Genomic DNA, 56,392 nt, shown 5'->3' with positions numbered 1-56,392 from the left:
CCCAAGCCCAACGTCTACTACTACTTCAAGTCCAAGGACAACCTCTACCGCGAGGTGCTCGAGAGCATTATCGAGCCGATCCTGGCCGCCTCCACGCCGTTCAACCCGGACGGCCAGCCCAAGGAGGTGCTGAGCAATTACATCCGCTCGAAAATCCGCATTTCCCGTGACCTGCCATTCGCCTCCAAGGTATTCGCCAGCGAAATCATGCACGGCGCCCCGCACCTGAGCACCGAGCAGGTTGACCAGCTCAACGCCCAGGCCAAGCACAACATCGATTGCATCCAGAACTGGGTGGACCGTGGCCTGATTGCCACCATTGACCCTAACCACCTGATGTTCAGCATCTGGGCAGCAACCCAGACCTATGCGGATTTTGACTGGCAGATCTCGGCGGTCACCGGCAAGGCCAAGTTGGATGAAGCCGACTATGAGGCGGCGGCGCAGACGATTATTCGGTTGGTGCTCAAGGGCTGTGAGCTGGACTGAGGGGCCGTGGTGCCTGTGCTATTCGCGAGCAAGCCCGCTCCCACATTGGATTGGGTTCACAGATATCTATTTGTGAATACAGACAAAATGTGGGAGCGGGCTTGCTCGCGAAGAGGCCCTGCCAGTCACTGAAGTATCAGGCAGACACCCCCGCATCCGCCATCAACCCCACCCCCTCGATCGCCGTGATCGCACACTGCTCATCAATATCCGACGTATCCCCACTGATCCCGATCGCCCCCAACACCAACCCCGCCTGATCGCGAATCAACACCCCACCCGGTGCCGGCACCACGCTGCCCTGCCCCAGGCTATTCAACGCAGCAATAAACGCCGGCCGTTGCTGCGCGTCCAGTGCCAGCAAGCGTGAGCCTTTGCCCAGGGCAATTGCGCCCCAGGCCTTGCCGATGGCGATTTGCGGGCGCAGCAGGCTGGCGCCGTCTTCACGCTGCAGAGTGATCAGGTGGCCACCACTGTCGAGTACCGCAATGGTCAACGGCGCAGCAGAAATCGTGCGGCCTGCGGTAAGGGCCTGGCTGGCCAGTTGGGTGGCGAGTTTCAAGGTTAAAGCGCTCATAGGTGCCGTCCTCATCTTGTTATGGGTAAAGCGGTGGAGTTCTGTTTGATCAGATGCTCGATCAAACAAATAGAACACAATCAGCTTTATTTTTGTATACAATATTTTCCAACATAAGCTCCATACGTCTAAAAAAGCCGTTCCGACCAACGCAAAGGTCAGTTTACAAAATGCATTGACCTGCGCAGCCCGCCGTGAATACACTTTGGACAAACACCACTTGTATACAATTACAAAACGCAAGAGGCACCAAAACCATGAGCAAAATGAGAGCAATCGAAGCCGCCGTCCTGGTGATGCGCCGTGAAGGTGTGGATACCGCCTTCGGTATCCCAGGCGCCGCGATCAACCCGTTGTATTCGGCCTTGCAGAAGGTGGGTGGCATCGATCACGTCCTTGCTCGCCACGTTGAAGGCGCCTCGCACATGGCCGAGGGCTACACCCGCACCAAGGCCGGCAATATCGGCGTGTGCATCGGCACTTCCGGCCCGGCGGGCACCGACATGGTCACCGGCCTGTACAGCGCCTCGGCCGACTCGATCCCGATCCTGTGCATCACCGGGCAAGCACCCCGCGCCCGGATGCACAAGGAAGACTTCCAGGCCGTGGACATCACCAGCATCGTCAAGCCGGTGACCAAGTGGGCGACCACCGTTCTCGAACCGGGCCAAGTGCCCTACGCCTTCCAGAAGGCCTTCTATGAAATGCGCTCCGGCCGCCCCGGCCCAGTATTGATCGACCTGCCATTCGACGTGCAGATGGCCGAGATCGAATTCGACATCGACGCCTACCAGCCCCTGCCCCTGGCCAAGCCCTTGGCCACGCGCATCCAGGTCGAAAAAGCCCTGGCGCTGCTGGATCAGGCTGAACGCCCATTGCTGGTAAGCGGTGGCGGCGTGATCAACGCCGACGCCAGCGAGCTGCTGGTGGAGTTCGCCGAGTTGACCGGCATTCCGGTGATCCCGACCCTCATGGGCTGGGGCACCATCCCCGACGATCACCCGCTGATGGTGGGCATGGTCGGCCTGCAAACGTCCCATCGTTATGGCAACGCAACGATGCTCAAGTCGGACGTGGTGCTGGGCATCGGTAACCGCTGGGCCAACCGCCACACCGGTTCGGTAGAGGTGTACACCGAAGGGCGAAAATTCATTCACGTCGACATCGAGCCGACGCAGATTGGACGCGTGTTCACCCCGGACCTGGGCATTGTGTCCGACGCCGGTTCCGCGCTGACGATGTTCATTGAAGTGGCCCGCGAATGGAAAGCCGCCGGCAAGCTCAAGGACCGCAGCGCCTGGCTGCATGACTGCCAGCAGCGCAAAGCCACCCTGCACCGCAAGACGCACTTCGACAACGTACCGGTCAAGCCGCAACGCGTGTACGAAGAGATGAACCAGGTGTTCGGCAAAGACACCTGCTACGTCAGCACCATCGGCCTGTCGCAGATTGCCGGCGCGCAGTTCCTGCATGTGTACAAGCCACGCCACTGGATCAACTGCGGCCAGGCCGGCCCCTTGGGCTGGACCATTCCCGCGGCGCTGGGCGTGGTCAAGGCTGATCCGAGCCGCAAGGTGGTGGCGCTGTCGGGCGACTACGACTTCCAGTTCATGATCGAAGAGCTGGCCGTGGGGGCACAGTTCAAGCTGCCGTACATCCACGTGGTGGTGAACAACTCCTACCTGGGCTTGATCCGCCAGGCCCAGCGCGGCTTTGAAATGGACTACTGCGTGCAGCTGTCCTTCGACAACCTCAATGCGCCGGAACTCAACGGTTATGGCGTCGACCATGTGGCGGTCGCCGAAGGCCTGGGTTGCAAGGCCCTGCGTGTGTTCGAGCCAGGCCAGATCCAACCAGCCTTGCGCCGCGCCCAGGAAATGATCGAAGAATTCAAGGTGCCGGTGATCGTTGAGATTATTCTGGAGCGGGTGACCAATATTTCCATGGGCACCGAGATCAACGCCGTCAATGAATTCGAAGACCTGGCCTTGGTCGGCAACGATGCGCCGACTGCCATTTCCCTGCTCGATTAAGGAGAACCCTATGCCGCGCTTTGCCGCCAACCTGTCCATGCTGTTCACCGAACAGGACTTCCTTGCTCGCTTCAAGGCAGCCGCCGATGCCGGCTTCGAAGGTGTGGAATACCTGTTCCCGTATGAATTGAGCTCCGCCGAGATCAAGGCGCAGCTCGATGCCAATGGCCTGACCCAAGTGCTGTTCAACTTGCCGGCCGGTGACTGGGCCAAGGGTGAGCGCGGCCTGGCCTGCCACCCGGACCGGGTCGAGGAGTTTCGCGCCGGGGTCAAGCTGGCCATCGCTTACGCCCAGGTACTGGGCAACACCCAGGTCAACTGCCTGGCGGGTATCCGGCCACAAGGTGTGGACGATGAAACCCTGGAAAAGACCTTTGTCGCCAACCTCAAGTACGCCGCCGACAAGCTGCAGGCAGTGGGCATCAAGCTGGTGATGGAGATGATCAACACCCGTGACATCCCGGGCTTCTACCTGAATAACACCGCCCAGGCCCTGTCGATTCGTGAACAGGTGGGCAGTGACAACCTGTTCCTGCAATACGACATCTATCACATGCAAATCATGGAAGGTGACTTGGCGCGGACTATGGCGGCGCACCTGGGTGAGATCAACCATATCCAACTGGCGGATAACCCGGGGCGCAATGAGCCGGGGACTGGGGAGATCAACTATCGCTTCCTGTTCGAGCATCTGGACCGCATTGGTTATACGGGTTGGGTTGGCTGTGAGTACAAGCCGTTGACCACGACCGAAGCGGGTTTGGGTTGGCTCAAAACCCATAACGCGATCTGACACAAACAACACAAAACCAATGTGGGAGGGGGCTTGCTCCCGATAGCAATCTGTCATTCAACAGGTGTGTCGACTGATGCACCGCTATCGGGAGCAAGCCCCCTCCCACAGGGGATCTGCTGCGCTTAGCAGACCGTGCCAGGCCTGTAGACCTAACAACAAGAGGATTTTCATCATGGCTAAAATCGGATTTATCGGCACCGGCATCATGGGCCAACCCATGGCGGCTAACCTGCAGAAAGCCGGTCACCAACTGTTTCTCTCGGAACACCACGGCAAGGCTCCCGCCGAGCTGATCGCTGCCGGCGCCATCGCCCTGGCCAACCCGCAACAAGTCGCCCAGGAAGCCGAGTTCATCATTGTGATGGTCCCGGATACCCCGCAGGTCGATGACGTGCTGTTCCGCGCCGACGGTGTAGCCGCCGGCCTGTCGCCGAACAAAGTGGTGATCGACATGAGTTCGATCTCCCCCACCGCGACCAAAGCGTTCGCCGCCAAGATCAACCAGAGCGGCGCACAGTACCTCGATGCGCCAGTGTCCGGCGGTGAAGTCGGCGCCAAGGCCGGTACCTTGAGCATCATGGTCGGTGGCGAGCCACAGACCTTCGAACGCGCCCTGGGGCTGTTCCAGAGCATGGGCAAGAACATCACCCTGGTGGGTGGCAACGGCGATGGCCAGACCGCCAAGGTTGCCAACCAGATCATCGTCGCGCTGAACATCCAGGCGGTGGCTGAAGCGCTGCTGTTCGCCGCAAAAAACGGTGCCGACCCGGCCAAGGTGCGTGAAGCGCTGATGGGCGGCTTTGCGTCGTCGAAGATCCTGGAAGTGCATGGCGAGCGAATGATCAAGGGCACCTTCGACCCGGGCTTCCGTATCAACCTGCACCAGAAGGACCTGAACCTGGCATTGGCCGGCGCCAAGGAACTGGGGATCAACCTGCCCAACACCGCCGGCACCCAGCAAGTGTTCAGCACCTGCACGGCGATTGGCGGCGGTAACTGGGACCACTCGGCGCTGATCAAGGGCCTGGAGCATATGGCCAATTTCTCGATTCGCGAGAAGTAAGACACCTTGGAATGCAATCCAGTGTGGGAGGGGGCTTGCTCCCGATAGCAATCTGTCATTCAACCACTATGTCGACTGATACACCGCTATCGGGAGCAAGCCCCCTCCCACATTTTGACCGCATTTCAAATCTGAAATAGCTGCACTCCTAACAACAAGAATCCCCGGGAGCCCGCTTATGTCGGTCGATCCGCAACACCTGCTTCGCGAGCTGTTCGCCGCAGCCATCGACGCTGCCCACCCCCGGCTAGTCCTTGAACCTTACCTGCCCGCCGACCGCAGTGGTCGGGTGATCGTGGTCGGCGCCGGTAAGGCCGCGGCCGCCATGGCGCTTGTCGTCGAGGACTGCTGGCAGGGCGAAGTGTCGGGCCTGGTGGTCATCCGCTACGGCCACGGCGCGCCGTGCAAAAAAATCGAGGTGGTCGAAGCAGCCCACCCGGTCCCCGACGCTGCCGGCCTGGCCGTGGCCCAGCGCGTACTGGAACTGATCAGCAACCTCGGCGAAGCCGACCGCGTGATCTTCCTGCTCTCCGGCGGCGGCTCCGCATTGCTGGCCTTGCCCGCCGAAGGCATCAGCCTGGCCGACAAGCAAAGCATCAACAAAGCCCTGCTCAAATCCGGCGCCACCATTGGCGAGATGAACTGCGTGCGCAAGCACCTCTCGGCGATCAAGGGCGGGCGACTGGCCAAGGCGGCTTGGCCGGCCACCGTCTACACCTATGCAATTTCCGATGTGCCGGGCGACCAGGCCACGGTGATTGCCTCCGGCCCGACCGTCGGTGACCCCAGCACCTCGCAGCAGGCCCTGGCGATCCTCAAGCGTTACGGTATCGACGCCCCCACCTCAGTGCGCAACTGGTTGCAAAACCCCGCGTCAGAAACGGTCAAGCCCGGCGACCCGGTACTCGCCCGCAGCCACTTCCAATTGATCGCCCGCCCGCAGCAATCCCTGGAGGCGGTGGCGGTGAAAGTGCGCCAGGCCGGGTTCAGCCCGCTGATCCTTGGCGACCTGGAAGGTGAAGCGCGGGAGGTGGCCAAGGTGCACGCCGGTATCGCCCGGCAGATTGTCCAGCATGGCCAGCCACTCGCGGCGCCGTGCGTGATCCTCTCCGGTGGCGAAACCACCGTCACCGTGCGCGGCAATGGCCGTGGCGGGCGCAATGCGGAGTTCCTGCTCAGCCTCACCGACAGCCTAAAGGGCCTGCCCGGCGTATACGCCCTGGCCGGCGACACCGATGGCATCGACGGCTCGGAAGACAACGCCGGCGCCATCATGACCCCCAGCAGTTACGCCCGCGCCGAGGCACTGGGGCTGTCGGCCAGCGACGAGTTGGATAACAACAACGGCTACGGCTATTTCGCCGCCCTCGACGGGCTGATCATCACCGAGCCGACCCGCACCAACGTCAACGACTTCCGCGCCATCCTGATCCTTGAGACTGCCAACCATGACGCCTGACAAGAAGGTCAAAATCCTCGCCACCCTGGGCCCGGCCACCGACGGTATCGATGACATCCGCGAGCTGGTTGAAGCCGGGGTGAATATCTTCCGCCTCAACTTCAGCCACGGCGAGCACGCCGACCATGCCCAGCGTTACCAGTGGATTCGCCAAGTGGAGCGCCAGTTGAATTACCCGCTGGGCATTCTTATGGACCTGCAAGGCCCGAAGCTGCGAGTTGGGCGTTTTGCCGAGGGCAAGGTGCAGTTGATTCGCGGCCAGGCCCTGCGCCTGGACCTGGACCCGACGCCCGGCGACCAAAGCCGCATCAACCTGCCCCACCCGGAAATCATCGCGGCCCTTGAACCGGGCATGGACCTGCTGCTGGACGACGGCAAGCTGCGCCTGCGCGTGATTACCAAACATGCCGACGCCATCGACACCACCGTGCTCAATGGCGGCGAGTTGTCCGACCGCAAAGGCGTGAACGTGCCGCAAGCGCTGTTGGAACTCAGCCCCTTGACCGCCAAGGATCGCCGCGACCTGAGTTTCGGCCTGGAACTGGGCGTGGACTGGGTGGCGCTGTCGTTCGTGCAGCGCCCGGAAGACATCCGCGAGGCCCGCGAACTGATTGGCGACAAGGCGTTCCTGATGGCCAAGATCGAGAAACCTTCGGCCGTGCAACGCTTGCAGGAAATCGCCGAACTGAGCGACGCGATAATGGTGGCCAGAGGCGACCTGGGCGTGGAAGTGCCGGCCGAGAGCGTGCCGCAAATCCAGAAAGACATCATCAGCACCTGCCGCCAACTCGGCAAACCAGTGGTGGTGGCCACGCAGATGCTCGAGTCCATGCGCTTCTCCCCGGCGCCGACCCGTGCCGAAGTCACCGATGTCGCCAACGCGGTGGCCGAAGGCGCGGACGCGGTGATGCTGTCGGCCGAAACCGCCTCGGGCGAGTACCCGCTGGAAACCGTGCAGATGATGAGCAAGATCATCCGCCAGGTGGAAAACGGCCCGGACTACCAGACGCAGTTGGACGTCAGCCGGCCCAAGGCGGATGCCACAGTGTCGGACGCCATCAGCTGTGCGATCCGGCGCATCAGCAGCATCCTGCCGGTGGCGGTGCTGGTGAACTATAGCGAGTCAGGCAGTTCCAGCTTGCGTGCTGCACGGGAACGACCCGTGGCGCCCATCCTCAACCTCACGCCGAACCTGTCCACGGCGCGACGCTTGAGCGTGGCGTGGGGCGTGCATTCGGTGGTCAATGATCGACTGCGCCAAGTGGATGAGGTGTGTTCCACCGCGCTGGAGATCGCCCAGGCCCAGGGCATGGCGCAACGCGGGGATACCTTGGTGATTACCGCGGGGGTGCCCTTTGGCCAGCCAGGGTCGACCAATTCGCTGCGTATCGAGACATTGATCTAGCGCCTGTAAGAGCCCCTTCGCGAGCAAGCCCGCTCCCACATTCGACCGCGTTTGCATGTCCGACATCAGTCAAATGTGGGAGCGGGCTTGCTCGCGAAGGGAACAACTCGGTCTTACTGACTCACTGAAAATGCACAACCCAACCTGCCCCGACTGGGCCGAAGCCCTGCTCAATGGTTTCAGCCAGATCTTCCTGCAACGCCATCCGCTGTGCGGCCTGCTGTGCCTGGTGGCGATCCTGATCGGCGCCCCGGCCTTGCTCGGCGGTGCGTTGCTGGGCGGCGTCGCGGGGTTGCTCACGGCCCAGCGCCGGTGCTATCCCAAGGCCGAGCGCCAGGCCGGGCTGTATAGCTACAACGGCGTATTGCTGGGCTTGTTGATCAGCCAGCACTTCGCCTGGTCGGCGCTGGTGCCGCCGTTGATCCTGGCGTGCGGCGGCTTGAGTGCGATCCTCACTCGGCAATGGCTGAAGCACGCGACCCAGCCCCAAGACTTGCCCGCTTACACCGCGCCCTTTGTGGGTCTCGGCTGGCTGCTGCTCGGCCACGCTCCTGAGAACACTCTGGCGCTGATCGAGCCCGCCCCCTTCGCTGTCCTCACCGCGCCCTTTACCGGCCTTGGGCAAATCATGTTGCTGGAGCAGCCCATGGCGGGCGGATTGATCGCCCTGGGCCTGCTGCTGGCCGACCGTCGCGCCGCGGTGTGGGCCTTGAGCGGTGCCAGTCTCGGCATGCTGGCCGGTGTGTGGTTGAACGACCCTGCGGGCGCCCTGCTCGGCCTGCACAGCTATAACCCGGCGTTGGCCGCCCTGGCCCTGAGCCCGACACGTCGCCAGCCGTGGTTGCCGCTGCTGGGCATCGGCCTTGCCATCCTCCTCACACCGGGCTTCGCCGCCCTGCACCTGCCCGCGCTGACCGCGCCGTTTATCCTCGCCTGCTGGCTGGTACGCGCCGGCCAGCGAATGCTGCGTAAACCCCACATGGACAGCCCGTTCGAATCCCCCTAGGCTTGCTCGATATTCGCTTCAGGCAGGACTTATGGACAGCAACAACGACTGGCGCCAACGGCTCTACATCATGGTTTTCCAAAGCGACACCGTCGCCGGGCGGCGCTTTGACGGCATCCTGTTGCTGATCATCCTCGCCAGCATAGTGATCGTGATGCTCGACAGCATCGATCAGGTGCACCAGAACTACGCGGATGTGCTGGCCTATATCGAGTGGGGCTTCACGCTGATTTTCGCGATCGAGTACGGCCTGCGCCTGTATTGCTCACCCAAGCCGTTGCGCTATGCCTTCAGCTTTTATGGCTTGGTGGACTTGCTGGCCATCGTCCCCGGCATTATCGCGCTGTACTACAGCGATGCGCAGTATCTGCTGATCATCCGCATCATTCGCATGCTGCGTATCTTCCGCGTACTCAAGCTCAGCCCGTACCTCAAACAAGCCAACTATTTGATGGCGGCGCTGCGCGGCAGCAAGCAGAAGATCGTGGTGTTCCTGGTCAGCGTGTGCACCCTGGTGACGGTGTTCGGCACCCTGATGTATGTGATCGAAGGCCCGGAACATGGGTTCACCAGTATTCCCAAGGGTATCTACTGGGCCATCGTTACCCTGACCACCGTGGGCTTCGGCGATATCGTGCCCAAGACGCCGCTTGGCCAGGTGATTTCGTCGCTGGTGATGATCACCGGTTATTCGATCATCGCCGTACCCACCGGTATTTTTACCGCCGAGCTGGCCAGTGCCATGCGCGGTGAACAACTGCGCACCGACTGCCCGGCGTGCAAGAAAGACAGCCACGAACCCAATGCGGCGTTTTGCTCGCGGTGTGGCAGTAACCTTTTCCATAAACTGGAATAAGCAAAGTTCGTTTTAATCTTTAAAGGTCTATGCGGGCCCGGCTATAGTCGCTGGCAAATTGCCTCCCCTCTTCTCGAACAACAAGGAATGAGCAGTGAAAAAAATTCTCAGCGCCTCTCTACTGGCCGCCGGCCTGGCCTTGGCAGGCTCCGCACAGGCCGCGACCACCCTGCTCAACGTCTCCTACGACGTAATGCGCGATTTCTACAAGGACTACAACGCCGCGTTCCAGAAGCATTGGGAAGCCGGGCACCCGGACGACAAGCTGACGTTGCAGATGTCCTTCGGCGGCTCCAGCAAACAAGCACGCTCAGTGATCGACGGCCTGCCGGCTGACGTGATCACCATGAACATGGCCACCGACATCAATGCGTTGGTCGACAACGGCAAACTGGTGCCGGACAACTGGGTGACGCGCCTGCCGAACAACAGTGCACCGTTTACCTCCGCTACCGTATTCATTGTGCGCAAAGGCAACCCCAAGGCCCTGAAAGACTGGCCAGACCTGCTCAAGGACGGCGTGCAGGTAATCGTACCCAACCCGAAAACCTCGGGTAACGGCCGCTACACCTACCTGTCGGCCTGGGGTTATGTATTGAAAAACGGCGGCGACGAAGAAAAGGCCAAGGCCTTCGTCGGCAAGCTGTTCAAGCAAGCGCCGGTACTGGACACCGGTGGCCGCGCCGCGACTACCACGTTCATGACCAACCAGATCGGCGACGTGCTGGTGACCTTTGAAAACGAAGCAGAAATGATCGCCCGTGAATTCGGCCGTGATCAGTTTGAAGTGATCTACCCAAGCGTGTCCGCCGAAGCCGAGCCGCCGGTATCGGTGGTCGATAAGGTGGTCGAGAAGAAAGGCACCCGTGCTGCGGCCGAAGACTACCTGAAGTACCTGTGGTCGCCGGAAGGCCAGGAAATCGCCGCCAACAACTACCTGCGCCCACGGGACCCGAAAGTGCTGGCCAAGTACACCGACCGCTTCCCCAAGGTGGACTTCCTGTCGGTTGAGAAGACCTTTGGCGACTGGCGCACCGTGCAGAAAACCCACTTCAATGATGGTGGGGTGTTTGACCAGATCTATTCCGGTCAATAACTGAAGAAACGCGGTAAAAAATGTGGGAGGGGGCTTGCTCCCGATAGCAGTGTGTCAGCCACTACATCCAGTGACTGAGACTCCGCTATCGGGAGCAAGCCCCCTCCCACATTTGGCTCTTGGTATGGCTGTTGTATTGGCAGTGTTCTGTCGTTCCAATTGTTTCTGGATGTATCATCAACCAGCATAATTGATATCACTTCAAGCGCCCTACTCGCGCTTACGCCTTGCCTTTACTCTCGCTCGCCATCTTCCTTCGCTTTTATGAGAACACCATGAATGCAACTTCTCCTGCCACCAGCACCATGACCCGCGGGATGGTGCTGCTGTTCGCATTTTGCTGCGGCGCCATCGTCGCCAACATCTACTACGCGCAGCCGATCATCGAGTTGATCGCCCCGGACATTGGCCTGACGCCGGCGATGGCGAGCCTGATCGTGTCCCTGACGCAAATCGGTTATGCCCTCGGCCTGTTCTTCCTGGTGCCATTGGGCGACCTGTTGGAAAACCGCAAGCTGATGATCGCCACCACTGTACTGGCGATTGCCAGCCTGCTGGGCGCGGCGTTTACCGAACAGCCAAACCTGTTCTTGCTGGTGTCGTTGCTGATCGGTTTCAGTTCCGTCTCGGTGCAGATTTTGATCCCGCTGGCCGCACACCTGGCACCGGCTGAGTCCCGTGGTCGGGTGGTCGGCAGCATCATGGGCGGCCTGCTGCTGGGCATCCTGTTGGCCCGGCCAGTGTCCAGCGTAGTTGCCGACCACTTCGGCTGGCGTGCAATGTTCATGGCTGCCGCAGCACTGATGGCGTTTATCAGCGTGGTCCTGCTGCTGACCATCCCTAAGCGCCAGCCCGATCACAGCGCCAGCTACGGCCAGTTGCTGCGATCCCTGGGCACCCTGCTGCGTGAGCAACCGGTGCTGCGCCAACGGGCGTTCTATCAGGGCTGCATGTTCGCCGCCTTCAGCCTGTTCTGGACCGCTGCCCCGCTGGAGTTGGCGCGCAATCATGGCCTGAGCCAAAGCGAAATCGCACTGTTCGCCCTGGTGGGTGCCTTGGGCGCCATCGCCGCGCCCATCGCCGGTCGCCTGGCCGATGCCGGCCACACCCATCGCGCCTCGTTGCTGGCGATGCTGTTGGGCGCACTGAGCTTCCTGCCCGCGTTCGTGCACCCGCTGTACAGCGTGATCGGCTTGGCCGTGACCGGCGTGGTCCTGGACTTCTGCGTGCAGATGAATATGGTCCTTGGCCAGCGTGCCGTCTATGCCCTCGACGCCACTAGCCGTAGCCGTCTCAACGCCCTGTACATGACCAGCATCTTCATCGGCGGCGCGTTCGGCTCGGCAATCGCCAGCAGTGTGTATGAACACGGCGGTTGGCTGGGGGTGATGCTGGTGGGCAGCGCATTCCCATTGGTGGCGCTGTTACGGTTCCTGAGTGCGTCGCGCCAGGTGGTTGTCGCAACCGCCTAAGAGCGCACCCACTTCTCCAACGCCGCGTCCGCCAGAAATGACGAGCGACTTTGATCTTGTGCTCATGCACATACCGATTGGAAACTACCGCCCAGGGATCTTTGGGCGGTGCTCCCACAGGCAGGATGGCGAGTGCCACGGCGCGCGTTTGTGGACTATGAGGGAGGCTTGTTGGACTCACCCCTGCCGGCTGCCCGAACCACGCTGACCATGGGTCCAGAGCATAGCCACCGGGCTCACGAGAAAATCGAGAACGCCCTGTTGATTAACCCCATGAACGACGAAAATACCTTCTTGATAAACCCTCCTCCAGGCTTGGGAGCCGGCAAAGGTGTCGGGAGCGGGTCAGAGTCAGGTTGAGGGTCTGGAATGGGAGCCGGGCCGGGTTCTGGTACAGGGACAACGGTAGCAGGTTCAGGAGCCGGGGCAGGAATCACCGTCGGCGTCTGATCGTTCCAGATCACATCCGTCTGTTTGATTTGGCCTTGGCTGGTCACCATCAGGTCCGCCGTGCCATTCCCCGTCGTATCCACAGCCAATGTAAAACGGCCGGTTTTCGAGTCATGGCCCAGCACGGCGTCACCCGCCCTGCCGCTGAATCGATCAGAGAAACTCAAGGCTTTGAGCCCTGCCTCCTGAAGGACGCTGGTGAGATCGATCCGGTCTATCCCGCTTTGGAAGTCCTGGATGATATCCGGGTTCTGTGGCGTCGAATCACTGGCGCGCAGATACATGAACGTGTCCGCGCCGGCCCCACCGTGCAACGTGTCGGCGCCCCCGCCCCCGGTGAGGCGATTGTTCCCTTCGTTACCCGTCAAGGTATCGTTGCCAGAACCGCCAATGGCGTTTTCCACGCTCACGCCTTTGGCAATCGACACATTCCCCCGTAAGCCACCCACGTCCGAGAACGCCTCAGCCTTGAGGTTGATGATTTGGTTCTGGGCAAACCCAGAGAAGTCAAGTGTGTCGTTACCACCGCCGTCCCAGACGGTGAAAATCGGCTTGTCATTCCCTTGCTTGAGGCTATAGAACTCTCGACCTGAGTTGGAATTGAAGCCATAGGTGGTGTCGGTATTGCGCGTTTTTGTATTGGCCCCGTAGAGCCGCTGGGCGGCGGCGATATCGTCCATCATCGGTGCCGCCGGACTGTTCCTGGCGAAATTGTGGCCCGGCTGGTGGGTCTCCGCCCAATAACTCATGATGCTGCGCGCCTTGGTGTCCTGCGCATATTCTGCGGATCGGTCGTAATTGTAGCCCCCGCCATCGTATTCACCCGGGTGACTGAGCCCCAAGGTATGCCCTAATTCATGGATCAACAAACCCAAGAATTGGCTGCCCATTGTCGGATTTTGGGCACCACTAGTGCCTATACTGGCCTGGACTTTCGAATAATGCTTATTAGGCAACCCTGCCCTCCCTGACGAACCCGATGTGCCCTTAATGCTGATCGTGCCATCGGTGTTCGAACCGTTTTCAATAAACTCGATATTGGCAACATCCGCCCAATATTGCAGGGCTTGCCTGGCTCGCTCTTTCTGAGCCGCATTAAAACCTCCAGCAAAATTGAAACCAACAACAACTTTGCCATCGCCATTGAGGTCATGAAACCTGGAGCCGCTGCGAGTGATATGTTTCGCCGCCTGGTCTGTGGTGAACGATTTTTTATTATTAGCCCAACGAAAAACTTCGTTTTCAGCTGCTGAGAAACTGGGGTACAACGCCTCCGAGGAGTGCGCATGGGAAGAATGCCTAACCGGGATGTGCATGTGCATTGATACTCTGAACAGTGAAGAATAACCCGTCCATGTATATGAATTACCGAGACTGACTGATCCGTTGTCAGCCCGATAAAATCCCATATTCAACATGCCTCTACCACCGCTATTTCTTTTCGATAAAATCCGATAAACGCGACAGTAAAAAATTAGCACACATGTTATTCAGCACGACACACTTCCACAGATCAACGATCACTATGCCTTGGCACCACAAAGAAAAAAAACACGCAAAGCCTTAACTTAATCAAGTCAAGAATTTAGTTGCACATATCAAGAAACCCAACCAAACATACAAGAAAAAACAGGCTTAACGCTATCGTTGTTATCTGATCGCAAACATAGCCAAGCCCTACACGACTCGACTGTCCCAACCTACCGTGACATGCCCCAGCAACTCATGACGGTGCTCCAGCAACCAGGCAGCCAATGTACGCCACCTTCACGATGGCGTTGCCCACTACGAACGGATTTTTTTGCTGCCACTTGGCAGGCGCAAAAAAGCAGGACTTAATCACTGATGATTAAGTCCTGCCCAGCCTTGCCTAGTACCAAAGCGATGTGTAATAACTCGCCATTACATCATCAGAGATACCCTCCATCCTTTATGTTCAACCCGATAACATCTTCCGGACTGATCATTCGCGTGCTCTTGATCAAAAAGTCCGTCTTGCCGTCCCCATCCACGTCTATCGCCAGCAAGTAACGTCCTGTTTGCGGGTTAAACTTGATAATGGTGTCCCCGGGCTTCCCGGTGTATTCGTCAACAAAGTTAAATGCGACCTTGCCATCGATGGCCATTTGCGACAAATCAATCTTGTCCTGACCCGTATTGAAGTCCAACAGTAAATCGGCCTGCGTACGGGTCGAATCGCTAAAGGCATTGAACTTAAACGTATTCCAACCGCCTCCCCCCACCAGGGTATCGGCGCCTGCGCCGCCGATCAGTACATTATCCGCACTGTTACCCATGATTCGGTCGTTGCCACTGCCCCCTACCGCGTTTTCGATCGCAGTGGTGGTACCGATCCTGACGTTTTCCCTGAACCCGCCCACACTGGAGAGCGAACCGCTGTGCAAATCGATTTTCTGGTCTTGCTTGAAGCCGGAAAAATCAAACGTATCTATCCCCCGCTGATCCCATACGTTGAAATCCGGCTTATCGGAAGCGGATGTCAGGGTCGTTTCCAGCTTTCCAGTCGTAGAGTTGAACCCATAGGTGGTGTCATACGAGCTGAGTACATCGTTTGGCGTCGGTCCGACAGGGACCTTGGGCACGGCTGGCTTGGGCTGACCCTCTTGAGGTGTGGTGGCCGTACTGACCCTGGGCTTATCCACGGCTGGCTTGGGCTGACCCTCTTGAGGCGTGGTGTCCGTGCTGACCCTGGGCTTATCGACGGCTGGCTTGGGCTGACCCTCTTGAGGCTTGGTGTCCGTGCTGACCCTGGGCTTATCGACGGCTGGCTTGGGCTGGCCCTCTTGAGGCTTGGTGTCCGTGCTGACCTTGGGCTTATCGACGGCTGGTTTGGGCTGGCCCTCTTGAGGCTTGGTGTCCGTGCTGACCTTGGGCTTATCCACGGCTGGCTTGGGCTGATCGCCTTGTGGTTTGGTCTCCGTACTGACCTTGGGCTTATCGACGGCTGGTTTGGGCTGACCCTCTTGAGGTTTGGCATCCGTGCCGGCCTTGGGCTTATCCACGGTTGGCTTGGGCTGGTCGCCTCGTGGTTTGGTCTCCTCAGGCTTCGGCATAGGAAAACAATTAGCAGTGAGAACGTTGCCGTCCACCCCCCCCATATTCAAGAACAGCCTATTGCCGACTGTTGTTTCACCCGCCTGCAGCAGGCCATGTGAGCTCGTTTGAGCGTTTGATCCGTGGAGCCTTTGCAGGCTGGAAAACCCACCCGCCGACTGTGCCGAAAGACTCAGCAGTTTGGATCCTTTTGAGGGCTGCTTATCTTTTCCATAACGCAAGTCGTCAGAGCTCCCCATAGGTTCATTTGCGTCATGGGCCCTCGACGGTGCCGCGGGTGACGGCTGAGGGGCCGTATTCAACGTAGGTACGTAGGAGTTCAAACCAGGTAAATTGACATTAACCATACATCACACCTTCTTAGTGAGTTATATATAACAACGGCCCAACATTTCGCACGCGTGGTACTTACGAACGATCAAATCGCCCACTAACGAGCGACAACACACTTTAAATGCCTGAAACCAGTAAAAGACAACCACCCACAAACAAACCCAACGACTGGCCCTCTTACTAATAATAGTAATGGGTGAAAAACAATAATTAACTATCTGCTTGCAACTGTGATCCGCTCTTCCGAACGCCATTTTTAATACATTGACCCGCTAGACGTGTCAGCGGCGACGCCTCATTTCAATGTATTGCGTGCGTAGTTAACTGTGAAAGGATCCACTCCAGGCGCGCGCTGTAAAAGCCCACTTATCAGAGGCGGACACCAGCGTTGCACGCCGCTGATCAGCGCCGGCCTCAAGGCCAGGCGTACTAACTTGGGGCCTGCGACCATTAGTAGCGTTTATCGAACATGGGACGGGTATCGGCACGCATGGCTCCGGTTCCGGTTCCGGCTCACAAGTGTCCGGTTCAGGATCACACGTGGCTGGGTTTGGTTTCGGCTCATGCGGGTCAGGACGTAGGTCCGGCTTCGGCTTTTCAGGTTCAGGGCTCGCATCGGGCTTTGGCTCTACCGAATCAGGCTCTACCGAAGGGCTATCACCGTAAAACACGTCAACGGCATTCATCCGGCCCATACTTTTTACTAATAGATCAGCCTTGCCATTTCCGCTCACGTCCAAGGCTAGACTCCCTTCGCGACTACTCTCGTCGTAGCTCAGTACGGCTTGACCAGGTTGACCGGTTAAACGCTCGACGAACGTCAGAGTCTTGATATTCGTCCCTTTCAGAAGCGCAGATACATCCAGGCGGTCCAAGCCGCTCTCAAAGTCCAGGATGACGTCAGGGTTATCCGGGGTGGAATCACTGGTACGGTCATAGACAAAAGTGTCTGCACCACCGCCGCCTTGCAACCTGTCTGCTCCGCCTCCGCCTGTCAGTCGGTTGGCGACATGGTTACCCACCAAAGTATCGTTCCCTGCGCCACCGATGGCGTTCTCCAGGGTTACACCCTTGGCAATGGAGACATTACCTTTTAACGCCCCCACATCTGAAAACGACTCGGCATTAAGGTTGATCTTCTGATTCTGGGAAAAACCAGAGAAGTCCAATGTATCGTCCCCACCACCGTCCCACACACAGAAAATAGGATTGTCATCGGCCGTTTTCAGACTCAGGGCGTCACGGTTCGTAGTGGAGTTGAACCCGTACGTCGTATCGGTTTTACGCGTGTTAGTGTTCGCCCCATATAGCCGCTGTACGGCAGCAATGTCATCCATCATCGGTGCAGAGGGATGCAACGAATTAAAGTTATGCCCCGGCTGATTCGTTTCTGAAAAATAGCTCATTACACTGCGAGCTCGGGTATCCCCGGCATACTCAGCGTGCGTACCATAGTCGCCAGAGCCATCATATTTACCCGGATGTTCCAACCCGATTGCATGACCTAATTCGTGAATCAGTACTTCGCGAAAAAAGCCGCCCTGCTTAGGGTTCGTGCCCGCATTCGCTGTGCCAATATTAGCGAATGAATTTCTCAGGTATTTATTCGGCAGTGACGCCACACCATGGCTGGTTCCTGGCATATCACCAATATCAATGTGCCCGTCGAGATTTCCTGCGTTTTCAGTGAACGTCACGTTGGCGACATCCTGCCAGGATTTCAACGCCTGCCTGGCCTGTTCTGCCTGCTGCGGTGTGAAACCCTTGGAGATCCGGAATGACAAGTCAATCTTTTGGTCGACATTACGGTCATGAAATCGGAAGTCACGGCGAGTGATTTGTTTTCCAGCCTGCTCAGTAGTGAGTACTGGTTTATTACTATTCAGGGTGTAGGGCGCACTCGGTCGTGCAGAACTTACAGCCCCCAGAGCAGCAAACTCCTTACCTTCGAATACATTAGTAGCGGGTGGCCCTGATAATCTCATACAACCTAAGTCCTCTTGCAAATAAACCCGAGACACCGAACTCCCGCTCCACACGAGCAATAGCATTTGTCGGCACCCCCTTAAGTTCGCACAGAGAAACTTGGTACGCCAGACACTAATCAATGCACTCCGACACACTCTAAAATCTCAAAATACTTTGGCACCACACTCGCAACCCGCCGAAACAACACTAAAAACCCACCCACTGACACAACAACCTCAACCAATTGATTCACATAGAAAAAATAAGAACTCACAGACCAAAAATCAATTTCGGTTGCAACGCATTACTCACAACCAGACAAAAATCCGAAACGCAACATCAACTCCACCCTCACGTACCCAACTCTCCACCCTACATCGCCATGTAGTTAAACAAGAGATCTCGGAGTATGCAGCGAACGAAAACACCCATTCCCCTCCCAGCTTATTAAAGCCACTCCGTCGTAACACGGTAACTTAATACACTGCCGTAACCGATCATTCTGACACAGGGAATACAGAGCTCTATGAAACAGGCACGCAACCGCCTGCCGTTCGCAGCAACAGAGTGAACAAGGTAATCCTGGGTTTGGTTGGAGCCAGCACGCGGGAGATATGATCAAGCCCTAGGGGCTTGATCGAAGTAAACGACAGAAACGAATGCGCGATGCCGCCGAGGCAGCAGCGCACACTAGGTTGACAAGCTTGTACGTGGGATCAAGCACGTAACAAGTCGGTCATTGCGTGACGAGGTAGCGATTTTATCGGCGTATCGCGATATGCGCCGCGCCACTCCCTGAACCGAGCCTTTGCAGGCGCGAAGTTGACGCAAAGCGTCAACTCACGGTCATCATCCAGGCGAGCGCTCTATTCAAGCCAAGCCCAGGACGTCATCAGGGCTGATCGGTCGAGTACTTTTTATAAGGAAATCACTTCTGCAGTTGCCCGACAGGTCGATCGCCAAAAAATAACGTCCGCTGTACATATTGTATTTAATGACCGTATCACCGGGCTTGCCCGTAAAGTCGGGAACGAAGTTCAGACTGGCCCCCGTAGCGTTAGCCAGGTTGCGTAAGTCAATCGTGTCCCAGCCGGTTTTGAAGTCAGTGAGTAGATCCGCCGCCGCAAAAGTAGAGTCCGCTACCGAGTTGTACTTGAAGACGTTGCGTCCCCCTGCACCTCTCAATGTGTCTGCACCTGCGCCCCCAACCAATACGTTATCGGCCTCGTTGCCAATGATTCGATCATTGCCGGAGCCGCCGATGGCGTTTTCGAAAACCGACGCTGGGCTGATGTAACTATTATTGTATTTTCCGCCGACACTTGAGTAAGTACCCGCCCCCAGGTTTATGACTTGGTTCTGCCTGAACCTGGAAAAATCAAATGTGTCGTTACCCTGCCCGCCCTCAACTTCCAATTGTGATTCGTCATGGGAGGGTGAACACGGCTCAAGCCTCGGCTGCGGTTCCGAGGATGGGGCAGGCTCTGGACATGGCTCTGGACATGGCTCCGGACATGGCTCCGGACATGGCTCTGGACATGGCTCCGGACGCGGCTCCGGACATGGCTCTGGACATGGCTCCGGACGCGGCTGCGGCTCAGGCTTCGGCTGTGGATAAGGCTCTGGTTGCGGTTGCGGTTGCGGATACGGCTCTGGCCTCGGCTGTGGCTGCGGATACGGCTCTGGCCTCGGCTGCGGGTGCGGATACGGCTCTGGCCTCGGCTGTGGCTGCGGATACGGCTCTGGCCTCGGTTGCGGCTGCGGATACGGCTCTGGCCTCGGCTGCGGTTGCGGATACGGCTCTGGCCTCGGTTGCGGCTGCGGATACGGCTCTGGCCTCGGCTGCGGTTGCGGATACGGCTCTGGCCTCGGTTGCGGATAAGGCCTCGGCCTCGGCTCCGGACGCGGCTCAGGTCTTGGCCGCGGTTGCGGATACGGCTCAGGTCTCGGCTGCGGTGCTGGACGCGGTTCAGGTCTCGGCCTCGGCCTCGGTGGTGGGCAGGGATTGGGTCTCGGCTGCGGTCGCGGAAATGGCTCAGGCATCGGCCTCGGAGGTGGGCAGGGATTGGGTCTCGGCTGTGGTCGCGGACATGGTTCAGGCATCGGCATTGGAGGTGGACACGGGTTGGGCGTGACCCACCCCCCGCAACGGCTGATTACCCGTTTGAATCCGTTGAAACTTTCCGCCAATAGGTAGACGGCCCCCCCGCCTTGAAACCCCTTGAACACTTTATCAACACTGTTGGAGGGCAGCCTACTTACGCTGCAGCTATAAGTTCCACTTTGTATCGGTTTATGGGGAGAATTTAATTCAAAGGCATTACGAGGGCGTTCGAAATACGTACTGTGACGGCCAGTCTGCATATTCAAGTTTTTCGTTTCACCCGGCCTGCTCAGGACAGTGAATCGCCCCGGGACACCGGAAAGACTATCAGTTGGAAAGCCCATATTGGAAACATTTACCTGCATCTTAAAATCCACCTATCCAAGTTGAAATAATTACAATAAATGTAGTCTGCCGAGGCCAAAGTCCGCCGTAAAACATATGAGCGCACGATCAAAGCGGCATTAAATTCCCACAGCCAAAAACGCCAGACAACATCTCATTTATTTCAACCTAAAACGTGACCCTATGTATATTCAGCGCGCATATACAAAGCCACCAACCACCTTTAATATGCTCCAGCTCCACTTATAAAATCGCCTGTAAAAACTGCCTACAGCATATATCCAGTCAATATTTAAATTTGCAGACCACGAAGAAATACCCAGACAACAGCGTGGCGCATGCCACCCCTATAAGATCAACTCATATAAAAATTCAAAACAAGCAGAAAACCAGTCAGCCTTGACTCTTTCTACGCACCGTGCCAACACCCACTTGAACACTAGGTAACACGGGTCAGGGAGTTGGGACATGAGCGTGACGACAAGTACCGCAAGCAACTTATAGTTTGATCAGAACCAAAACCGCGAGTCGTTGAAGACCAAAGGAGAGAGCTGGCTTACCACTGCGGGTCCGCCGGGCCAGGCACCGGGACTTGCCGCGCATCACCGGTGCCGAGCAGGGTCAGGCGCATACCGGGTGCCCGTGGTCCAGGCAGCACAGCAAGCGCTCTACGGTATGTTCCAGCGGGCCAGAGTTATCCAATAAAGAGATATCCATTACGAACAAGCCCGCGCCGTTACCCGTGATCAGTTCGGCAGTTAACCGCGCATTGCGCGCCAGGCGTTCCTCGATGTCCGCCAATGACTCACGCCCCCGTGCTATCAAGCGCTGGCGCAACACCGCTTGGTCCACCGTCAGCAGCAGCACCAGCAACGTCGGGTAACGCTCGCGGGTTCGCGCCAGGTGGGCACGGGAACCGTTGACCAGCACATCGTCCCCCGCCGCCAGCCAATCGTCGATCTCGCGAGGAATTCCATAGGACAAGCCATTGGCCTGCCAGCTCAAGGCAAACGCACCCTCGGCATCCATGGCCGCAAACTGCTGCGGGCTCACTCCTTGCGCGGCTTCACCCACCGCCTCCGCCGAACGCGTGATTACCCGGCGCACCATGCGGCAGCCACGCTCGATCAAGCGCGGGCGCGCGGCATCCAGCAGGCTGTCCTTGCCCGAACCCGATGGCCCGATGAGATAGATCAACCTGCCTGCCATCAAAACACCCTCTGCGCTTGTCCCCACACTTGTTCGGCAACCCTTCGCGGCGCCTGGCTTGCACCAGGCTGGCCGGGTAGTAGTCACTGGCAAGTATATCCAGCAATCCCGCGCCAGCCAGGCCGGAGGCGGCCACATTACCCGAGTGCGACCCACCGCGCACCACGTTCGGCGCGCCCATCAGGACTTTCATGTTCAGTTGCTGGCAACCGCCAAGCATGGCTGCGGTTGAGTTCAAACGACAGTAGGCGCGGGCGGTGTCAGCGCTATTACCTGCACATGACGGGCGGCGGGTGGTCGGGTGAAGGTTTAGTGAAAGGTGGGAAGTGGCTGTAGGACAGACCCTTGGTAGGTGATCGTTCCCACCTTCATATGGGAAGAAGCGTGATACCAGACTTTCCCTACGGCCAGTCATCCGCAATGCCCGCACTATGCCGAGCGAGCTGTACGCAGGAGGCCGTGCCCCAACCAGGTTTCCATCCCTGGTCGACCACCTGTGTACAGCTCGCCCTGTTTGATGCTGCGTGGTCATTGATGCGCGGTGATCTCCTGTGGGAGCTGGCTCCCACATTTGAACGCATTCCACGTCAAAAACAAAAAAGGCGACCTGTCCAGGTCGCCTTTTGTCATTGCGCGTACTGCTTGCTCAACCCCGGCGGCACGCCCTGCACGTCAGTTTCTTCCCATGGCCCGTTGGGGCTGATGGCGCGGCTCCAGCCGTTGCTCCAGCGGTAATAAGTGCGCTGACGGTAGAAGGTATCGGGCTGGTCGTCGAGCACGTAGACCTGCATCTTGCCGTCCCAGTGGCTGGCGGCGCCTGGCGGTGGGGCGAAGGTCGGCGATTTGGTCGGCAGTGGCTTGGGCGGCGGGGCCACCGGGCCGGACGGTTTGGTGCTCGGCTGGGTCGACGGGCCTGACGGTGGGATCGTCGGGCCGGTGGGTGCCGGAGGTGGGCGGTGGACCGCACAAGCGCTCAAGCCGAGTACCAGGCTGAGCAGGGTGATGCGTGCAAATGCGGTCATGGGCGTTTCCTCGATTTACTTATCCGGACTGTCGATGGTCAGCTGTTGCAACGCAGTGGTGCTGCTGGCCAGCGGTTGGCTGCGGCCGATCCATTCGCCAGCTGTCGGAACACCTGCCCGGGATATGCGCGCAACCAGTTGGACTTCGGGGAAGTTGGACAGTTTCAACTGCGGCATCATCGCGTCGGCATCGCCCAGTTCGACAGTGATGGGCAGTTCGGCGACGGTGACGCGCTTGGCCGCCAACGGTGCCGGTGGGCCAGAGACGGCACGGGCGAAGATGAACACGCTGTCGGTCGGCAAGGCTTTGGCTTTCGCCTCGGCGGACAAGTCCACACGCACGTTCATGACTGCCTTTTGCGCGACAGTACCGCCGCTCTCTTTAAGCTTCTCGGCAGCGCGGTCGATCCCGCCTTGCAGGGCAATACGAGAATTATCGGCTGGCGGCAGTTGCGCCAACAGACGGTTCCAGTAGTCGATCGCTTCCTGATAACGCTGGCCTTCAAAAGCAGCGATACCGAGCAGGCCGAGGCTGGTGACTTCCTTGGGATCGAGCTTCAAGGCTTCGTCGGTCAGCGCCTGCACCTTGGGCGACCACTGTTTGTTGTCGGCAAAGTACTGCGCCTGGGCCCACTGGCCGAGCAGTTCCGGCTGGCGCCCGGCCAACGCCACGGTGCGTTCAAAGACTTTGGCGGCATCGGCGGAACGGTCCTGGGCCATGTAGGCGCGACCCAGGAAGTACAGGCCTTCGGCCGAGTCCGGCTGCGCTGCTGCGGCACGTTCCAGGCGCTGAGTCATGTCGGCCATGGACACCGGCGGCTGGGAGAACTCACGGGTCAGTTCGACCTTGTCGCTCGCGCCGTAATGCAGGTACAGCGCAACGCCGAGGACCGGCACCAGAAACGCCGCCAAAAATGGCAGCGGTTTGCCCAGGCGCGATTCACGGGGCTTTTCCACGCCTTCGGTATCAGCGAGCAACTCACGGGCCGCTTCGGCGCGGCCGGTGTCCAGTTGTGCGGCGTTCAATACACCTTCGTCTTGCTGCACTTGCAGCTCGGCGACGCGTTCTTGATACAGCGCCACGTTCAGCGCGGTGCGATCCTCTTCACGCTGGGCGCGGCGGCCGCGCAGTACAGGGATCAACAGAAAACTCAGGGCAATCAGAAGCAGCAAGCCGGCTGCGAGCCAGAAATCAATCATCAGTCTTGGTGTCCAGCAATTGGTCGAGGCGTTTGCGCTCTTCAGGGGACAGCGCATCGGAACCATCAGTCGGCGCGGCGCGGCGACGGCGCACGATCACCGCCATCACCACGACGCCGGCCAGCAGCAGCCCGGCGGGGCCGAACCACAGCAGCGCGGTCTTGCCGGTGAGGGCCGGTTTGTAGCGCACGAAATCACCGTAGCGGTCGACCATGAAGTCGATGATCTGCTGGTCGTCCTTGCCCTCCCCCAGCATGCGGAAGATCTCTCTGCGCAGGTCGGTGGCGATGGGGGCGTTGGAATCGGCGATGTCCTGGTTCTGGCACTTGGGGCAGCGCAGTTCCTTGGTCAGGTCGCGGAAACGCTCGCGCTCGGCGTCGTTGGCGAATTCGTAGGTGTCGATGGCGGCGTGGGCCACACCGGCCAGGCCCAGGGCTAAAACGGCAGCGGTCAACCAACGCTTCATGGCTTGGCCTCATCGACCAGGGCCTGGTACTTGGCGGCCAGTTGCTCGCGCCACACCACTTCATCGATCACGCCGACGTATTTGTCGCGGATCACGCCCTTGGCGTCTATAAAGAAGGTTTCCGGTGCGCCGTACACGCCGAGGTTCAGGCCGAGGTTGCCGTCTTCATCGCGGATATCCAGCTGGTACGGGTTATGAAATTCCGCCAGCCACTTCAAGGCCGCCGCGTTGTCGTCCTTGTAGTTGATGCCGTAGATCACCACGCCCTTCTCGGCCAGCTTGTTCAACACCGGGTGTTCGACGCGGCAGGAGATGCACCAGGTGGCCCACACGTTGACCAGCGCCGGTTTGCCCTGCAAGTCGGCTTGGGTCAGGGTCTTGTCACCCTGCACCGTTGGCAGGTTGAACGCGGGGAACGGCTTGCCGATCATCGCCGAAGGCAACTCGGCCGGGTCCAGGTACAAGCCGCGATACAGGAACACCGCCACCAGCAAAAACAACGCCAGTGGCACCACCATCAACCAACGCTTCATACCGCCGCTCCTGAAAGGCCCAGTGCTTCACGCACCCGGCTCTTGACCTTGACCCGATAACGCCGGTCCAGCGCCGCGAGCAAACCACCAAAACCGGTGAGCAGGCCGCCGAACCAGATCCAGCGCACGAAGGGTTTGACATGCACGCGCACGGCCCAGGCGCCGTCGCCCAGGGGTTCACCGAGGGCCACATACAGGTCACGGGTGAAACCGGCGTCGATGCCGGCTTCGGTCATCATCGAACTCTGCACGGTGTAGAGGCGTTTTTCCGGGTGCAGCACGGCGATTTCCTTGCCGTTGCGCACGACGCGCACCGTGCCTTTGTCTGAGGTGAAGTTCGGTCCTTCGAAGTGCTTGGCGCCTTCGAAGATGAAGTGGTAACCGGCCAGGTCCATCGATTCACCCGGCGCCAGGCGCAGGTCGCGCTCGGCGCTGTTCTGGCTGGATAACACCACACCGAGGGCACACACCGCGATACCGATGTGGGCGATCTGCATGCCCCAGTAGCTGCGGGTCAGGGTTGGCAGGCCCTTGATCAAGCCTTTGTGGCGGGTCTTGTCGAAGATGTCGCGCACACCGGCCAGCAACACCCACGCGGCGAGCAGGAAGGTGGCGAGCACCGCCCAGTTGAAGTCGCCGTAGGCAATACCGGCGACCACGGCCAGCGCCACGCTGCCCAGTAGCACCGGAGCGAGCATGCCTACCAGCCACTTCACCGGGGTGTCTTTCCAGCGCACCAGCACACCGACCGCCATCACCACCATCAACAGGCCCATCAATGGGATGAACAACGCGTTGAAGTACGGCGGGCCCACGGACAGCTTGGCGCCGCTCAAGGCATCCAGCACCAGCGGGTAGAGAGTGCCAAGCAGGATCATCGACGCAGCCACCACCAGCACCAGGTTATTGCCCAGCAACAGGGTTTCCCGCGACCACAGGTTGAAACCGACCTGGCTCTTGACCACCGGGGCGCGCAGGGCGAACAGGGTCAGTGAGCCGCCGACCACAAACAGCAGGAAGATCAGGATGAATACGCCACGTTCCGGGTCGGACGCGAACGCATGCACCGACGTCAGTACGCCCGAACGCACCAGGAAGGTGCCGAGCAGGCTGAGGGAAAACGCCGCGATAGCGAGCAATACGGTCCAGCTCTTGAACACGCCGCGCTTTTCGGTGACCGCCAGGGAATGAATCAGTGCGGTGCCCACCAGCCAGGGCATGAAGGACGCATTTTCCACCGGGTCCCAGAACCACCAGCCGCCCCAGCCGAGTTCGTAATAGGCCCACCACGAACCCAAGGTGATACCGATACCCAGGAAGGCCCAGGCGACGATGGTCCACGGCCGCGACCAGCGCGCCCAGGCGGCATCGAGACGCCCGCCGAGCAAGGCGGCGATGGCAAACGCAAAGGCCACGGAGAAACCGACGTAGCCCATGTAGAGCATCGGCGGGTGCACGATCAGGCCGATGTCCTGCAACAGCGGGTTGAGGTCATGCCCGTCTGCCGGGATCTGCGGCAGCATGCGGCTGAACGGGTTCGAGGTCATGATCAGGAACAGCAGGAAGCCAATGCTGATCATGCCCATCACCGCCAGCACCCGCGCCAGCATCACTTGCGGCAGTTGCCGTGAGAACACCGATACGGCGAAGGTCCAGCCGCCGAGGATCAGCGCCCACAGCAGCAACGAACCTTCGTGGGCGCCCCACACGGCGCTGAACTTGTAATACCAGGGCAAGGCGCTGTTGGAGTTGTTCGCGACGTAGGCGACCGAAAAGTCGTCGGTCATGAAGGCGTAGGTCAGGCAACCAAAGGCGAACAACAGGAAGGCGAACTGCCCCCAGGCGGCCGGCTGCGCCAGGCTCATCCACAGGCGGTCGCCGCGCCAGGCGCCGAGCAAGGGCACCACGGCCTGGACCACGGCAAAGCACAGCGCGAGGATCATCGCCAGTTGGCCCAGCTCCGGAATAAACAGTGCGGACGTCATCACTTAGCCCTCCTTGGCAGGCTGTGGATTTGCGCCAGGCGCGGATTGGCCGCTGTCTTTCAAGGCTTTGGTGACCTCAGGCGGCATGTACTTCTCATCGTGCTTGGCCAGCACTTCGTCAGCCACCACCACGCCGTCGGCGTTGAGCTTGCCCAGGGCGACGATGCCCTGCCCTTCGCGGAACAGGTCCGGGAGGATGCCGCGATAAGTAATGGTCACGGATTTGCTGAAATCGGTGACCACGAAGGTCACGTCCAGGGAGTCGCCGGAACGCTTCAACGAGCCCTGCTCCACCATGCCGCCGGCGCGGATGCGCGTGTCCAGCGGGGCTTCGCCATTGGCGATCTGGGTCGGGGTGTAGAACAGGTTGATGTTCTCCCGCAGGGCGCTCATCGCCAGGCCCACGGCAATACTGACGCCGGCCAGGATGGCAAGGATGATCAACAGACGCTTTCTACGCAGCGGATTCACTTTTCGGACTCCCGGCGCAGACGTCGCGCCTCTTGTTGCAGGTAACGCTTGCGGGCCAGGATCGGCGCGGCAACGTTGAGGGCCAGCACCGCCAGGCAGATGCCATAGGCCGTCCAGACATACAGGCCGTGGTGGCCCATGGCGAGAAAATCACTGAAAGAAGCAAAGCTCATCCACGCGCTCCCAGGCTGGTTTGCACTTCGGCTTTTACCCAACTGGTGCGCGCTTCACGCTTGAGCACCTCAAGGCGCATGCGCAGCAGCAGCACCGCACCGAAGAAGCAGTAGAACCCCAGCACCATCAGCAGCAGCGGCGCCCACATTTCCACGGGCATTGCCGGTTTTTCGGTGAGGGTGAAGGTGGCGCCCTGGTGCAGGGTGTTCCACCACTCCACCGAGTATTTGATGATCGGGATATTGATCACGCCGACAATCGCCAGCACTGCGCAGGCCTTGGCGGCGCTATCGCGGTTGCTGATGGCGTTGCCCAGGGCAATCAGGCCGAAGTACAGGAACAGCAGGATCAGCATCGACGTCAGGCGTGCGTCCCACACCCACCACGAGCCCCAGGTCGGCTTGCCCCAGATCGCACCGGTGACCAGCGCCACCGCGGTCATCCACGCGCCGATGGGCGCGGCGCATTGCAGGGCCACGTCGGCCAGCTTCATCTTCCACACCAGGCCGACGATGCCGCACACCGCCAGCATCACGTAGCAGGATTGGGCCAGCATCGCGGCGGGAACATGGATGTAGATAATGCGAAAGCTGTTGCCTTGCTGGTAGTCCGGCGGCGCGAAGGCCAGGCCCCAGACCAGGCCGATGCCGATCAGCACTGCGGCGAAGAGGCTCAACCACGGCAGCAGCTTGCTACTGATGCCATAAAACCATTTGGGCGAGCCGAGCTTGTGAAACCAGGTCCAGTTCATTGCAGTTTCCATCACGGGTGCTTTTCGTCGTGGCGAAAAGCTCAGGGTCTTTACTGACTCAACGTCATTAACGCCGGGCCAGACCTCATTATTCACCGACGCTGATTTTCAGGCCGGCGGCTATAGCAAAGGGTGTCAGGGTTACCGCCAGGGCGGTCAGGCTACCAAGCCACAAGAGGTAACCGGTCGCCGGCATGCCCATGAGCGCGGCTTGCAAAGCGCCGCTGCCCAGGATCAACACCGGGATGTACAAAGGCAGAATCAGCAGGGCCAGCAACAGGCCACCGCGCTTCAACCCAACGGTCAGCGCCGCGCCCACCGCGCCCAGCAGGCTGAGGACCGGCGTGCCGAGCAACAGGCTCAGCAACAGGATCGGCAGGCATTCGCTGGGCAATCCCAACATCATTGCCAGCAGCGGCGAGAGCAAGACTAACGCCAAACCGGAAAAAGCCCAGTGTGCCAGCACCTTGGCCAGTACCAGAAGTGGCAGCGGGTGCGACGAAAGGACCCACTGCTCCAGGGAACCGTCTTCGAAATCACTGCGAAACAGCCCGTCCAGCGAGAGCAGGACCGATAAAAGCGCTGCGACCCACACCAGTCCTGGGGACAAGGTTTGCAACAGTTTAGTCTCCGGGCCGACCGCCAGCGGGAACAGCGCGATCACAATCGCGAAAAACACCAGCGGGTTGGCCAGTTCGGCCGGGCGGCGGCACAACAGCCGTGCCTCACGGGCCACCAACAGCGCGAACACACTCACAGCGACCACCGCCCCAGATCCAGCTCGCGATAACCCGCGGGCATGCGCGCCAGCGTGTGGTGGGTGGTAAGTACCACCAGGCCGCCTTTCTCGCAGTGCTGGGCCAGGTGTTCTTCGAGTTGGGCCACACCTTGTTTGTCGAGGGCGGTGAAGGGTTCGTCGAGAATCCACAGCGGCGCGCCGGGCAGGTACAAACGCGCCAGGGCCACGCGGCGCTGCTGGCCGGCGGACAGGGTATGGCAGGGAACGTCTTCAAAACCCTTGAGGCCCACCATGGCCAGGGCCTGCCAGATGGCGTCGCGGGAAGCGGGATGATGCAGGGCGCTGAGCCAACTGAGGTTCTCTTCCGCAGTGAGCACGTCCTTGATACCGGCGGCGTGGCCGATCCAGATCAGGTTGCGCGCCAGCTCGCTACGTTGTTCGTGCAAAGGCTTGCCGTTGAGCCGCACAGCACCGGCCGTCGGCTGCATCAAACCGGCCAGCAGGCGCAGCAAACTGGTCTTGCCGCTGCCGTTGGGCCCGCTGATCTGCACCATGTCGCCGCCCGCCAGCCGCAGTTCGAGTTGCTCGAACAACAGGCGCAGGTCGCGTTCACAGGCAAGCGCTACGGCTTCAAGAAGAGGGCTGGTCAAGAGATCGCGGGCCTTTACGGTTCAAGTCGGCGGTGCAGCGGCCGTTATAGAGAGATGCACAATAACGACTTTGGCGACCGATTTTAGAGAGCTGGATCAAATAGTTGTGAGGTTTTTACCGCTCTCTTTGCAGACGGGCGGCATTATACATGCGATGCCCTACTCTAAAGAGGGCAATTTCCCCAGAGACGACGCGCACGATGACCGGTGACATCAACCTTCCTCCGCTGCCTCCAACACCAGCGCCCAAGCCTGCCCAGTTGCCTGCGGCTGGCGAGCTACTAAAGCTCCTGGAGCCACAGGCCGGGTTGATTGGCGCCGGCAAAACCGTAAACGCCGAGGTCATCGCGCTGAAACAAGGCAGCGAGGCCTTTCAGTTGTTGCTCAAGTTGACCCTCGAGGGCGGCCGCCAGACCTTGGTGCAAGCCAGCAGCGCCCAGCCTTTGCCGTTGGGCAGCAATGTGGCGGTGAGCCAGACGCCTGCGGGCAACCTGGCCATTACCTTGCAGCAAGCCATGAGCGCCAACGTAGCCGCCCTCACCCGCCTCGATACCACACAAATGCCGGTGGGCACGCTGCTGCAAGCCAAGGTGCTGACCACGCAGATGCTGCCCCAGGGTACGGCGCAGCCGGCGATCTATCGCTCGCTGGTGAGCGTGCTCAATAACGCCCTGGCCGGTGCCACCCTGACGCTGGAAAGCCCTCAACCGTTACGGGTCGGCAGCTTGCTCAGCGCCGTGGTGCAGAACGCACAGACCCTGAGTTTTGTGCCATTGAGCGGGATGAAGGACCAACTGGCCGTCGCCCAGCAGCTTGCCACTCAGCAAAGTCGCCAAGGCTCACTGGATGCAGTGTTCACCGCCTTGCAAAACCTGCCCCGTGGCGACAGTACCTCCGCCGACCTGCGGGCGGCTGCCGAGCGTTTATTGGCGGCGTTGCCCGATTTGGCACAAGTGAGCAATCCCAAGGTGCTGGCGCAGGTCATCCAGAACAGCGGCGCCTTTTTGGAAGCCAAATTGCTCGCCGGGCAAAATCCACAGATCCCACCGCTGGATATGAAAGGCGCCCTGCTGCGCCTGGTCGCGGACCTGCTGCCCAGCCTGCCCACGAGTACCAACCTGAACGCCATCCTCGCCGCGAATACACTGGCCCAGGTGCTGCCGAACTTTGTCCGCAGCCCGTTGAACACCCTCGGCCAGGTCGGCGCCCGGCAGATACCCGCCGGCTTCCCGCTGCCAGAGCGACTGATGGCCAAACTCGAAGGTGAAGGCGACCTGGAAAACCTGCTGCGCCTGGCGGCCGGGGCGATCTCTCGTTTGCAGAGCCATCAACTGTCGAGCCTGGAACAGACCGGCACCACCGCCGACGGCCGCCTGCAAACCACCTGGCAGCTGGAAATCCCCCTGCGCACCTTGCAGGACATCGTGCCGTTGCAGGTAAAGTTCCAGCGCGAGGAACCGGCACCCGACAAGGAGCAACCCGAGCGCAGGGATAAAAAAGACCCGAAACAGATGCTCTGGCGCGTTGAACTGGCTTTCGATATGGAGCCGCTGGGGCCGTTGCAAGTCCAGGCGCAACTGACCCAGGGCAAACTGTCCAGCCAGTTGTGGGCGAGCCGCCCGTTCACGGCCAGCCTGATCGAAAGCCACTTGGGCAGCCTGCGCGAGCGCCTGGTGTCCTCCGGGCTTAACGTCGGCGACCTGGATTGCCACCTGGGCACCCCGCCACGCGGGCCAAAAACCGGACTGGAACAACGCTGGGTGGATGAGACCGCATGAAGAACGCCGCACCTCCCCGCCAGGCCATTGCCCTCAAGTACGACGGCCAACAGGCGCCCACCCTGGCCGCCAAGGGCGATGACGCCTTGGCCGAAGCCATCCTCAAGCTGGCGCGGGAAAACGAAGTACCGATCTATGAAAACGCCGAACTGGTGAAGCTGCTGGCGCGCATGGAGCTGGGGGACAGCATTCCGGAGGAGTTGTACCGCACGATTGCCGAGATCATTGCGTTTGCATGGACGTTGAAAGGCAAGTTCCCGGCGGGGTACGACCCGGATGCGGGGCCGGTGGAGCGGGATGTCACAGAGCGTGGGGATGATTACTGAGTAGGCACAGGCCCACGGATTCAAGCCTGCGTTCGGCCAGCGTGGTTTGACGGGGCGCTTGAGATCAAAAGCCACGTCAAAAGCAGAGCAAAAGCAGGTGGGAGGGGGCTTGCCCCCGATGGCGGTGGGTCAGTCACAGATGTGTTTACTGATACTCCCTCATCGGGAGCAAGCCCCCTCCCACATTTGCACCGAGTATCGCCAACCTGGATCGGTCGGCTGTCAGGCCGCCTTGCTGTGTTTTTGATATTGATCTCAGGCGCCCCGTTAAACCACGCTGGCCGGAATTCGATATTGATTTGGGGGGTAAACCGGCAGGGATGCCGGTTTAGCCGCCCAAATCCATGTCGGATTACGGGCACACCGAGCGTAGCAGCCTGTCGGACTTGAATTCATAATCTGGCATCAATAGTGGAAACGGAGGAGTTTCCCTCCCACATTTTCGATCTGTGTTCAGTTCAAGACTTCACTCAAGGGAATGAAATTGACCCGATCACCGATATCCAGCGTCGTGCCTTCCACCACCTCCACAAACCCTTCAGCCCACGCCGCACTGCGCAACACCCCGGAGCTCTGGTTGCGATAGATAATCGCCTTGCCCTGCTCAATACGCCCACGCAGATATTCGCGGCGGTTGCCCGGCTTGGGCCAGGCGAACCCTGCCGGCACGTCGAAACGCAGCGGCTGCACATCCACCACACCTTGGCGGCGCAGCAAATACGGGCGCGCCAACAGCGCAAAGGTCACCAGGGTCGAGGCCGGGTTACCTGGCAGGCCGATCACCGGCACGCCACGGAAATGCCCGAACGTCAGCGGCTTGCCCGGCTTGATCGCCAGTTTCCACAGCGCCAGCTCGCCCTCTTCACGCAAGGCAATGCCGAGGAAGTCCGCTTCGCCCACCGACACACCGCCGGTAGACAGGATCAGGTCGACGCTGCCCAGGCCCGCCAGGCGCGTGCGGGTCTGCTCCAGGTCATCCGGCAGAATCCCGGCATCGATCACTTCACAGCCCATGCGCGCCAGCCAGCTGCACAGCACGCGGCGGTTGCTGTTGTAGATCTGCCCCGGCCCCAGCGGCAACCCCGGCTCGATCAGCTCATCGCCAGTCGACAACACCGCCACCCGCACGCGGCGTACCACGTCGAGCCGATCACGCCCGAGGGACGCAGCCAGGCCCAGCTCGATAGGCCCCAGGCGGGTTCCGGCACTGAGTACGCATTCACCCACCGTCGTTTCCTGTCCTTGGGGGCGGATGTTGTCACCCACCTTCAACGGCTCGGTGAAACTCACACGCTGGTCGGTATGCACCACCGCGTTTTCCTGCATTTCCACGCAGTCCGCGCCTTGGGGCACCGGCGCGCCGGTGAAGATGCGTGCGCAGGTGCCCGCAGCCAAAGGCTCAGGCGCCTGACCCGCGAAAATGCGCTGGCTCACCACCAGCGGTTCGCCGGTCCAATCCGCCAGGCGCACGGCATAGCCATCCATGGCGCTGTTGGGCCAGGGTGGCAGGTCAAGCGTCGAGATCAGATCCTGGGCCAAGACCCGGCCGTCGCACTCAGCCAAGGGCAGTGCCTGCGGCTCGCGGATCGGCGCGGCTTCGGCCATGGCCAGCAAACGCTGCAAGGCCTCTTCCACCGGCATCAGTGCGCCGGTCTTGCCTGGCTTATCCACGGGATTCACAAGGCTCGGCCTGTTTCAGGTGCGGGACGAAGTTGCACGGGCGATGGCGGTTATCCAGTTGCTCGGCGAGGATGCCGTCCCAGCCCGTGCGCACGGCATTGGTGGAACCTGGCAGGCAGCACACCAGCGTGCCATTGGCCAGGCCGGCCAGGGCGCGGGATTGCACGGTGGAGGTGCCGATATCGGCCACGGAGATCTGGCGGAACAGCTCGCCAAAACCGTCGACCTGTTTGTCGAGCAGGCAGCTCACAGCTTCAGGGGTGCTGTCGCGACCGGTGAAGCCGGTGCCGCCGGTGATCAACACCACTTGCACCACGTCTTCGGCGATCCAGTGGGCAACCTGGGCGCGGATCTTGTAGAGGTCGTCCTTGAGCAGCACCCGCTCGGCAAGGTTGTGGCCAGCGGCAACCAGGCGGTCGACGAAGACCTGGCCGGAGGTGTCGGTGTCCAGGGTGCGGGTGTCGCTGACGGTCAATACAGCAATATTCAGGGGTACGAAGGGCGCATCGGCCTTGGCTTTCATGGCACGGTCCGGTTGTCGAAGGAACAGCCCGATGTTATATCACAGGCCCCTCTTTACCTGCCGCAGCGGAACCGCCATGTCTCTTGAATCTTCACCTTTGCCTTGTTCGATCCTGTTGTTGGCCGGTGGTCGCGGCCAACGCATGGGTGGCCAGGACAAAGGGTTGCTGGAATGGCAGGGCCAGCCCTTGATCGCGCACCTGCAACGGCTGGCCCGGCCGCTTACAGATGACCTGATCATCTCGTGCAATCGCAACCATGAGTGCTATGCGCCCTATGCCGACCAACTGGTGAGCGATGACAACCTGGACTTCCCCGGCCCGCTTGCCGGGATACGCGCGGGATTGCTCGCCGCACGCCATGAGCGTCTGCTGATCCTGCCGTGCGATGTGCCACAAATTGATGAGCGACTGCTTGCCGATTTACGTGGGACCGCCCAACGAAATCCGCAGTTGCCGGTCATGGTGCGCCAAGGCGAGTTCTGGGAACCCTTGCTGTGCATCATCCCGACCCGCCTGAAAGCCCAGGTGGAACAGGCCTGGCAAGCGGGTGAGCGCAGCCCGCGCAAGATCTTGCTGCAACTGGGGGGTGTAGCCCTGCAATGCCCGGCCAATGACCCGCGCCTGGCCAATCTTAATACGCCCGAGCTGTTGCACCCACGGGCTGGCGTGTCAGAATGAGCCTTGCACAAGGAACTTTGCCGACGTCCCATACGTCACAAGGTCAGCAATTTAAAAGTATTCTCTCGGAGACAAACTCATGACTCAACGGACCATCGCCGCTCTCATGCTTGCACTGGGCCTCGCCACCCTCGCCGGTTGCGCCTCGCCAACAGTGATCACCCTGAATGACGGTCGCGAAATCCAGGCTGTCGACACCCCGAAATTTGACGAAGATTCGGGTTTCTACGAATTCCAACAGCTTGACGGCAAGCGCACCCGCATCAACAAAGATCAGGTTCGCACCGTTAAAGACCTGTAAGCCTTTACGCTTGCACACAAGGCCCGCCTAGCGCGGGCCTTGTTGTTTCTGGTGTTTACCAGTCAAGGGTGATCTGGCTGCGAAAACTGCGTTCTTCACCGCTCACCGGGTCAATAAACCGTACGCCCTGGGCCAGCAACTTGAGCGGGTTAGCGTAGTCATCCTCGGCGTCCTTGATCACCTCGGGGTAAAACGGGTCATTGCAGATGCTCGCGCCGAGCGCAGTCATGTGCACGCGCAGCTGGTGTTTCTTACCCGTCACCGGGAACAGGCCATAGCGCCATAAATCGCCGTTCTTCTCTCGCACTTGCACGGCCGTTTCGGTGTTGCTGGTACCCGGCCCTTCCCGCATGCGAAAGAACGGCTCGCCATCCACCAGGCGACTTTTGTGCACCAGCGGAAAGGTCAGGTTCTGCAGGGCCGGGGCGATGGCTTCGTAAAATTTGTCGATACGCCGCGTAGGAAACAGCTGCTGGTACGCCGAGCGGCTTTGCGGGTTGGCCGAGAACAGCACCAGCCCCGCCGTATGCCGGTCGATGCGGTGCAGAGGCACCAGGGCGGGGTTGTCCAAGTGCCGGATCAGGCGCCGTAACAGTGTTTGCTCGACGTACTCGCCAGCGGGCGTGACCGGCAGGAAGTGCGGCTTGTCCGCCACTACCAAATGCTCATCGGCGTACAGGATGGTTTCCTGCGCCGGGATCACTTTCTCGTTGGGCACTTCGCGAAAGTAATAGATGCACAAGCCTTCCTTGTAGGCGAGATCCAGGCTGATCGGGCTGCCATTGATATCCAGCACTCGCCCCCGGGCAATACGGTCCAACCACTGTTCACGGCCGATGGCCGGGAAGTGCTCGCACAGGCAATCGAGCACCGTTGCCCAAGGACCGGGGGGCAGGTACAACGTGCTGGCTTGGTGCTGGGAGGGGGAAAAACCGGAACTGGACATGCAGATGCTCAAAGCCTGGGAAACAGGCGGGCATTATCCCGCATGGCGCGCGATTGCCTAGGGGGCGTTCTCAGTTAGTTTCCCCACCGCGCCGGGTCTGCTGCTGTGCAGGGCAAGGCGCGAGAAGAGTGGTTTGGTCATTCCAAATAAGCTTCGAGCAACGCAGCCCTGCACAGCAGCAGGCCCGGCCCTTCGGGTTGTGCCTTAAAGCGGGCCATGCTGCGTTGCAGGCCTTGGAAAGGGAACAACCATTCCCAGCGGCCTGCGCCTTGCCTGGCCCGCTTTAAGGCGACAACGCGGTGGGGAAACTAACTGAGAACGCCCCCTAGGGCCTATCTCAAGCCTTGGCCAATTGCGCCCGCAGGACCGGCGAAGCGCTCGCGGCCTCGGTGAACTCCTTGAGCCAGCGCAATACGTCCACCGCTTCCCAACGGCCCGGATCATACAGCGCGTAGAGCAAGCCCTGATAACCCACCACATCCAGTTGCTTGTGATAACCGGCGCGCTGGAACAGCGCCTCGATTTCTGCAAAGCAGGTGTTGAAATGCACCTTGTTAAACGGCGTCTTGCCTTCCGTGACCAGGCCATCGAGGCGCAGCTCGTTCACCGCGTCGCGCACGACATCGGCGGACATGCGATTGACGCTGCTTTTCAATTGTTCAACATTCACCACGGGCGTTCCCTCTATTCAATCGCTGTACGAATATACAGTAACGTAATATTTGGAAACCCGCCATCGCATAAATATCAGCGCAGGAAGGCGACAACCTGATCAGCGTCGAATGGCCAATCCAGTTCCGCCCCCGTGTCCACCCGCCGCAGCACCGGAATCCTTAGGCCGTAGGCGTCGGTCAGGTCTTCTGGATCGGTGATATCGATCAACTCCACCATCAGACCATGTTCGACCAACGGCATGAGGACCTTTTCCGCGACTTCACAAAGATGGCAACCCAGGGTGCCGAACAACTGGCATTCAGGAGGCATGACGAAAGAACCCGGTCAGTAAACAGGCCACCATTCTAAACCCGCTCGCCACATGAAATCCCATCTCCCACAAAACACCTGACCCAGATCACCATGGCCTATAACTGATTCAGCGATTCTCGCGGCTTTTTTGCCCGCTCACCCTGCAACGGAGATGCCTGTGTTTGCCAACCTGCTGATCATTCTGGCCTCATCCCTGGTGGTGATTGCGCTGTTTCGCCGGCTGCAACTGCCGCCCGTGCTGGGTTACCTGTGCGTGGGCCTGGCGGTGGGCCCGACGGCCCTGGACTGGGTGAACGACAACGAAGACCTGCCAGATCTGGCCGAGATGGGCGTGGTGTTCCTGCTATTTTCCCTGGGCCTGGAATTTTCCCTGTCGAAAATGTTCGCCCTGCGCCGCGTGGTCTTTGGCCTGGGCAGTTTGCAGGTGCTGGGCTGCGGGGCGCTGCTGGGCGGCCTATTGATGGGCTTTGGCCTGGCGCCGGGCATCGCGCTGTTGCTTGGCGCAGGGTTGGCGTTGTCTTCCACTGCCATCGTCAGCAAGGAGTTGACCAGCCTCGGTGAGATCTTCAGCAGCCACGGCCAGAATGCGATTGGCGTACTGCTGTTCCAGGACGTGGTGGCGGTATTGCTGCTGACGCTGGTACCCGTGTTTGCCGGCAGCAGCGACCAGGCCTGGTACTGGGCGCTGCCGCTGACCCTGGGCAAGACCGTGGTGTTGTTCGTGGGCCTGTTGTTCGCCAGCCGCTGGTTACTGCCGCGGCTGTTCCATGAAGTCGCCGCGTCCCATTCGGCGGAGTTGTTTGTCTTGCTGGCGCTGGTGATTGTGTTGCTTACCGCCTGGCTCACCCACCTGCTCGGCCTGTCCCCTGCCCTTGGCGCGTTCCTGGCCGGCATGTTGCTGGGCGAAAGTCATTACCGCCACCAGATCGAAGCGGATATCCGGCCGTTTCGCGACATCCTGCTGGGGCTGTTTTTTGTCAGCATTGGGATGTTGATCGACCTGCAGTTGTTCGTCAGCCACAGCCTGTTGATCCTTGGCCTGACCCTCACGCTGATGCTGGTCAAAGGCTGCGTGGTCGCCGTGCTCGTCAAGCTGCGTGGCAGCGACATTGAAACCGCCTGGCGCAGCGGCCTGGCCCTGGCCCAGGGTGGCGAGTTCTGTTTTGCGTTGATGGCGCAGATGCAGCAGAGCCGGCTGATTCCGGATGAGTTCAACGGCCTGCTGCTGGCTGCCACGTTCTGTTCGATGCTGTTGACGCCGTTGCTGTTGCGCGCCGCGCCGGCCATTGCCCTGCGCCTGCACCGCAAGCCAAACCAGCAGGTACAACTGGAGCAAATCACCGCGCTCAACGCCCAACTGCATGGGCACGCGGTGATTTGCGGTTATGGCCGGGTGGGCCAGTCCATCGGGCGTTTTTTACGCCGGGAACACCAGGCGTTCATCGCCCTGGATGACGACCCGGAACGGGTAGAGGAAGCCGCCACCGAGGACAGCAGCGTGCATTACGGCGACTGCCGCCGTGGCGCCTTACTGAGTGCCGTTGGCCTGGAGCGGGCGAGGTTGGTGGTGATCGCAGTGGACAACAGCGATGTGGCCCTGGTGGTGCTCAAAGAGGCGCGGCGGATCAATCCTGAGGTGCCGATCCTGGTGCGCACCCGCGATGACAGCCAGTTGGCTGAGCTCAAGGCCGCGGGCGCCAGCGAAGTGGTGCCCGAGTTGCTGGAGTCAAGCCTGATGCTCGCTTCCCACGCGCTGATCCTGCTGGGCCTGCCGGAGCAACAGGTGCAAGCGCGGGTCGATGAAGTGCGACAGAACCGCTATCGCCTGCTGCACGGTTTTTACTCGCACCCGAACGCTCAGGAAGAAGCGCCGATCAATCCTGACTGACCGCACCGATCTTTTGGATCGACAGGTCCGCACCGTAATACTCCTCTTGCTGGCTCAGGCGCAGCCCGCCCTTCTTCAGAGGACGTGAACCGCTTTAGCGCAGCGATCAACACAACGGGCCGTTACCGACAGGGTTTTTCCGCGAGTTTGAGTTATTTAGGGTAAGGTTTTTCAAGGCTCGCGCCTCGACCGCCCGGATTCAGCACAGGCCCCGGGCCTGCGCACCAAGGCAATACAAAAGCTGTACCACACAATTGCAATGAACCTTCAGCGAACCGCGCGACTCGAAACCACACGTACAGATCAGCCACACACGGAGATAACCATGGCCGGTAAAACAGCAAAAACTGCGCAAGAGATACTGATGGCGGATTTTCAAGCCCTGGTCAGTGACACCGAAAGGTTGCTGGACGACACCGCTGTGCTGGCCGGCGACCAGGCAGACGAGCTGCGCACCAAGATCCACGAGAGCCTGCTCAAGGCTCGCGAGACCTTGCAATTGACCGAAGACTCGCTGCGTGAGCGCGGCCAGGCAGCCATTACTGCCACTGAAGACTACGTACAAGCAAACCCTTGGCAGTCGGTCGGTATTGCTGCTGGCGTGGGCTTTTTGATCGGCCTGCTGGCTACAAGGCGCTAATCATGTCTATCGGCGAAACCGGCTCGTCCACGAGCTCTAGCTCTACCTCCCGACGTCTGGGTGCGGCCGTGTTGGGCTTGCTGCACAGCCACGTCGAGTTGTTTGGCATTGAATTGCAGGAACAGAAGTCACGCACCGTCAGCCTGCTGCTGTTTGCCGGCCTGGCGTTGGTGTTTGCCCTACTGTTGTTGGTGGGGTTATCGGCCCTGGTAATGATCCTGGTGTGGGATACCTACCGCCTGACCGGTATCATCAGCCTGTGCGTTTTTTATGTCCTGGCCGCAGCATTCTGCGGGCTGCGCTTGAAAGCGGCGATATTCGATGAGTCCACGCCCTTCCACGCCACGCTCGAAGAGCTGGCCAACGACCGGGAGCGCCTGCTGCCATGAGCATGACCGAGATCCCGCAAAACACCTCCCGCCGGGAAATGCGCAAGGCGTTGATCCGCCTGCGCATGGAAATGCACCGCCAGGAAATCCGTCATGAGTCCCAGCAACTGATGGCGCCGCTGCAAAAAATGCGCAATATGCGCCATAACTGGCAAGACAGCCTGGGCATCAAGCACGCGCCGCTGTGGGGCGTGGCGGCGGTGACGCTGATGGGTTTCTTTACCGGCAAGGGCGCCAAGGGCGGCAGTATCAGCAGCGTGACGCGCCTGGTACGGCTGGGAGCCGGTTTGATCCCGCTGATCAAGTTGGCGATGCAAGGCGCTTCGCGCAAAAGCTGACCCCGGGAGTCAATGACCGTAATGACCAGATAATTCCTGGTTGTTGCGGTTTTTTGCGCTGCCTGTTAATTCATAAGGACGCGGCCGACCGCTGGATTCGCTTGCTCCGCCAAGGCTGAACCGGGAAGCTGGAACTGTCATTCACCGTACGGAGAGTACCCGCCTTGGATTGGCCCACCCTGCTGACCCGCGAACGTCTTGGTAAGCCCCTGCACAGCCCGGAAGAACTGGGCCGCAGCCCATTCCATAAAGACCACGACCGCATTATCTTCTCCGGCGCGTTCCGGCGCCTGGGGCGCAAGACCCAAGTGCATCCGGTATCGAGCAACGACCATATCCACACGCGCCTGACGCACTCGCTGGAAGTCAGTTGCGTTGGGCGCTCTCTTGGCATGCGCGTGGGCGAAACCCTGCGCAGCGCCCTGCCCGACTGGTGCGATCCAAGCGATTTGGGCATGGTGGTGCAATCGGCCTGCCTGGCCCATGACATCGGCAACCCTCCGTTCGGGCACTCCGGCGAAGATGCCATTCGCCACTGGTTCCAACAGGCTGCCGGACGCGGCTGGCTGGACGACATGAGCAGCGCTGAACGCAATGATTTCCTCAACTTCGAAGGCAATGCCCAGGGCTTTCGGGTGCTGACCCAGCTCGAATACCATCAGTTCGACGGCGGCACGCGGCTGACCTACGCGACCTTGGGCACTTATCTCAAGTACCCCTGGACCGCCCGCCACGCCGACTCGCTGGGCTACAAGAAACACAAGTTCGGCTGTTACCAGAGCGAGTTGCCGATTCTTGAGCAGATCGCCCACAAGCTCGGCCTGCCTCAGTTGGAGGAGCAACGCTGGGCCCGTCATCCGCTCGTGTACCTGATGGAGGCGGCCGATGACATCTGCTACGCGCTGATCGACCTGGAAGACGGCCTGGAAATGGACTTGCTGGGATACGCCGAAGTCGAGTCGCTGCTGCTCGACCTGGTGGGCGATGACCTGCCGCAGACGTACCGGCAATTGGGTCCGCTGGACTCGCGGCGGCGCAAGCTGGCGATCCTGCGCGGCAAAGCCATCGAGCACCTGACCAATGCGGCGGCGCGAGCATTTGTTGAACAGCAGGACGCCCTGCTCGCCGGCACGCTGCCTGGTGACCTGGTCGAGCACATGCACGGCCCGGCAAAACGCTGTGTGCTGGATGCGAAGGACATGGCACGCAATAAAATCTTCCAGGACAAGCGCAAGACCCTGCATGAAATCGGTGCCTACACCACGTTGGAAATCCTCCTGAACGCATTCTGCGGCGCGGCCCTGGAGCAACATGGCGGGCGCACGCCGTCGTTCAAGAACCGCCGCATTCTCGACTTGCTGGGCAATAGCGCACCGGATCCGGCCTGGCCGTTGCACGCCTCGTTCCTGCGGATGATCGACTTCATCGCCGGCATGACCGACAGCTACGCTACCGAAATGGCCCGTGAAATGACCGGGCGCTCCAGCCCTCAATAACGACTCGATCAAGCCACCTGTTCCCTGAAGCGAATAGCCCTACGATGGGAACAGAGCGGCCTGATCGAATTCGTACAAGCACCCGAAGAATAATCACGCACGCTCCTAACAGACCAACCGAGCAATTCCTACTCCCCCATCGACGCTTGCCTCACTGTGTACTCTCTATGCCCAGATACTCTCTTCGTATTCTTTTGGTGGAGGATCACCCTTTTCAACTCCTGGCCACCCAATGTTTGCTCAAAAGCTTCGGCTTCCACCAACTGACGCCAGTGGAAAACGCCGAGCAGGCCATACGTACAATGAGCCAGTCCGAATTTCCCTTCGACCTGATGCTATGTGATCAGTGCCTGCCTGACCTGCCCGGACTTGAACTCGTGGACATCGCCAGTCGCCAGCGCTTCATAACCAACGCCATTCTGTTAAGCGGGTTACCCAGCAGGGAACTGGTCAACCTGACGAAACAAGCCTTGCAACGACGCCTTCCACTCCTTGGCTATTTATCAAAACCTTTGAACAGAGATGAGCTTGAAAAGTTAATCCGATTAACTGTTAACCCATTTATGTAGGATTTTAAACATTACCTTCAACGAAAAACGCTACGAGGCCCGCCATAAATTCCCAGGCTTCGCTTCTTGCCACTATCGCCTTCAAACCCTTCACACGCCCTGTCACGATTACCTAACAACTTGTAGGCCGATACCTTATTAAACGTAGGAACTTTCCTGTTTTGCATCTACTCCTCGTGAGCTCCATGCTGCGCCCTCACCTTCTGAGCTAATGTGCCCGCTTTATTTGTATCTGCACGGAATGTGATTATGAACTCAGTTTTTATTATCGATGACCACCCAGTTATCCGGCTTGCCATTCGAATGTTGTTGGAGCACGAAGGTTACAAAGTGGTAGGCGAAACAGACAATGGGTGTGATGCCATACAGATGGTCCGCGAATGCCTTCCAGACCTGGTGATTCTGGACATCAGCATCCCGAAACTTGACGGACTCGAGGTGCTCTGCCGATTCAACGCCATGAACACCTCCATGAAAACCCTGGTGCTCACGGCCCAATGCCCCACTCTGTTTGCCACGCGGTGCATGCGCTCGGGGGCCGAAGGCTATGTGTGCAAGGAGGGCGACCTGAGCGAGTTGCTGAGCGCCATCCGCGCAGTCCTGTCCGGCTACAACTACTTCCCCAGCCAGGCCTTGATTGGTCCCGGAACGGAAGGCATGGACGTGCAAGAGCTGGAACTATTCAAAACAGTCAACGACCGGGAGCTGATGGTCTTGCAACTTTTTGCACAAGGGCGCACTAACAAGGAGATAGCCAAAGGCATGTTTTTAAGCAACAAAACGGTCAGCACTTATAAAAAGCGGCTAATGCAGAAACTCAAAGCCAAATCCTTGGTAGAACTCATCGAGATGGCAAAACGAAACGCGTTAGTGTGAGAAAGCGGATGCCCAGGCGTATAAAGGACTATCTAATTATATTGAGTGCCGGTTTGTACTTCAGCACGACCGTGCTTGCAGAGCATCAAACAAACCCGGAACGCTTCACCTTACTGAGTCGTGCGGGAGCCGTCCAACTCGGCACTCATTTTGACAAGGCTCAGCGCCAGTGGCTGCAGAACAAACGCGAACTGGTGCTGGGCACCTCCGCACCTGACTACCCGCCCTTCGACCTGACTTCGAGCGGCCAGGATTATGAGGGGCTCACCGCTGACTACGCGGGACTGCTGGCCAAAGCGCTCTCCCTGCCGGTCAACGTGATGCGCTACCCCTCCCGGGCGGCTGCCATTCGAGCCCTGGAAGCCGGGGAAATCGACTTGCTGGGCTCATCCAACGGCTTTGAGGCTGCAAAGCCCAATCTTATCCTCTCCGAGCCCTACGCGGTCGACCAGCCAGTACTGGTCACCCGCGAGAGCGAAACCCGTAGCCTCAACGACGGCCTTGATGGGCTGCGCCTGAGCCTTGTTTATCATTACCTGCCGCTCAATGAGGTAGAGAAGCTCTATCCCAAGGCAACGATCCGCGCCTATCCGTCGTATCAGAATGCCTTGAATGCGGTGGCCTTCGACCAGGCAGATGTGTTTCTCGGCGACACCATTTCCACCCATTACATGATCAACAAGGGTTATCTCAAAAACATTCGCATGGCCAACTTCGGCAAGCATGAGGCTTATGGTTTCAGCTTCGCCATGCGTCAAGACAACCGAATCCTGTTGAGCCTTGTCGATGCAGTGCTGGCAGCCGTGCCCATCAATGAGCGGGACAGCATCGCCAAGCGCTGGAGCGCCGGCAGCGATATCCTGCTGACCGATAAGAAACTGCAACTGACCCACCGCGAAGAGCGCTGGCTCAACGAGCACCCGGTGGTAACGGTCATCGTCAACGAAACCTTCGCGCCACTCACTTTCTTCGATGCAGACGGCAACTTTCGCGGCATTACCGCCGACCTCCTGGAGTTGATTCGACTGCGCACCGGCCTGCGCTTTTCGATCCAGCGCGGGCGTGATGTCAACGCGATGGTCGATCAAGTCGCCGCCCAGAAAGTCGATATGATCGGGGCTATCGTTCCGAGCAACGAAAGAGACCCACAGCTGAATTTCAGCCGCCCCTACCTGGAAAACTCCTACGTCCTGTTAACACGCAAAGAGCCTGGGGCGCCTTCAAACATGGAGCAAATGGCAGGAAAGCGCCTGGCGATAACCCAGGGCAATCCCTTGGCCGCAACTTTGAGCAAGGACTTCCCGCAAGTTCATCTGGTGGAAACCAGTGATACGTTCAGGGCCGCGGAGTTACTCGCACAAGGGCAAGTGGATGGTGCCGTGAACACGTTGGTGATCGCCAACTACTTCCTGTCCTCCCAGGTATTCCAGGACAGGCTGCAAATGAGCGCCAGCATCGGCACCACCCCTGCAACGTTTACCTTGGCCACATCGCGTCACGCCACAGAACTGAGTTCAATCCTCGACAAGGCGCTGCTCAGTATCGCCCCGGATGAAATGGGCGTGATCAACAGCCGTTGGCGTGGCTACACCGCCGCCTCCGACAGCTACTGGCGCAACTACCATCAATTGATAGCCCGGATCATCATCGGTACCGGGCTATTGCTATTGATTTCCTTGGCCTGGAACGCCTACATGCGCCGCCAGATCAATCAGCGCAAAATGGCCGAACGCGCGCTCAACGACCAATTCGAGTTCATGCGTGCACTGGTCAATGAAACCCCGCACCCGATCTACGTGCGGGATCGCAAGGGCCTGCTGCAGACCTGCAACGACAGCTACCTGCAGGTGTTCGACGTCAAGCGCGAAGACGTGATCGGCAAAAGCGTGATCCAGATGAGCATGGCCCTGGAGTCAGAGGCGGCGCAGTATCATGCCGACTATCAGCGCGTAGTGCTCGAGGGCAACCCACTGATCCTGGATCGCACCCTGCATATCCATGAGAAGAAGCTGACCATCTACCACTGGATCCTGCCCTACCGCGACTCTACCGGTGAAGTCCAGGGCGTCATCGGTGGCTGGATCGACATCAGTGACCGGCGCCAGTTGTTTGATGAGCTACGCGCCGCCAAGGAACGCGCCGACGAGGCCAACCGCGCCAAAAGTACTTTCCTTGCCACCATGAGCCATGAGATTCGCACGCCGATGAACGCCGTGATCGGCATGCTCGAACTGACACTCAAGCGCGCCGACCAAGGGCACCTCGACCGCCCCGCCATCGAAGTGGCGTACAACTCGGCCAAGGATCTGCTGGAGCTGATCGGCGACATCCTCGACATAGCACGTATTGAGTCCGGCCGCCTCAGCCTGGCCCCGGAGCGGGTCAACCTGCGGGAGGTGATTGAGTCGGTGGTGCGCGTCTTCGACGGTCTTGCGCGCCAGAAAACCCTCAGCCTGCTGCTGGAGTTCAAGCCAGACCTGAACGATATCGAGGTGCTGATCGACCCGCTGCGCTTCAAGCAAGTGCTATCGAACCTTGTAAGCAACGCGATCAAGTTCACCGAACAGGGGCAGGTGAAGATCAAAGTGGAGATACAGCCTACCCAGGCACCCGAGCAGATCGAGCTGAAACTGGTGGTGGAAGACACAGGTATCGGCATCAGCAGGGAGGACCAACGGCGCCTGTTCGAACCCTTCGCCCAGGCGGACAATTCCGGGCACCTGGCCAGGAGTGGCGCTGGGTTGGGGCTGGTGATCTGCCGCAGCCTCTGCGCGATGATGGGCGGCCAACTGAGCCTGAGCAGCGTGCCCATGGTGGGAACCGAGGTGCACGTAAACCTGAGGATGCCCCGCCTGCAGGCGCTCACGGCGGTGAGCGAACACAAGCCCGAAACGCCGACTGCTGCACCGGTGCTTAACGTACTGGTGGTGGACGATCACCCGGCGAACCGCCTGCTGATGTGCCAGCAACTGGGCTATCTCGGGCATCAATTCACTGCTGCCGAGCACGGCGCTGCGGGCTTCCAGGCTTGGCGCAAAGAGCATTTCGACCTGGTGATCGCCGATTGCAACATGCCCATCATGAACGGCTATGAGCTGAGCCGTTCAATCCGCGAGTATGAGCAACGTGAACAATTGGCGCCCTGTGTTGTGCTCGGTTTTACCGCCAACGCCCAGCCGGAGGAGAGGCAACGGTGCGTACAGGCCGGCATGGATGACTGCCTGTTCAAGCCCATCAGCCTTACCGTATTGGAGCGGCAACTGGCGCACATTGCCCCTGAAGCTGCCCATCAACGACTGGACCTCGAAAGCCTGGAGGCTCTGACCGGTGGTGACCCGAACTTGAGTCGCCGCTTGCTCGAGGAGCTATTGAGCAGCAGCCGTAACGACCGTCAGGTACTCGTCGAGCTGCTCAATCGTCAGGCACCGCTCACGGACGTTATTGAGCAAGCCCACAAAATCAAGGGCGCGGCCCGTATCGTCCAGGCTCATTCATTGGCCGGGCAATGCGAAGCATTGGAGCAAGCCTGTTCCCACACTGAGGATTGGCCGACAGTCGAATCCGGTATCAAGGCTTTGGAAAAACTCATGCTGGAATTGGAGAGAATGCTGCAGGTCCAACTGGGTGAGCTGGAAGGCCGGTAAGCGCCAAGGCGAACTGCTGCAGGAGCGAGCGCGCTCGCTCCTGCAAGGCCTGCATTAAACCCGGCAGGTTCAGCAATCGGTCAACCGCAGGAATATGCCTGCCAGCCGTTCGATTCCTACCTGATCCTGAGGTGTAAAACGCGCCAACAGCGGGCTGTCGAGGTCGAGGACGCCAATCAAGCGGCCATCCTTGACCAATGGCACCACCAATTCACTGTTCGAGGCACTGTCGCAGGCGATATGCCCCGGGAACGCGTGCACATCGTCCACGCGCTGGGTTTGCCGTGATGCCGCAGCGGCACCACACACGCCACGACCGAATGGGATTCGCACACAGGCGATCTGCCCCTGGAATGGCCCAAGCACCAGTTCTTCATTGCGATTGAGGTAGAAGCCTGCCCAATTCAAGTCATCCAGCTGATTGAACAGGAACGCGGAGAACTGCGCACTGTTGGCAATAAAATCCCGCTCATCGGCCAGCAACGACTCCAGTTGCGCGCACAGCATGGCATAGCCGTCGAGGCCGCTACCGGCCTGTTGTAAATCAATCATGGTTGACGTTCCAGCAATTTAAGACCCACCCAGTAACGGGCGAACTGATAGGCACAACGGCCATTGCGGTTGCCGCGCCCAGTGGCCCAACGCACCGCGAGCACATCAAGCTGTTCATCGCGCTGCCACTGCAAGCCGGCCTTGCTGGCCAGTTCGCCGATCCAGTGTTCAACCACATCCAGGAAATGTTCCTGGGAAAACGGATAGAACGACAGCCACAAGCCAAAACGGTCTGACAAGGCAATCTTGTCTTCTACCGCTTCGCTCGGGTGCAACTCGCCATCCACACGCTTCCAATTGTCGTTGTCACTCTGGTTTTCCGGCACCAGGTGACGGCGGTTGGACGTGGCGTACAACAGCACATTTTCCGGCGCCTGCTCGAGGGAGCCGTCCAGCACGCTCTTGAGCACCCGATAGTCGCCTTCGCCAGCCTCGAACGATAGGTCATCGCAAAACAAAATGAACCGCTGCGGCAGCTTGATCAGTTGCTCGACCACGCGAGGCAGGTCGGCCAGGTGATCACGTTCGATTTCGATCAAGCGCAGACCCGCCTTGGCGTGCTGGGCGAGCAACGCGCGTACCATGGATGATTTGCCGGTGCCACGCGAGCCCCACAAGAGCGCATGGTTGGCGGGCAAGCCATCGAGGAACTGCTGGGTGTTGCGCGCCAACTGTTCACGCTGTTTATCGACACCGATCAGGTCCGACAGGCGCATATCCAGGCTCACGTCCAGTGGTAACAGAAAGCCACTGCGGCCTTCACGCTGCCAACGGGCGGCCAGGCACTGGTTCCAGTCGATGGCTTGGCGCGGGGCAGGTAACAAGGGTTCCAGGCGAGCCAGCACCGCATCGGCGCGTTCAAGAAACGCATTCAATCGAGCATCCACATCTAATCCTCTGGCAAGTTCTTGTAAAAGATGGCGTATTGGCAACCCTGCGGCAGACCACATGGGGCTGCATCAAAAAATGATTCATGCCGGGCACGCTGGAGCTTGTGGATGTTCAGCTATGCTTGCCGGGCGAAGGGAAACGTGAAGTGGTTCAACACTCGATGGATATCAAGTTCGCCCACCGCTTGTCTTATAAACAAGCCAGATTGACTGTGCTGGTCGGTTTCGTCTTGGGAACCTTGCTCAGCCTGATCCAAATCGGTATTGATTATGCCAGTGAAGACGCTTCCATCAACCGTGAAATACGCTCACTGATCGAAATCAGCCATAACCCAGCCTCGCGCATCGCCTACAACATCGACGCCGAACTCGCCCAGGAACTGACCCTGGGCCTGCTGCACTCGCCGGCCATCACCCGCGCACAGTTAGTCGACAACAATGGCGTAGTCCTGGCCGACGTCAACCGACCACGCAAGGAAAGTAACTATCGGCCCGTCAGCGACTTTCTGTTTGGTGCCAACCGTCAGTTCGAGGACCGGCTGTACCTCAGCCATATGCCCGACGAATCCCTCGGCGTGCTGCGCCTCGACGTCGATACCTACGCCTTTGGCGGCCGTTTCCTGCACCGTGCCGAGATCACCCTGCTCAACGGTTTCGTCCGCAGCCTGCTTTTGACCGGAATATTACTAGGCTTGTTCTACGTGATGCTCACTCAACCGCTGGTGCGCATCATCCGGGAGCTGAGTACACGCAGACAGGCGCGCCTGGATTGCCCACCGGGGCATGAACACGATGAAATCGGCGTGTTGGTCAACGTCGCCAATCAGCAGTTCGAAAACATGGAAACCGAAATCCAGCAACGGCGCCATGCCGAAGATCGCCTTACGGAATACTTGGGCCAACTGGAAAATATCGTTTCCGCACGCACTCTTGAACTCAAGGCCAGCAACCAGCGTTTGAGCCAGTCCAACGATGAACTGGAGGCGGCAAAGAAGACCGCACTGGGCATGGCTCAGGCGCGGGCCGCGTTCCTGGCCAATATGAGCCATGAAATCCGCACGCCGCTCAATGGGCTGTTGGGGATGATCGCACTGTCGCTGGACAGCCCGCTGAACGCCGAACAGCGCCAGCAACTGTCCATCGCCCATGATTCAGGCAAAGTGTTGGTCGAATTGCTCAACGATATTCTCGACCTGTCCAAGTTTGACGCCGGCCAACTGGAACTGGAACATATCCCGTTCGATCTTGGTTCACTGGTAGAGGACACTGCCAACCTGCTATCGCAGAACGCCGCGCCGAGTGTCGAACTGACCTGCCTGATCGACCCGCAATTTCCCGCCCAAGTCGTCGGTGACCCGACCCGCGTGCGGCAGATTGTCAGTAATTTGCTCTCCAATGCCTTGAAGTTCACCCGCTTCGGTCGGGTCGACGTACGCCTGCTTGCCCGTGAAGGCTGGGTCAAGATTGAGGTGTGTGACACCGGCATCGGCATCGCCCAGGAAGCCCAGGTGAAGATCTTCCAGCCGTTCACCCAGGCGGGTGCTGGCATCACGCGTCAATTTGGCGGCACGGGGTTGGGGTTGGCGTTGACCCACAACTTGTGCGAAGCCATGCAAGGCCGCTTGAGTATCAGCTCAGAGGTGGGATTTGGCAGCCAGTTCTGCGCCGACCTGCCGCTGCCCACACATTTGCCTGCCAACCGCCACACACCACTCACAGGCGAAGTGATTGCCATCACCAGCGCCGGTGGTGGGTTGACAGAGCTGCTCACCACCCTACTGCCCTCTTGGGGGCTGACGCCAAGCTGCTACTCCCAAGACGATGATTTGAGCGCACTGGCTCCCGACCTGTTGATCACCGACTGCCCGGAATGCCTGTTCCGCTTGCGTCCCGGCATCAGCGCGCCAATTTTGCTGATCACTGCCTACGGCAACTTCATGCCCAGCGAAGAGGTGGCCGCCCTGGCGCCACTGCAGCAGCAAGCACGCCCCTTAAGCCGTAACGCGCTGTACCAGATACTTCAGCGCAACCTGCGTACCGACACGCCACCGATCCTCGACCCGATCCAGATGGAAGCCGCGCCGCTTGCTCATCGGGCACGCATCCTGTTGGTGGAGGACAACGCGGTCAATCAGCTGGTAGCCAAGGGTATGCTCAGTAAGCTCGGCTGTGAGGTCATCGTGGCCGCCCATGGCGGCGAAGCGCTCAAGCTGCTTGAGGACCAGCGCTTCGATATGGTGTTGATGGACTGCAACATGCCAGTGATGGATGGCTACGAAGCCAGCCGGCAAATTCGCCGCAGTGGGCGCTGGCCGGATCTGCCCATTGTCGCGTTGACCGCCAACGCGCTCTCCGAAGAGCGCGAACGTTGCCGGGCGGCGGGGATGAACGATTACCTGGCCAAGCCTTTTCGCCGTGAAGAACTCAACGCCCTGCTGCAACTGTGGGTACCGACCACGACAAGCCTGTGATCCGTCACCGCAATACATTCGGTCATTTGAGCAGGGCTTCGATCTCCTGGGTCAAGGCCTGGGGCTTGGTCGTCGGCGCAAATCGCTTGATCAGCTTGCCGTCACGGCCGATGAGGAACTTGGTGAAGTTCCACTTGATGTTCTTGGAACCCAGCAGCCCCGGAGCCTGTTTTTTCAACTGAACGAACAAAGGGTGGGCATCGCTGCCGTTGACATCGATTTTCTTGAACAGCGGGAAACTGACGCCGAAGTTCAGCTCACAGAACTCGGATATCGCGTCTTCGTTACCGGGCTCCTGCTTGCCGAACTGATTGCAGGGAAAGCCGAGCACTACCAGGCCCTGATCCTTGTATTGCTGCCAAAGTTGCTCCAGCCCTTTGTACTGCGGGGTGAAGCCGCATTTGCTGGCGGTGTTGACCACCAGAATGGCCTTGCCGGCGAAATCGGCCAAGGTCTTTTGCTCACCCTTGATGGTGGTGCAAGGAATGCTCAACAGGGAGTCGCTCATGGCAATGCCTCAAGTCAGCAGAAGAAGAGGAACCCTAGGCGTGCTCCCCCATTTGGACCGGCTTACAACCTGATGCCTAGCGCGGCACCAGGTCCAGGCACACCGAGTTGATGCAATATCGCAGCCCAGTAGGCGGCGGACCGTCCGGGAACACGTGCCCCAGGTGCGCGTCGCACTTGGCGCAGGTGACTTCGGTACGGATCATGCCGTGGCTGACGTCGCGGATTTCGACCATCGCGTGGTCGGCAATCGGCGCATAGAAGCTGGGCCAGCCGCAGCCAGAGTCAAACTTGGCCTTGGAATCGAACAGCGGCTCGTTGCAGCAAATACAGTGGTACACGCCATCGGTCTTGGTGGCGTTGTACTTGCCGCTGAACGGTCGCTCGGTGCCTTTGAGACGGCACACGTTGTACTGCTCCGGGTCGAGCATCGCCTTCCATTCATCCACGGTTTTCTGCAACTTTTCCATAGGTATACCTCGGCAACTGAAAAACCCTGATCTGTGTCTTTTCCATGGATCAGGCGGCACGTATGATTGCGCCACTTCAAAACGCCAGTCTGGCACCCGCGCCAGCGGCATTCAAACGTATTTATGGGTGCGGGCTACGCAGTTTTCACCCTACGGTAGTGCCTACGCCGTCTGGATCGTTCATTTTCAGGATCACATCGCCATGCAGGTCAGCAAATCGAACAAGCTCGCCAACGTCTGCTACGACATTCGCGGCCCAGTGCTCAAGCACGCCAAACGCCTGGAAGAGGAAGGCCATCGCATCCTCAAGCTGAACATTGGCAACCCGGCGCCGTTTGGTTTCGAAGCGCCGGACGAAATCCTCCAGGATGTGATCCGCAACCTGCCGACCGCCCAAGGCTACAGCGACTCCAAGGGCCTGTTCAGTGCGCGCAAGGCGGTGATGCAGTACTACCAGCAAAAGCAGGTTGAAGGTGTCGGCATCGAGGACATCTACCTGGGCAACGGCGTGTCCGAGCTGATCGTAATGTCGATGCAGGCACTGCTCAACAACGGCGATGAAGTCCTGGTGCCAGCACCGGACTACCCGCTGTGGACCGCCGCCGTGACCCTGGCGGGCGGCCATCCGGTGCACTACCTGTGCGACGAAGGCGCCGACTGGTTCCCGGACCTGGCCGACATCAAGGCCAAGATTACTCCGAACACCAAGGCCCTGGTGATCATCAACCCGAACAACCCCACTGGCGCCGTGTACTCCCGGGAAGTACTGCTGGGCATGCTCGAGCTGGCGCGCCAGCACAACCTGGTGGTGTTCTCCGACGAGATCTACGACAAGATCCTCTACGATGACGCGGTACATATATGCACCGCCTCCCTGGCCCCGGACCTGCTGTGCCTGACCTTCAACGGCCTGTCCAAGTCCTACCGCGTCGCAGGTTTCCGCTCCGGCTGGATCGCCATCTCCGGTCCCAAGCACAACGCCCAGAGCTACATCGAAGGCATCGACATGCTGGCCAACATGCGCCTGTGTGCCAACGTGCCGAGCCAGCATGCCATCCAGACCGCCCTCGGCGGCTACCAGAGCATCAACGACCTGGTCTTGCCCCAAGGTCGCCTGCTGGAGCAGCGTAACCGCACCTGGGAGCTGCTCAACGCGATTCCGGGCGTGAGCTGTGTGAAGCCCATGGGCGCGTTGTACGCGTTCCCGCGGATCGACCCGAAAGTCTGCCCGATCCTCAACGACGAGAAGTTCGTGCTCGACCTGCTGCTGTCGGAGAAACTGCTGGTGGTGCAGGGTACCGCGTTCAACTGGCCATGGCCGGATCACTTCCGCGTAGTAACCTTGCCACGAGTGGATGACCTGGAAATGGCAATTGGTCGCATCGGCAACTTCCTGAAATCCTATCGCCAGTAGGGACATTGACGCTGTACGACTCACACTGAGTCGTACAGTGATTATCTCGCAACACTTCTTTGTCGCTTACTTGCAGTTGTATTTCACTTGCCTGCTGCCGGTGGCGTACCCCCTATAATCAAGGGGCGTCAAGGCAGCCTCGCGCTGGTCATGGCCGACAATACAGGTCGGAAAATCCCTTCAAGGCCCTACGTTCAAGCTGTAGGACACAGTTTGAAATAGTCGCTCGGTTGAATCACCCCATCCCGCACCTTATATACCCCGCAGTACGCGACATATTAAGCATGAGGAGAACCCTACAACCATGATGCGCATCCTGCTGTTCTTGGCCACTAACCTGGCGGTCGTGCTGATTGCCAGCATCACCCTGAGCCTTTTCGGCTTCAACGGGTTCATGGCGGCCAACGGGGTTGACCTGAACCTCAATCAGCTGCTGGTTTTCTGTGCGGTCTTTGGTTTTGCCGGCTCGCTGTTTTCGCTCTTCATCTCCAAGTGGATGGCGAAGATGAGTACCAGCACCCAGATCATCACCCAACCACGCACCCGGCATGAGCAATGGTTGCTGCAGACCGTCGAGCAACTGTCCCGCGAGGCGGGTATCAAGATGCCCGAGGTCGGGATCTTCCCGGCCTATGAAGCCAACGCCTTTGCCACCGGTTGGAACAAGAACGACGCGCTCGTCGCCGTCAGCCAGGGCATGCTCGAACGCTTCTCATATGAGGAAGTGAAAGCGGTACTGGCCCATGAAATCGGCCACGTGGCCAACGGTGACATGGTCACCCTGGCGCTGGTGCAAGGCGTGGTGAACACCTTCGTGATGTTCTTCGCGAGGATCATCGGCAACTTTGTCGACAAGGTGATCTTCAAGAACGAAGAAGGCCGTGGCATTGCCTACTTCGTGGCGACCATCTTTGCTGAGGTGGTGCTGGGCTTCCTGGCCAGCGCAATCACCATGTGGTTCTCGCGCAAACGCGAGTTCCGCGCAGACGAAGCCGGTGCCCGCCTGGCCGGCACCGGGGCAATGATCGCGGCGCTGCAACACTTGCGCTCCGAGCAGGGCCTGCCGGTGCACATGCCGGACAGCCTGACCGCCTTTGGCATCAACGGTGGTATCAAACAGGGCATGGCTCGCCTGTTCATGAGCCACCCGCCACTGGAAGAGCGGATCGACGCACTGCGTCGCCGGGGCTGATAACCGGAAATACCAAAAGGGGCGATTGAATCGCCCCTTTTTCGTGGCCGTGTCTCTACGCCTTGGCCAGCCGGTAAACGCGCTCTTCAAGACGGGTAACGCCGTCCTGCACAAACTTCCAACTCTCGGCGAGAATGTCCTGCTCCTCGAGCCGCTCCAAAGCCCAATACAGCCCCAGCAGCAACCGCACTTCCTCATCCGTAACGGCAAATGGCGGGCCGGCCTTCTGCGCTTGGTCGTAGTCCAAAGTGATCAGCAGCCCCAGGCAGCCTGGAGCCAGCAAGGCATTAAGATGCTCTATGTATTGCACCCGCATCAGCGGCGGCAAGGCGATCAACGCCGCACGGTCATACAGCGCCTGGCATTCGGCCAGGGCGTCAGCATCGAGGTCGAAGAAATCACCGCACCAGACTTCGATCAGGCCCGCCTGATACACCTTGAACGCGCCTCTTTGATTGATCTGCGGCGCAAGCCCCTGCTCGCTGAAGAAAGCCTCCACGGCCTGCTCAGACAGCTCCACGCCCATCACATGATGCCCGCGGCTCGCCAGCCATATCAAATCCAGGCTTTTGCCACACAAGGGCACCAGGACCTTCGCGCCCTTGGCCAACGCCAGTGTTGGCCACTGCCGTTGTAGATAAGGGTTGACCTGGGGCTGATGGAAACCGATCTGGTTGCTTTCCCAGCGTTCCTGCCAAAATTTAGGCTGCATAAATCACCTGAAAATTCGATTAAAAGGCGCTAAAACTTATATTAGATTTAGATCGATGATCTGATTGAAGATGGGCCCATGTTAACCCTCAGGACCCCTCCGATGCTCCCCAGCCTGTTTATCTCCCACGGTTCGCCCATGCTGGCGTTGCAGCCGGGTGCCAGCGGGCCCGCATTGCTGCGCCTGGCCGCAGAGCTGCCTCGGCCAAAGGCGATCGTAGTCGTATCGGCGCATTGGGAAAGCCACGAACTGTTGGTCAGCGGCAGCGCCGCTCCCGAAACCTGGCACGACTTTGGTGGCTTCCCTCGCGAGCTGTTTGCCGTGCAATACCCTGCGCCTGGTGATCCAGGGCTGGCGAATGAAATTGTCGATTTATTACAGGCTGACGGCCTGAATGCACACATCGATGATCAACGGCCCTTCGACCATGGCACCTGGGTGCCCCTGTCGCTGATGTACCCGGCGGCCGACATTCCCGTGGTGCAAGTCTCCTTGCCCAGCCGCATGGGCCCTGCCCTGCAAACCCGTGTTGGGCATGCCCTTTCCAGCTTGCGCGAGCAAGGAGTATTGCTGATCGGCTCCGGCAGCATCACCCATAACCTTGGTGAGCTGGACTGGCGCGCCGGGCCGGAGACCATCACACCGTGGGCTCGGGAGTTTCGCGATTGGGTGGTCGACAAACTCGCTGCCAACGACGAATCGGCCTTACATGACTATCGCCACCAAGCACCCCATGCAGTGCGCAGCCACCCCAGCGACGAGCATTTGCTGCCGCTGTATTTTGCGCGAGGCGCAGGTGGGGAATTCGGGTTGGCGCACCAAGGATTCACCATGGGGGCATTGGGCATGGACATCTATCGATTCGACTGACACAAGCCCCTCCCACATTGGATCGAGTACAGATCCCAACCCTGAAATTCCAGGCAAAAAAATCCCCGAACCAGTCGGGGATTTTTTATGTGCGATCAATCAACCCAAGGGCAGATCAATCTTCGCGGTAGCGACGCAGCTTGAGCTGCTTACCGGCAACGCGCGTATCTTTGAGCTTGGCCAGCAGTTTTTCCAGACCATCTTCCGGCAGCTCTACCAGGGAGAAGCTGTCACGCACCTGGATGCGACCGATAGCTTCACGTGCCAGGCCACCCTCGTTGAGGATAGCGCCCAGCAGGTTCTTGGCAGCGATACCATCACGCGCACCCAGCGCGGTACGGCAACGAGCACGGCCTTCAGCCAATGGAACCGGAGCACGACGCTCACGATCACCACGGTCTGGACGGTCGCCGGTACGCTCTGGACGATCACCGCGTGGCGCGTTGTTCGGCACCAGTGGGCGCTCTTTCTCGATGGCTGCCAGGGTCAGGGCCTGACCGTTGGTAGCTTTGCGCAGCAGCGCTGCA

General features: G+C 59.5%; 54 protein-coding genes and 1 pseudogene (2 of these 55 running past the window's edge). 27 read left to right on the top strand and 28 right to left on the bottom strand.

Features of this window, described 5'->3' with window-relative positions; genetic code table 11:
- Positions 1-489 carry the 3' portion of a TetR/AcrR family transcriptional regulator gene (locus FRT59_RS05625; protein ID WP_153870608.1) on the top strand. It extends 117 nt beyond the left edge of the window, so 489 of the gene's 606 nt are visible here — the last part of the coding sequence; the start codon falls outside the window, past its left edge; the stop codon is at positions 487-489.
- Positions 490-625: 136 nt separating this feature from the next.
- On the opposite strand, the gene FRT59_RS05620 is transcribed toward FRT59_RS05625, so the two are convergent.
- Positions 626-1,066: a GlcG/HbpS family heme-binding protein gene (locus FRT59_RS05620; RefSeq protein ID WP_034118908.1), complete on the bottom strand. Its 441-nt coding sequence runs from the start codon at positions 1,064-1,066 to the stop codon at positions 626-628.
- A gap of 257 nt (positions 1,067-1,323) precedes the next feature.
- Here FRT59_RS05620 and gcl point away from each other — a divergent pair, with 257 nt between their 5' ends.
- From gcl to FRT59_RS05575, 9 genes are all read left to right on the top strand, one after another.
- Complete coding sequence (gcl, locus tag FRT59_RS05615; protein WP_034118907.1) at positions 1,324-3,099, top strand: glyoxylate carboligase; 1,776 nt, start codon at positions 1,324-1,326, stop codon at positions 3,097-3,099.
- 10 nt (positions 3,100-3,109) lie between these two features.
- On the top strand, positions 3,110-3,892 hold the full coding sequence (gene hyi / locus FRT59_RS05610; RefSeq protein WP_153837818.1) for a hydroxypyruvate isomerase: 783 nt from the start codon (positions 3,110-3,112) through the stop codon (positions 3,890-3,892).
- Between the two features lie 175 nt (positions 3,893-4,067).
- Positions 4,068-4,958, top strand: coding sequence for a 2-hydroxy-3-oxopropionate reductase (locus tag FRT59_RS05605; RefSeq protein ID WP_153837817.1), 891 nt, complete (start codon positions 4,068-4,070; stop codon positions 4,956-4,958).
- 178 nt (positions 4,959-5,136) lie between these two features.
- A complete protein-coding gene (locus FRT59_RS05600) occupies positions 5,137-6,417 on the top strand; it encodes a glycerate kinase type-2 family protein (protein ID WP_153870607.1) in 1,281 nt (426 codons plus the stop codon).
- Positions 6,407-7,822 (top strand): pyruvate kinase, encoded by a 1,416-nt coding sequence (pyk, locus tag FRT59_RS05595; protein WP_153870606.1) that lies wholly within the window; start codon positions 6,407-6,409, stop codon positions 7,820-7,822. The genes FRT59_RS05600 and pyk overlap by 11 nt, the downstream gene beginning before the upstream one ends.
- A 130-nt stretch (positions 7,823-7,952) precedes the next feature.
- Positions 7,953-8,828 (top strand): urea transporter, encoded by an 876-nt coding sequence (locus FRT59_RS05590; protein WP_153870605.1) that lies wholly within the window; start codon positions 7,953-7,955, stop codon positions 8,826-8,828.
- Positions 8,829-8,859: 31 nt separating this feature from the next.
- The gene (locus tag FRT59_RS05585) at positions 8,860-9,684 is read left to right on the top strand and encodes an ion transporter (protein ID WP_034118901.1); all 825 of its coding nucleotides are present in this window, start codon (positions 8,860-8,862) and stop codon (positions 9,682-9,684) included.
- A gap of 94 nt (positions 9,685-9,778) precedes the next feature.
- On the top strand, positions 9,779-10,780 hold the full coding sequence (locus FRT59_RS05580) for a sulfate ABC transporter substrate-binding protein (RefSeq protein ID WP_198809869.1): 1,002 nt from the start codon (positions 9,779-9,781) through the stop codon (positions 10,778-10,780).
- Between the two features lie 275 nt (positions 10,781-11,055).
- Entirely contained in the window at positions 11,056-12,252 is a 1,197-nt protein-coding gene (locus tag FRT59_RS05575) for an MFS transporter (RefSeq protein WP_153837815.1), read from the top strand.
- A gap of 236 nt (positions 12,253-12,488) precedes the next feature.
- Here the strand turns inward: FRT59_RS05575 and FRT59_RS27365 are convergent, their stop codons facing one another.
- The 4 genes from FRT59_RS27365 to FRT59_RS05555 form a co-directional block, all read right to left on the bottom strand.
- Positions 12,489-14,024 carry a M57 family metalloprotease gene (locus tag FRT59_RS27365; protein ID WP_267911020.1) on the bottom strand — a complete coding sequence of 512 codons (1,536 nt, stop codon included), beginning with the start codon at positions 14,022-14,024 and terminating at the stop codon, positions 12,489-12,491.
- Between the two features lie 588 nt (positions 14,025-14,612).
- Entirely contained in the window at positions 14,613-15,998 is a 1,386-nt protein-coding gene (locus FRT59_RS05565) for a M10 family metallopeptidase C-terminal domain-containing protein (protein ID WP_233094274.1), read from the bottom strand.
- Between the two features lie 432 nt (positions 15,999-16,430).
- Positions 16,431-18,095 (bottom strand): M10 family metallopeptidase C-terminal domain-containing protein, encoded by a 1,665-nt coding sequence (locus FRT59_RS05560; RefSeq protein ID WP_153870603.1) that lies wholly within the window; start codon positions 18,093-18,095, stop codon positions 16,431-16,433.
- Positions 18,096-18,948: 853 nt separating this feature from the next.
- Positions 18,949-19,494 (bottom strand): M10 family metallopeptidase C-terminal domain-containing protein, encoded by a 546-nt coding sequence (locus FRT59_RS05555; protein ID WP_153870602.1) that lies wholly within the window; start codon positions 19,492-19,494, stop codon positions 18,949-18,951.
- Between the two features lie 74 nt (positions 19,495-19,568).
- Between FRT59_RS05555 and FRT59_RS05550 the strand changes: the two genes are divergently transcribed.
- Positions 19,569-20,213, top strand: coding sequence for a hypothetical protein (locus tag FRT59_RS05550; RefSeq protein ID WP_153870601.1), 645 nt, complete (start codon positions 19,569-19,571; stop codon positions 20,211-20,213).
- Between the two features lie 935 nt (positions 20,214-21,148).
- Here FRT59_RS05550 and phnN read toward each other — a convergent pair.
- From phnN to ccmA, 12 genes and pseudogenes are all read right to left on the bottom strand, one after another.
- Entirely contained in the window at positions 21,149-21,736 is a 588-nt protein-coding gene (phnN, locus tag FRT59_RS05545) for a phosphonate metabolism protein/1,5-bisphosphokinase (PRPP-forming) PhnN (RefSeq protein WP_153870600.1), read from the bottom strand.
- A gap of 55 nt (positions 21,737-21,791) precedes the next feature.
- Positions 21,792-21,926, bottom strand: a pseudogene (locus FRT59_RS05540) (alpha-D-ribose 1-methylphosphonate 5-triphosphate diphosphatase); the annotation flags it as partial.
- A gap of 436 nt (positions 21,927-22,362) precedes the next feature.
- Positions 22,363-22,758 carry a hypothetical protein gene (locus FRT59_RS05535; protein WP_153870599.1) on the bottom strand — a complete coding sequence of 132 codons (396 nt, stop codon included), beginning with the start codon at positions 22,756-22,758 and terminating at the stop codon, positions 22,363-22,365.
- A gap of 15 nt (positions 22,759-22,773) precedes the next feature.
- Positions 22,774-23,958 carry a c-type cytochrome biogenesis protein CcmI gene (ccmI, locus tag FRT59_RS05530; RefSeq protein ID WP_153870598.1) on the bottom strand — a complete coding sequence of 395 codons (1,185 nt, stop codon included), beginning with the start codon at positions 23,956-23,958 and terminating at the stop codon, positions 22,774-22,776.
- A complete protein-coding gene (locus tag FRT59_RS05525) occupies positions 23,951-24,424 on the bottom strand; it encodes a cytochrome c-type biogenesis protein (RefSeq protein ID WP_122732673.1) in 474 nt (157 codons plus the stop codon). The genes ccmI and FRT59_RS05525 overlap by 8 nt, the downstream gene beginning before the upstream one ends.
- Positions 24,421-24,957, bottom strand: coding sequence for a DsbE family thiol:disulfide interchange protein (locus FRT59_RS05520; RefSeq protein WP_057014552.1), 537 nt, complete (start codon positions 24,955-24,957; stop codon positions 24,421-24,423). The genes FRT59_RS05525 and FRT59_RS05520 overlap by 4 nt, the downstream gene beginning before the upstream one ends.
- Entirely contained in the window at positions 24,954-26,942 is a 1,989-nt protein-coding gene (locus FRT59_RS05515; RefSeq protein WP_034118891.1) for a heme lyase CcmF/NrfE family subunit, read from the bottom strand. The genes FRT59_RS05520 and FRT59_RS05515 overlap by 4 nt, the downstream gene beginning before the upstream one ends.
- 3 nt (positions 26,943-26,945) lie before the next feature.
- Positions 26,946-27,413 carry a cytochrome c maturation protein CcmE gene (ccmE, locus tag FRT59_RS05510; protein WP_034118890.1) on the bottom strand — a complete coding sequence of 156 codons (468 nt, stop codon included), beginning with the start codon at positions 27,411-27,413 and terminating at the stop codon, positions 26,946-26,948.
- Positions 27,410-27,586: a heme exporter protein CcmD gene (gene ccmD / locus FRT59_RS05505; protein ID WP_153870597.1), complete on the bottom strand. Its 177-nt coding sequence runs from the start codon at positions 27,584-27,586 to the stop codon at positions 27,410-27,412. Before ccmD ends, ccmE begins: the two co-directional genes overlap by 4 nt.
- Entirely contained in the window at positions 27,583-28,338 is a 756-nt protein-coding gene (locus FRT59_RS05500) for a heme ABC transporter permease (RefSeq protein WP_153870596.1), read from the bottom strand. The genes ccmD and FRT59_RS05500 overlap by 4 nt, the downstream gene beginning before the upstream one ends.
- Before the next feature lie 88 nt (positions 28,339-28,426).
- Positions 28,427-29,095: a heme exporter protein CcmB gene (ccmB, locus tag FRT59_RS05495; protein ID WP_003172769.1), complete on the bottom strand. Its 669-nt coding sequence runs from the start codon at positions 29,093-29,095 to the stop codon at positions 28,427-28,429.
- The gene (gene ccmA, locus FRT59_RS05490) at positions 29,092-29,727 is read right to left on the bottom strand and encodes a cytochrome c biogenesis heme-transporting ATPase CcmA (RefSeq protein WP_153870595.1); all 636 of its coding nucleotides are present in this window, start codon (positions 29,725-29,727) and stop codon (positions 29,092-29,094) included. The genes ccmB and ccmA overlap by 4 nt, the downstream gene beginning before the upstream one ends.
- A gap of 200 nt (positions 29,728-29,927) precedes the next feature.
- On the opposite strand from ccmA, the gene fliK reads away from it, so the two are divergent.
- Both fliK and FRT59_RS05480 read left to right on the top strand, forming a co-directional pair.
- Positions 29,928-31,505, top strand: coding sequence for a flagellar hook-length control protein FliK (gene fliK, locus FRT59_RS05485; RefSeq protein WP_153870594.1), 1,578 nt, complete (start codon positions 29,928-29,930; stop codon positions 31,503-31,505).
- The gene (locus FRT59_RS05480) at positions 31,502-31,831 is read left to right on the top strand and encodes an EscU/YscU/HrcU family type III secretion system export apparatus switch protein (RefSeq protein WP_034118885.1); all 330 of its coding nucleotides are present in this window, start codon (positions 31,502-31,504) and stop codon (positions 31,829-31,831) included. The genes fliK and FRT59_RS05480 overlap by 4 nt, the downstream gene beginning before the upstream one ends.
- Before the next feature lie 453 nt (positions 31,832-32,284).
- On the opposite strand, the gene FRT59_RS05475 is transcribed toward FRT59_RS05480, so the two are convergent.
- Complete coding sequence (locus tag FRT59_RS05475) at positions 32,285-33,511, bottom strand: molybdopterin molybdotransferase MoeA (RefSeq protein ID WP_198832845.1); 1,227 nt, start codon at positions 33,509-33,511, stop codon at positions 32,285-32,287.
- Entirely contained in the window at positions 33,495-34,034 is a 540-nt protein-coding gene (gene moaB / locus FRT59_RS05470) for a molybdenum cofactor biosynthesis protein B (protein ID WP_034118883.1), read from the bottom strand. The genes FRT59_RS05475 and moaB overlap by 17 nt, the downstream gene beginning before the upstream one ends.
- Before the next feature lie 76 nt (positions 34,035-34,110).
- Between moaB and mobA the strand changes: the two genes are divergently transcribed.
- Both mobA and FRT59_RS05460 read left to right on the top strand, forming a co-directional pair.
- Positions 34,111-34,713 (top strand): molybdenum cofactor guanylyltransferase MobA, encoded by a 603-nt coding sequence (gene mobA / locus FRT59_RS05465; RefSeq protein ID WP_153870593.1) that lies wholly within the window; start codon positions 34,111-34,113, stop codon positions 34,711-34,713.
- Positions 34,714-34,792: 79 nt separating this feature from the next.
- Complete coding sequence (locus FRT59_RS05460; RefSeq protein ID WP_005786486.1) at positions 34,793-35,014, top strand: YgdI/YgdR family lipoprotein; 222 nt, start codon at positions 34,793-34,795, stop codon at positions 35,012-35,014.
- Positions 35,015-35,069: 55 nt separating this feature from the next.
- Here FRT59_RS05460 and FRT59_RS05455 read toward each other — a convergent pair whose 3' ends face one another.
- The 3 genes from FRT59_RS05455 to FRT59_RS05445 form a co-directional block, all read right to left on the bottom strand.
- Positions 35,070-35,960 carry a pseudouridine synthase gene (locus FRT59_RS05455; protein ID WP_153870592.1) on the bottom strand — a complete coding sequence of 297 codons (891 nt, stop codon included), beginning with the start codon at positions 35,958-35,960 and terminating at the stop codon, positions 35,070-35,072.
- Positions 35,961-36,297: 337 nt separating this feature from the next.
- A complete protein-coding gene (locus tag FRT59_RS05450; RefSeq protein ID WP_003189932.1) occupies positions 36,298-36,633 on the bottom strand; it encodes a hypothetical protein in 336 nt (111 codons plus the stop codon).
- 74 nt (positions 36,634-36,707) lie between these two features.
- Complete coding sequence (locus tag FRT59_RS05445; RefSeq protein ID WP_034118879.1) at positions 36,708-36,944, bottom strand: glutaredoxin family protein; 237 nt, start codon at positions 36,942-36,944, stop codon at positions 36,708-36,710.
- A 154-nt stretch (positions 36,945-37,098) separates the two neighbouring features.
- On the opposite strand from FRT59_RS05445, the gene FRT59_RS05440 reads away from it, so the two are divergent.
- The 8 genes from FRT59_RS05440 to FRT59_RS05405 all read left to right on the top strand — a co-directional run bounded on the left by FRT59_RS05440 (position 37,099) and on the right by FRT59_RS05405 (position 46,787).
- Positions 37,099-38,835: a cation:proton antiporter gene (locus FRT59_RS05440; RefSeq protein WP_153870591.1), complete on the top strand. Its 1,737-nt coding sequence runs from the start codon at positions 37,099-37,101 to the stop codon at positions 38,833-38,835.
- A gap of 325 nt (positions 38,836-39,160) precedes the next feature.
- Positions 39,161-39,475 (top strand): ElaB/YgaM/YqjD family protein, encoded by a 315-nt coding sequence (locus tag FRT59_RS05435; RefSeq protein ID WP_034118877.1) that lies wholly within the window; start codon positions 39,161-39,163, stop codon positions 39,473-39,475.
- A 2-nt stretch (positions 39,476-39,477) separates the two neighbouring features.
- The gene (locus tag FRT59_RS05430; RefSeq protein ID WP_034118876.1) at positions 39,478-39,864 is read left to right on the top strand and encodes a phage holin family protein; all 387 of its coding nucleotides are present in this window, start codon (positions 39,478-39,480) and stop codon (positions 39,862-39,864) included.
- Positions 39,861-40,202 carry a hypothetical protein gene (locus tag FRT59_RS05425; protein WP_153870590.1) on the top strand — a complete coding sequence of 114 codons (342 nt, stop codon included), beginning with the start codon at positions 39,861-39,863 and terminating at the stop codon, positions 40,200-40,202. Before FRT59_RS05430 ends, FRT59_RS05425 begins: the two co-directional genes overlap by 4 nt.
- A 164-nt stretch (positions 40,203-40,366) precedes the next feature.
- Complete coding sequence (locus FRT59_RS05420; RefSeq protein WP_034118874.1) at positions 40,367-41,698, top strand: deoxyguanosinetriphosphate triphosphohydrolase; 1,332 nt, start codon at positions 40,367-40,369, stop codon at positions 41,696-41,698.
- A gap of 167 nt (positions 41,699-41,865) precedes the next feature.
- Positions 41,866-42,267 carry a response regulator gene (locus FRT59_RS05415; protein ID WP_153870589.1) on the top strand — a complete coding sequence of 134 codons (402 nt, stop codon included), beginning with the start codon at positions 41,866-41,868 and terminating at the stop codon, positions 42,265-42,267.
- Positions 42,268-42,516: 249 nt separating this feature from the next.
- On the top strand, positions 42,517-43,143 hold the full coding sequence (locus FRT59_RS05410) for a response regulator transcription factor (protein WP_034118872.1): 627 nt from the start codon (positions 42,517-42,519) through the stop codon (positions 43,141-43,143).
- Between the two features lie 8 nt (positions 43,144-43,151).
- Positions 43,152-46,787 (top strand): transporter substrate-binding domain-containing protein, encoded by a 3,636-nt coding sequence (locus FRT59_RS05405; RefSeq protein WP_153870588.1) that lies wholly within the window; start codon positions 43,152-43,154, stop codon positions 46,785-46,787.
- 69 nt (positions 46,788-46,856) lie between these two features.
- Here the strand turns inward: FRT59_RS05405 and FRT59_RS05400 are convergent, their stop codons facing one another.
- The gene (locus FRT59_RS05400) at positions 46,857-47,339 is read right to left on the bottom strand and encodes a GAF domain-containing protein (RefSeq protein ID WP_034118870.1); all 483 of its coding nucleotides are present in this window, start codon (positions 47,337-47,339) and stop codon (positions 46,857-46,859) included.
- Positions 47,336-48,226, bottom strand: a complete 891-nt coding sequence (locus FRT59_RS05395; protein ID WP_034118869.1) for an ATP-binding protein — start codon at positions 48,224-48,226, stop codon at positions 47,336-47,338. Before FRT59_RS05395 ends, FRT59_RS05400 begins: the two co-directional genes overlap by 4 nt.
- A gap of 164 nt (positions 48,227-48,390) precedes the next feature.
- On the opposite strand from FRT59_RS05395, the gene FRT59_RS05390 reads away from it, so the two are divergent.
- The gene (locus FRT59_RS05390) at positions 48,391-50,700 is read left to right on the top strand and encodes a hybrid sensor histidine kinase/response regulator (protein WP_153870587.1); all 2,310 of its coding nucleotides are present in this window, start codon (positions 48,391-48,393) and stop codon (positions 50,698-50,700) included.
- Positions 50,701-50,722: 22 nt separating this feature from the next.
- Here the strand turns inward: FRT59_RS05390 and FRT59_RS05385 are convergent, their stop codons facing one another.
- Both FRT59_RS05385 and msrB read right to left on the bottom strand, forming a co-directional pair.
- A complete protein-coding gene (locus FRT59_RS05385; protein ID WP_034118868.1) occupies positions 50,723-51,208 on the bottom strand; it encodes a glutathione peroxidase in 486 nt (161 codons plus the stop codon).
- A 76-nt stretch (positions 51,209-51,284) separates the two neighbouring features.
- Positions 51,285-51,677 carry a peptide-methionine (R)-S-oxide reductase MsrB gene (gene msrB / locus FRT59_RS05380; protein WP_153870586.1) on the bottom strand — a complete coding sequence of 131 codons (393 nt, stop codon included), beginning with the start codon at positions 51,675-51,677 and terminating at the stop codon, positions 51,285-51,287.
- Between the two features lie 202 nt (positions 51,678-51,879).
- Between msrB and FRT59_RS05375 the strand changes: the two genes are divergently transcribed.
- Complete coding sequence (locus tag FRT59_RS05375) at positions 51,880-53,091, top strand: pyridoxal phosphate-dependent aminotransferase (RefSeq protein WP_003209058.1); 1,212 nt, start codon at positions 51,880-51,882, stop codon at positions 53,089-53,091.
- Positions 53,092-53,395: 304 nt separating this feature from the next.
- Positions 53,396-54,283, top strand: coding sequence for a protease HtpX (htpX, locus tag FRT59_RS05370; RefSeq protein WP_034118866.1), 888 nt, complete (start codon positions 53,396-53,398; stop codon positions 54,281-54,283).
- Between the two features lie 55 nt (positions 54,284-54,338).
- Here htpX and FRT59_RS05365 read toward each other — a convergent pair whose 3' ends face one another.
- Positions 54,339-54,995: a thiopurine S-methyltransferase gene (locus tag FRT59_RS05365; RefSeq protein WP_153870585.1), complete on the bottom strand. Its 657-nt coding sequence runs from the start codon at positions 54,993-54,995 to the stop codon at positions 54,339-54,341.
- 102 nt (positions 54,996-55,097) lie between these two features.
- On the opposite strand from FRT59_RS05365, the gene FRT59_RS05360 reads away from it, so the two are divergent.
- Positions 55,098-55,865 (top strand): DODA-type extradiol aromatic ring-opening family dioxygenase, encoded by a 768-nt coding sequence (locus tag FRT59_RS05360; protein ID WP_153870584.1) that lies wholly within the window; start codon positions 55,098-55,100, stop codon positions 55,863-55,865.
- 115 nt (positions 55,866-55,980) lie between these two features.
- On the opposite strand, the gene FRT59_RS05355 is transcribed toward FRT59_RS05360, so the two are convergent.
- Positions 55,981-56,392 carry the final stretch of a DEAD/DEAH box helicase gene (locus tag FRT59_RS05355; protein WP_034118863.1) on the bottom strand. Its footprint extends 1,262 nt past the window's final position, so the window shows 412 of its 1,674 coding nt (coding positions 1,263-1,674); the start codon falls outside the window, past its right edge; it ends in the stop codon at positions 55,981-55,983.

This window comes from Pseudomonas haemolytica (assembly GCF_009659625.1).
In the GTDB taxonomy this organism is placed as follows: domain Bacteria; phylum Pseudomonadota; class Gammaproteobacteria; order Pseudomonadales; family Pseudomonadaceae; genus Aquipseudomonas; species Aquipseudomonas haemolytica.
Note: the sequence above shows the minus strand (reverse complement) of the source record. Positions and strands in the feature narration are given on the sequence as shown.

What these genes read in the sequence shown, in the direction of transcription:
- FRT59_RS05560 (WP_153870603.1), bottom strand. Translation starts at nt 18,095, where the DNA reads ATGAGATTATCAGGGCCACCCGCTACTAATGTATTCGAAGGTAAGGAG.
- ccmI (WP_153870598.1), bottom strand. Translation starts at nt 23,958, where the DNA reads ATGATTGATTTCTGGCTCGCAGCCGGCTTGCTGCTTCTGATTGCCCTG.
- FRT59_RS05405 (WP_153870588.1), top strand. Translation starts at nt 43,152, where the DNA reads ATGCCCAGGCGTATAAAGGACTATCTAATTATATTGAGTGCCGGTTTG.
- FRT59_RS05425 (WP_153870590.1), top strand. Translation starts at nt 39,861, where the DNA reads ATGAGCATGACCGAGATCCCGCAAAACACCTCCCGCCGGGAAATGCGC.
- FRT59_RS05390 (WP_153870587.1), top strand. Translation starts at nt 48,391, where the DNA reads ATGGATATCAAGTTCGCCCACCGCTTGTCTTATAAACAAGCCAGATTG.
- fliK (WP_153870594.1), top strand. Translation starts at nt 29,928, where the DNA reads ATGACCGGTGACATCAACCTTCCTCCGCTGCCTCCAACACCAGCGCCC.
- FRT59_RS05520 (WP_057014552.1), bottom strand. Translation starts at nt 24,957, where the DNA reads ATGAAGCGTTGGTTGATGGTGGTGCCACTGGCGTTGTTTTTGCTGGTG.
- gcl (WP_034118907.1), top strand. Translation starts at nt 1,324, where the DNA reads ATGAGCAAAATGAGAGCAATCGAAGCCGCCGTCCTGGTGATGCGCCGT.
- FRT59_RS05515 (WP_034118891.1), bottom strand. Translation starts at nt 26,942, where the DNA reads ATGACGTCCGCACTGTTTATTCCGGAGCTGGGCCAACTGGCGATGATC.
- FRT59_RS05590 (WP_153870605.1), top strand. Translation starts at nt 7,953, where the DNA reads ATGCACAACCCAACCTGCCCCGACTGGGCCGAAGCCCTGCTCAATGGT.
- htpX (WP_034118866.1), top strand. Translation starts at nt 53,396, where the DNA reads ATGATGCGCATCCTGCTGTTCTTGGCCACTAACCTGGCGGTCGTGCTG.
- FRT59_RS05585 (WP_034118901.1), top strand. Translation starts at nt 8,860, where the DNA reads ATGGACAGCAACAACGACTGGCGCCAACGGCTCTACATCATGGTTTTC.
- FRT59_RS05575 (WP_153837815.1), top strand. Translation starts at nt 11,056, where the DNA reads ATGAATGCAACTTCTCCTGCCACCAGCACCATGACCCGCGGGATGGTG.
- FRT59_RS05365 (WP_153870585.1), bottom strand. Translation starts at nt 54,995, where the DNA reads ATGCAGCCTAAATTTTGGCAGGAACGCTGGGAAAGCAACCAGATCGGT.
- FRT59_RS05455 (WP_153870592.1), bottom strand. Translation starts at nt 35,960, where the DNA reads ATGTCCAGTTCCGGTTTTTCCCCCTCCCAGCACCAAGCCAGCACGTTG.
- FRT59_RS05385 (WP_034118868.1), bottom strand. Translation starts at nt 51,208, where the DNA reads ATGAGCGACTCCCTGTTGAGCATTCCTTGCACCACCATCAAGGGTGAG.
- msrB (WP_153870586.1), bottom strand. Translation starts at nt 51,677, where the DNA reads ATGGAAAAGTTGCAGAAAACCGTGGATGAATGGAAGGCGATGCTCGAC.
- hyi (WP_153837818.1), top strand. Translation starts at nt 3,110, where the DNA reads ATGCCGCGCTTTGCCGCCAACCTGTCCATGCTGTTCACCGAACAGGAC.
- ccmD (WP_153870597.1), bottom strand. Translation starts at nt 27,586, where the DNA reads ATGAGCTTTGCTTCTTTCAGTGATTTTCTCGCCATGGGCCACCACGGC.
- FRT59_RS05525 (WP_122732673.1), bottom strand. Translation starts at nt 24,424, where the DNA reads ATGAAGCGTTGGTTGACCGCTGCCGTTTTAGCCCTGGGCCTGGCCGGT.
- moaB (WP_034118883.1), bottom strand. Translation starts at nt 34,034, where the DNA reads ATGAAAGCCAAGGCCGATGCGCCCTTCGTACCCCTGAATATTGCTGTA.
- mobA (WP_153870593.1), top strand. Translation starts at nt 34,111, where the DNA reads ATGTCTCTTGAATCTTCACCTTTGCCTTGTTCGATCCTGTTGTTGGCC.
- FRT59_RS27365 (WP_267911020.1), bottom strand. Translation starts at nt 14,024, where the DNA reads ATGCACATGCACATCCCGGTTAGGCATTCTTCCCATGCGCACTCCTCG.
- FRT59_RS05460 (WP_005786486.1), top strand. Translation starts at nt 34,793, where the DNA reads ATGACTCAACGGACCATCGCCGCTCTCATGCTTGCACTGGGCCTCGCC.
- FRT59_RS05415 (WP_153870589.1), top strand. Translation starts at nt 41,866, where the DNA reads ATGCCCAGATACTCTCTTCGTATTCTTTTGGTGGAGGATCACCCTTTT.
- FRT59_RS05535 (WP_153870599.1), bottom strand. Translation starts at nt 22,758, where the DNA reads ATGACCGCATTTGCACGCATCACCCTGCTCAGCCTGGTACTCGGCTTG.
- FRT59_RS05620 (WP_034118908.1), bottom strand. Translation starts at nt 1,066, where the DNA reads ATGAGCGCTTTAACCTTGAAACTCGCCACCCAACTGGCCAGCCAGGCC.
- FRT59_RS05360 (WP_153870584.1), top strand. Translation starts at nt 55,098, where the DNA reads ATGCTCCCCAGCCTGTTTATCTCCCACGGTTCGCCCATGCTGGCGTTG.
- FRT59_RS05550 (WP_153870601.1), top strand. Translation starts at nt 19,569, where the DNA reads ATGGCTCTGGACATGGCTCCGGACATGGCTCCGGACATGGCTCTGGAC.
- FRT59_RS05445 (WP_034118879.1), bottom strand. Translation starts at nt 36,944, where the DNA reads ATGCCTCCTGAATGCCAGTTGTTCGGCACCCTGGGTTGCCATCTTTGT.
- FRT59_RS05435 (WP_034118877.1), top strand. Translation starts at nt 39,161, where the DNA reads ATGGCCGGTAAAACAGCAAAAACTGCGCAAGAGATACTGATGGCGGAT.
- FRT59_RS05430 (WP_034118876.1), top strand. Translation starts at nt 39,478, where the DNA reads ATGTCTATCGGCGAAACCGGCTCGTCCACGAGCTCTAGCTCTACCTCC.
- FRT59_RS05440 (WP_153870591.1), top strand. Translation starts at nt 37,099, where the DNA reads ATGCCTGTGTTTGCCAACCTGCTGATCATTCTGGCCTCATCCCTGGTG.
- pyk (WP_153870606.1), top strand. Translation starts at nt 6,407, where the DNA reads ATGACGCCTGACAAGAAGGTCAAAATCCTCGCCACCCTGGGCCCGGCC.
- FRT59_RS05375 (WP_003209058.1), top strand. Translation starts at nt 51,880, where the DNA reads ATGCAGGTCAGCAAATCGAACAAGCTCGCCAACGTCTGCTACGACATT.
- FRT59_RS05600 (WP_153870607.1), top strand. Translation starts at nt 5,137, where the DNA reads ATGTCGGTCGATCCGCAACACCTGCTTCGCGAGCTGTTCGCCGCAGCC.
- FRT59_RS05605 (WP_153837817.1), top strand. Translation starts at nt 4,068, where the DNA reads ATGGCTAAAATCGGATTTATCGGCACCGGCATCATGGGCCAACCCATG.
- FRT59_RS05500 (WP_153870596.1), bottom strand. Translation starts at nt 28,338, where the DNA reads ATGAACTGGACCTGGTTTCACAAGCTCGGCTCGCCCAAATGGTTTTAT.
- FRT59_RS05480 (WP_034118885.1), top strand. Translation starts at nt 31,502, where the DNA reads ATGAAGAACGCCGCACCTCCCCGCCAGGCCATTGCCCTCAAGTACGAC.
- FRT59_RS05410 (WP_034118872.1), top strand. Translation starts at nt 42,517, where the DNA reads ATGAACTCAGTTTTTATTATCGATGACCACCCAGTTATCCGGCTTGCC.
- FRT59_RS05400 (WP_034118870.1), bottom strand. Translation starts at nt 47,339, where the DNA reads ATGATTGATTTACAACAGGCCGGTAGCGGCCTCGACGGCTATGCCATG.
- phnN (WP_153870600.1), bottom strand. Translation starts at nt 21,736, where the DNA reads ATGGCAGGCAGGTTGATCTATCTCATCGGGCCATCGGGTTCGGGCAAG.